This is a genomic window from Pseudomonas sp. NPDC087626 (assembly GCF_044743405.1).
GTDB lineage: Bacteria > Pseudomonadota > Gammaproteobacteria > Pseudomonadales > Pseudomonadaceae > Aquipseudomonas.
This window is the reverse complement of record NZ_JBIUWJ010000013.1, coordinates 54,992-110,766: the sequence shown is the minus strand read 5'-3', so window position 1 is coordinate 110,766 and position 55,775 is coordinate 54,992. Positions and strand designations below refer to the sequence as shown.

Annotated in this window: 54 protein-coding genes, 1 tRNA gene and 1 pseudogene (2 of these 56 running past the window's edge); 24 read left to right on the top strand and 32 right to left on the bottom strand. The window is 61.8% G+C overall.

The genetic code is table 11. The annotated features are described in order from the left end of the window. Positions 1–1,098: the 3' portion of an NAD(P)/FAD-dependent oxidoreductase gene (locus ACIOVD_RS13565; protein WP_401128255.1), read on the top strand. The gene continues 186 nt to the left of window position 1, outside the view; 1,098 of the gene's 1,284 nt are visible here — the last part of the coding sequence; its start codon lies beyond the left edge, outside the window; the stop codon is at positions 1,096–1,098. A 41-nt stretch (positions 1,099–1,139) separates the two neighbouring features. Here the strand turns inward: ACIOVD_RS13565 and ACIOVD_RS13560 are convergent, their stop codons facing one another. From ACIOVD_RS13560 to ACIOVD_RS13550, 3 genes are all read right to left on the bottom strand, one after another. Further along, the gene (locus tag ACIOVD_RS13560) at positions 1,140–2,348 is read right to left on the bottom strand and encodes a DSD1 family PLP-dependent enzyme (RefSeq protein WP_401128342.1); all 1,209 of its coding nucleotides are present in this window, start codon (positions 2,346–2,348) and stop codon (positions 1,140–1,142) included. 71 nt (positions 2,349–2,419) lie between these two features. Then, positions 2,420–3,751 carry a D-arabinono-1,4-lactone oxidase gene (locus ACIOVD_RS13555; protein ID WP_401128339.1) on the bottom strand — a complete coding sequence of 444 codons (1,332 nt, stop codon included), beginning with the start codon at positions 3,749–3,751 and terminating at the stop codon, positions 2,420–2,422. Between the two features lie 85 nt (positions 3,752–3,836). Next, positions 3,837–4,223 carry a c-type cytochrome gene (locus ACIOVD_RS13550; protein ID WP_401128252.1) on the bottom strand — a complete coding sequence of 129 codons (387 nt, stop codon included), beginning with the start codon at positions 4,221–4,223 and terminating at the stop codon, positions 3,837–3,839. Positions 4,224–4,702: 479 nt separating this feature from the next. Between ACIOVD_RS13550 and ACIOVD_RS13545 the strand changes: the two genes are divergently transcribed. Next, the gene (locus ACIOVD_RS13545; protein WP_401128250.1) at positions 4,703–6,328 is read left to right on the top strand and encodes an NADP-dependent glyceraldehyde-3-phosphate dehydrogenase; all 1,626 of its coding nucleotides are present in this window, start codon (positions 4,703–4,705) and stop codon (positions 6,326–6,328) included. A gap of 30 nt (positions 6,329–6,358) precedes the next feature. Further along, positions 6,359–7,438 carry an FUSC family protein gene (locus ACIOVD_RS13540; protein WP_174244571.1) on the top strand — a complete coding sequence of 360 codons (1,080 nt, stop codon included), beginning with the start codon at positions 6,359–6,361 and terminating at the stop codon, positions 7,436–7,438. Between the two features lie 7 nt (positions 7,439–7,445). On the opposite strand, the gene ACIOVD_RS13535 is transcribed toward ACIOVD_RS13540, so the two are convergent. Next, positions 7,446–8,339: a DMT family transporter gene (locus ACIOVD_RS13535; protein ID WP_401128246.1), complete on the bottom strand. Its 894-nt coding sequence runs from the start codon at positions 8,337–8,339 to the stop codon at positions 7,446–7,448. A 132-nt stretch (positions 8,340–8,471) separates the two neighbouring features. On the opposite strand from ACIOVD_RS13535, the gene ACIOVD_RS13530 reads away from it, so the two are divergent. Further along, positions 8,472–8,909, top strand: a complete 438-nt coding sequence (locus tag ACIOVD_RS13530) for an Lrp/AsnC family transcriptional regulator (protein ID WP_095169274.1) — start codon at positions 8,472–8,474, stop codon at positions 8,907–8,909. Between the two features lie 57 nt (positions 8,910–8,966). Further along, positions 8,967–9,296, top strand: a complete 330-nt coding sequence (locus tag ACIOVD_RS13525) for a YceK/YidQ family lipoprotein (protein ID WP_159994760.1) — start codon at positions 8,967–8,969, stop codon at positions 9,294–9,296. A 65-nt stretch (positions 9,297–9,361) separates the two neighbouring features. On the opposite strand, the gene ACIOVD_RS13520 is transcribed toward ACIOVD_RS13525, so the two are convergent. Further along, a complete protein-coding gene (locus tag ACIOVD_RS13520; protein ID WP_095169276.1) occupies positions 9,362–10,033 on the bottom strand; it encodes a Bax inhibitor-1/YccA family protein in 672 nt (223 codons plus the stop codon). A 124-nt stretch (positions 10,034–10,157) separates the two neighbouring features. Here ACIOVD_RS13520 and ACIOVD_RS13515 point away from each other — a divergent pair. The 4 genes and pseudogenes from ACIOVD_RS13515 (at position 10,158) to ACIOVD_RS13500 (ending at position 12,257) form a co-directional block, all read left to right on the top strand. Further along, positions 10,158–10,245, top strand: a tRNA-Ser gene (locus tag ACIOVD_RS13515). Positions 10,246–10,648: 403 nt separating this feature from the next. Continuing rightward, positions 10,649–10,875 (top strand): annotated as a pseudogene (locus ACIOVD_RS13510) (hypothetical protein). 50 nt (positions 10,876–10,925) lie between these two features. After that, positions 10,926–11,858: a hypothetical protein gene (locus ACIOVD_RS13505; RefSeq protein ID WP_401128241.1), complete on the top strand. Its 933-nt coding sequence runs from the start codon at positions 10,926–10,928 to the stop codon at positions 11,856–11,858. 189 nt (positions 11,859–12,047) lie between these two features. After that, the gene (locus ACIOVD_RS13500) at positions 12,048–12,257 is read left to right on the top strand and encodes a hypothetical protein (RefSeq protein WP_401128238.1); all 210 of its coding nucleotides are present in this window, start codon (positions 12,048–12,050) and stop codon (positions 12,255–12,257) included. Positions 12,258–12,269: 12 nt separating this feature from the next. Here the strand turns inward: ACIOVD_RS13500 and ACIOVD_RS13495 are convergent, their stop codons facing one another. The 13 genes from ACIOVD_RS13495 to ACIOVD_RS13435 form a co-directional block, all read right to left on the bottom strand. After that, complete coding sequence (locus ACIOVD_RS13495) at positions 12,270–12,803, bottom strand: lysis system i-spanin subunit Rz (RefSeq protein ID WP_401128235.1); 534 nt, start codon at positions 12,801–12,803, stop codon at positions 12,270–12,272. Further along, on the bottom strand, positions 12,794–13,444 hold the full coding sequence (locus ACIOVD_RS13490) for a glycoside hydrolase family 19 protein (RefSeq protein ID WP_401128232.1): 651 nt from the start codon (positions 13,442–13,444) through the stop codon (positions 12,794–12,796). The genes ACIOVD_RS13495 and ACIOVD_RS13490 overlap by 10 nt, the downstream gene beginning before the upstream one ends. A gap of 54 nt (positions 13,445–13,498) precedes the next feature. After that, a complete protein-coding gene (locus ACIOVD_RS13485) occupies positions 13,499–14,542 on the bottom strand; it encodes a phage late control D family protein (RefSeq protein ID WP_265537453.1) in 1,044 nt (347 codons plus the stop codon). A 59-nt stretch (positions 14,543–14,601) separates the two neighbouring features. Next, positions 14,602–14,808, bottom strand: a complete 207-nt coding sequence (locus ACIOVD_RS13480) for a tail protein X (protein ID WP_095169683.1) — start codon at positions 14,806–14,808, stop codon at positions 14,602–14,604. After that, positions 14,783–15,628 carry a phage tail protein gene (locus ACIOVD_RS13475; RefSeq protein ID WP_401128228.1) on the bottom strand — a complete coding sequence of 282 codons (846 nt, stop codon included), beginning with the start codon at positions 15,626–15,628 and terminating at the stop codon, positions 14,783–14,785. Before ACIOVD_RS13475 ends, ACIOVD_RS13480 begins: the two co-directional genes overlap by 26 nt. Before the next feature lie 10 nt (positions 15,629–15,638). Continuing rightward, positions 15,639–19,415: a phage tail tape measure protein gene (locus ACIOVD_RS13470; RefSeq protein WP_401128225.1), complete on the bottom strand. Its 3,777-nt coding sequence runs from the start codon at positions 19,413–19,415 to the stop codon at positions 15,639–15,641. Between the two features lie 130 nt (positions 19,416–19,545). Next, a complete protein-coding gene (locus ACIOVD_RS13465; protein WP_401128222.1) occupies positions 19,546–19,842 on the bottom strand; it encodes a phage tail assembly protein in 297 nt (98 codons plus the stop codon). Between the two features lie 44 nt (positions 19,843–19,886). Further along, positions 19,887–20,396 carry a phage major tail tube protein gene (locus tag ACIOVD_RS13460; protein WP_401128219.1) on the bottom strand — a complete coding sequence of 170 codons (510 nt, stop codon included), beginning with the start codon at positions 20,394–20,396 and terminating at the stop codon, positions 19,887–19,889. 14 nt (positions 20,397–20,410) lie between these two features. Further along, complete coding sequence (locus tag ACIOVD_RS13455; RefSeq protein ID WP_401128216.1) at positions 20,411–21,577, bottom strand: phage tail sheath subtilisin-like domain-containing protein; 1,167 nt, start codon at positions 21,575–21,577, stop codon at positions 20,411–20,413. A gap of 64 nt (positions 21,578–21,641) precedes the next feature. Next, positions 21,642–21,956, bottom strand: a complete 315-nt coding sequence (locus ACIOVD_RS13450; RefSeq protein WP_401128213.1) for a hypothetical protein — start codon at positions 21,954–21,956, stop codon at positions 21,642–21,644. A 65-nt stretch (positions 21,957–22,021) separates the two neighbouring features. Beyond that, entirely contained in the window at positions 22,022–22,486 is a 465-nt protein-coding gene (locus ACIOVD_RS13445) for a hypothetical protein (RefSeq protein WP_401128210.1), read from the bottom strand. Positions 22,487–22,493: 7 nt separating this feature from the next. Then, a complete protein-coding gene (locus ACIOVD_RS13440) occupies positions 22,494–23,234 on the bottom strand; it encodes a hypothetical protein (RefSeq protein ID WP_401128207.1) in 741 nt (246 codons plus the stop codon). 5 nt (positions 23,235–23,239) lie between these two features. Further along, positions 23,240–24,034, bottom strand: coding sequence for a phage tail protein (locus ACIOVD_RS13435; protein ID WP_401128204.1), 795 nt, complete (start codon positions 24,032–24,034; stop codon positions 23,240–23,242). Positions 24,035–24,172: 138 nt separating this feature from the next. Between ACIOVD_RS13435 and ACIOVD_RS13430 the strand changes: the two genes are divergently transcribed. The 5 genes from ACIOVD_RS13430 (at position 24,173) to ACIOVD_RS13410 (ending at position 28,274) form a co-directional block, all read left to right on the top strand. After that, positions 24,173–24,817, top strand: coding sequence for an NAD-dependent DNA ligase (locus tag ACIOVD_RS13430; RefSeq protein ID WP_401128201.1), 645 nt, complete (start codon positions 24,173–24,175; stop codon positions 24,815–24,817). 62 nt (positions 24,818–24,879) lie between these two features. Further along, complete coding sequence (locus ACIOVD_RS13425) at positions 24,880–25,083, top strand: hypothetical protein (protein WP_095169278.1); 204 nt, start codon at positions 24,880–24,882, stop codon at positions 25,081–25,083. A 317-nt stretch (positions 25,084–25,400) separates the two neighbouring features. Then, positions 25,401–25,964, top strand: a complete 564-nt coding sequence (msuE, locus tag ACIOVD_RS13420) for an FMN reductase (RefSeq protein WP_095169279.1) — start codon at positions 25,401–25,403, stop codon at positions 25,962–25,964. A 10-nt stretch (positions 25,965–25,974) separates the two neighbouring features. Beyond that, positions 25,975–27,162, top strand: a complete 1,188-nt coding sequence (locus ACIOVD_RS13415; protein WP_401128198.1) for an acyl-CoA dehydrogenase family protein — start codon at positions 25,975–25,977, stop codon at positions 27,160–27,162. Between the two features lie 8 nt (positions 27,163–27,170). After that, positions 27,171–28,274 (top strand): sigma-54 interaction domain-containing protein, encoded by a 1,104-nt coding sequence (locus ACIOVD_RS13410; RefSeq protein WP_401128195.1) that lies wholly within the window; start codon positions 27,171–27,173, stop codon positions 28,272–28,274. A 50-nt stretch (positions 28,275–28,324) separates the two neighbouring features. On the opposite strand, the gene sfnG is transcribed toward ACIOVD_RS13410, so the two are convergent. Then, positions 28,325–29,425, bottom strand: coding sequence for a dimethylsulfone monooxygenase SfnG (gene sfnG / locus ACIOVD_RS13405; protein ID WP_401128192.1), 1,101 nt, complete (start codon positions 29,423–29,425; stop codon positions 28,325–28,327). A 392-nt stretch (positions 29,426–29,817) separates the two neighbouring features. On the opposite strand from sfnG, the gene ACIOVD_RS13400 reads away from it, so the two are divergent. Then, positions 29,818–31,050, top strand: a complete 1,233-nt coding sequence (locus tag ACIOVD_RS13400; protein ID WP_401128189.1) for an acyl-CoA dehydrogenase family protein — start codon at positions 29,818–29,820, stop codon at positions 31,048–31,050. A 223-nt stretch (positions 31,051–31,273) separates the two neighbouring features. Next, positions 31,274–31,951: an SOS response-associated peptidase family protein gene (locus ACIOVD_RS13395; RefSeq protein WP_401128186.1), complete on the top strand. Its 678-nt coding sequence runs from the start codon at positions 31,274–31,276 to the stop codon at positions 31,949–31,951. 11 nt (positions 31,952–31,962) lie between these two features. On the opposite strand, the gene ACIOVD_RS13390 is transcribed toward ACIOVD_RS13395, so the two are convergent. After that, positions 31,963–32,412, bottom strand: a complete 450-nt coding sequence (locus ACIOVD_RS13390) for a GNAT family N-acetyltransferase (protein ID WP_320334089.1) — start codon at positions 32,410–32,412, stop codon at positions 31,963–31,965. Positions 32,413–32,557: 145 nt separating this feature from the next. Between ACIOVD_RS13390 and ACIOVD_RS13385 the strand changes: the two genes are divergently transcribed. Continuing rightward, positions 32,558–33,274 (top strand): SOS response-associated peptidase family protein, encoded by a 717-nt coding sequence (locus ACIOVD_RS13385; protein ID WP_401128183.1) that lies wholly within the window; start codon positions 32,558–32,560, stop codon positions 33,272–33,274. Positions 33,275–33,370: 96 nt separating this feature from the next. Next, the gene (locus ACIOVD_RS13380) at positions 33,371–33,553 is read left to right on the top strand and encodes a hypothetical protein (RefSeq protein ID WP_095169287.1); all 183 of its coding nucleotides are present in this window, start codon (positions 33,371–33,373) and stop codon (positions 33,551–33,553) included. A gap of 98 nt (positions 33,554–33,651) precedes the next feature. Here ACIOVD_RS13380 and ACIOVD_RS13375 read toward each other — a convergent pair whose 3' ends face one another. After that, a complete protein-coding gene (locus ACIOVD_RS13375) occupies positions 33,652–33,840 on the bottom strand; it encodes an SPOR domain-containing protein (protein ID WP_095169288.1) in 189 nt (62 codons plus the stop codon). Positions 33,841–34,194: 354 nt separating this feature from the next. Between ACIOVD_RS13375 and ACIOVD_RS13370 the strand changes: the two genes are divergently transcribed. Further along, complete coding sequence (locus ACIOVD_RS13370) at positions 34,195–34,623, top strand: N-acetyltransferase (RefSeq protein WP_095169289.1); 429 nt, start codon at positions 34,195–34,197, stop codon at positions 34,621–34,623. Between the two features lie 146 nt (positions 34,624–34,769). Here the strand turns inward: ACIOVD_RS13370 and ACIOVD_RS13365 are convergent, their stop codons facing one another. From ACIOVD_RS13365 to ACIOVD_RS13335, 7 genes are all read right to left on the bottom strand, one after another. Beyond that, positions 34,770–36,299, bottom strand: coding sequence for a DHA2 family efflux MFS transporter permease subunit (locus ACIOVD_RS13365; RefSeq protein ID WP_401128178.1), 1,530 nt, complete (start codon positions 36,297–36,299; stop codon positions 34,770–34,772). A gap of 66 nt (positions 36,300–36,365) precedes the next feature. Further along, a complete protein-coding gene (locus ACIOVD_RS13360; protein WP_095169291.1) occupies positions 36,366–37,568 on the bottom strand; it encodes an HlyD family efflux transporter periplasmic adaptor subunit in 1,203 nt (400 codons plus the stop codon). Positions 37,569–37,583: 15 nt separating this feature from the next. Then, positions 37,584–39,059, bottom strand: coding sequence for an efflux transporter outer membrane subunit (locus tag ACIOVD_RS13355; RefSeq protein WP_401128173.1), 1,476 nt, complete (start codon positions 39,057–39,059; stop codon positions 37,584–37,586). Further along, positions 39,056–39,529 carry a MarR family winged helix-turn-helix transcriptional regulator gene (locus ACIOVD_RS13350; RefSeq protein ID WP_095169293.1) on the bottom strand — a complete coding sequence of 158 codons (474 nt, stop codon included), beginning with the start codon at positions 39,527–39,529 and terminating at the stop codon, positions 39,056–39,058. Before ACIOVD_RS13350 ends, ACIOVD_RS13355 begins: the two co-directional genes overlap by 4 nt. A gap of 881 nt (positions 39,530–40,410) precedes the next feature. Continuing rightward, positions 40,411–44,082 carry a translocation/assembly module TamB domain-containing protein gene (locus ACIOVD_RS13345; protein WP_401128170.1) on the bottom strand — a complete coding sequence of 1,224 codons (3,672 nt, stop codon included), beginning with the start codon at positions 44,080–44,082 and terminating at the stop codon, positions 40,411–40,413. Next, complete coding sequence (locus tag ACIOVD_RS13340; RefSeq protein ID WP_095169295.1) at positions 44,079–45,806, bottom strand: autotransporter assembly complex family protein; 1,728 nt, start codon at positions 45,804–45,806, stop codon at positions 44,079–44,081. Before ACIOVD_RS13340 ends, ACIOVD_RS13345 begins: the two co-directional genes overlap by 4 nt. A gap of 65 nt (positions 45,807–45,871) precedes the next feature. Next, entirely contained in the window at positions 45,872–46,522 is a 651-nt protein-coding gene (locus ACIOVD_RS13335) for an N-acetyltransferase (RefSeq protein WP_095169296.1), read from the bottom strand. 174 nt (positions 46,523–46,696) lie between these two features. Between ACIOVD_RS13335 and xthA the strand changes: the two genes are divergently transcribed. Together xthA and ACIOVD_RS13325 are read left to right on the top strand one after the other, a co-directional pair. After that, positions 46,697–47,509: an exodeoxyribonuclease III gene (xthA, locus tag ACIOVD_RS13330; protein WP_095169297.1), complete on the top strand. Its 813-nt coding sequence runs from the start codon at positions 46,697–46,699 to the stop codon at positions 47,507–47,509. Positions 47,510–47,588: 79 nt separating this feature from the next. Then, a complete protein-coding gene (locus tag ACIOVD_RS13325) occupies positions 47,589–48,926 on the top strand; it encodes a substrate-binding domain-containing protein (protein WP_401128165.1) in 1,338 nt (445 codons plus the stop codon). Between the two features lie 22 nt (positions 48,927–48,948). Here the strand turns inward: ACIOVD_RS13325 and cobF are convergent, their stop codons facing one another. Then, positions 48,949–49,707 (bottom strand): precorrin-6A synthase (deacetylating), encoded by a 759-nt coding sequence (cobF, locus tag ACIOVD_RS13320; RefSeq protein WP_320334083.1) that lies wholly within the window; start codon positions 49,705–49,707, stop codon positions 48,949–48,951. Further along, positions 49,704–50,291, bottom strand: coding sequence for a histidine phosphatase family protein (locus tag ACIOVD_RS13315; protein ID WP_401128162.1), 588 nt, complete (start codon positions 50,289–50,291; stop codon positions 49,704–49,706). The genes cobF and ACIOVD_RS13315 overlap by 4 nt, the downstream gene beginning before the upstream one ends. 195 nt (positions 50,292–50,486) lie before the next feature. Here ACIOVD_RS13315 and ACIOVD_RS13310 point away from each other — a divergent pair, with 195 nt between their 5' ends. The 3 genes from ACIOVD_RS13310 to ACIOVD_RS13300 are packed head-to-tail and all read left to right on the top strand — an operon-like array spanning position 50,487 to position 52,909. After that, the gene (locus ACIOVD_RS13310; protein WP_159994725.1) at positions 50,487–51,503 is read left to right on the top strand and encodes an arginine N-succinyltransferase; all 1,017 of its coding nucleotides are present in this window, start codon (positions 50,487–50,489) and stop codon (positions 51,501–51,503) included. 31 nt (positions 51,504–51,534) lie between these two features. Continuing rightward, the gene (gene astA, locus ACIOVD_RS13305; RefSeq protein WP_095169302.1) at positions 51,535–52,635 is read left to right on the top strand and encodes an arginine N-succinyltransferase; all 1,101 of its coding nucleotides are present in this window, start codon (positions 51,535–51,537) and stop codon (positions 52,633–52,635) included. A gap of 22 nt (positions 52,636–52,657) precedes the next feature. Further along, positions 52,658–52,909 (top strand): Pathogenicity locus, encoded by a 252-nt coding sequence (locus tag ACIOVD_RS13300; RefSeq protein ID WP_095169303.1) that lies wholly within the window; start codon positions 52,658–52,660, stop codon positions 52,907–52,909. Between the two features lie 153 nt (positions 52,910–53,062). On the opposite strand, the gene ACIOVD_RS13295 is transcribed toward ACIOVD_RS13300, so the two are convergent. Both ACIOVD_RS13295 and ACIOVD_RS13290 read right to left on the bottom strand, forming a co-directional pair. Further along, positions 53,063–54,976, bottom strand: a complete 1,914-nt coding sequence (locus ACIOVD_RS13295; RefSeq protein ID WP_401128158.1) for an RHS repeat-associated core domain-containing protein — start codon at positions 54,974–54,976, stop codon at positions 53,063–53,065. A gap of 130 nt (positions 54,977–55,106) precedes the next feature. Beyond that, positions 55,107–55,775, bottom strand: partial view of a LysR family transcriptional regulator gene (locus ACIOVD_RS13290; RefSeq protein ID WP_095169305.1) — the 3' portion only. Its footprint extends 216 nt past the window's final position; the window shows 669 of its 885 coding nt (coding positions 217–885); its start codon lies off the right edge, out of view — the gene reads right to left on this strand; it ends in the stop codon at positions 55,107–55,109.

Below are 55,775 nucleotides of genomic sequence, written 5' to 3'. Positions count from 1 at the left end.
GTCGGTTTTGGCGCCTCGGGTCGCAATGGCGGACAGATCGTCAACAGCTATAGTCGCGACATCGATGTGATCGAGCGCAGTGTCGGCCCCAAGCAGGCGCAATTGCTGGGGCAAATGGCTTTTGAAGGTGGGCGGATCATTCGTGACCGTGTCGCCAGGTACCAGATCCAGTGCGACCTCAAGGATGGCGGTGTGTTTGCCGCCATCACCGGCAAACAGATGGGTCACCTGGAGGCGCAGAAACGTTTGTGGGAGCGCTACGGCCACAGCCAGCTCGAACTGCTCGACAAGACCCGCATCCGCGAAGTCGTGGCCTGCGAGCAGTACGTGGGCGGCATGCTCGACATGAGCGGCGGCCACATCCACCCGCTCAACCTGGCGCTGGGCGAAGCCGCTGCCGTCGAATCCCTGGGCGGCTCGATTTATGAGCAATCGCCGGCGGTGCGTATCGAGCGCGGTGCCAACCCGGTAGTACACACGCCGACGGGCAAGGTGCGAGCCAAGTTCATCATCGTTGCCGGCAATGCCTACCTGGGCAACCTGGTCCCGGAACTCGCCGCCAAGTCGATGCCCTGCGGCACCCAAGTGATCACCACCGAACCCTTGGGCGAAGCCCTGGCCAACAGCCTGCTGCCCCAGGACTACTGCGTCGAAGACTGCAACTACCTGCTCGACTACTACCGTCTCTCGGGGGACAAGCGCCTGATTTTCGGCGGCGGCGTGGTCTATGGCGCGCGGGATCCGGCGAACATCGAGGCGATCATCCGGCCGAAAATGCTCAAGGCCTTCCCCCAACTCAAGGACGTAAAGATCGACTACGCCTGGACCGGTAATTTCCTCCTGACCTTGTCGCGCCTACCTCAGGTCGGGCGCCTGGGCGACAACATCTACTACTCCCAAGGCTGCAGCGGGCACGGTGTCACCTACACCCACCTGGCCGGCAAAGTGCTGGCCGAAGCCTTGCGTGGCCAGGCCGAGCGGTTTGATGCCTTCGCCGACCTGCCGCACTACCCCTTCCCCGGCGGCCAGTTGCTGCGCACCCCATTCGCCGCACTGGGTGCGTGGTACTACGGCCTGCGCGATAAGTTCGACTTCTGATCCCACCCTACGGGCGCGGCTTTATAGCTGCGCCCAGGCGTTCAGGAATATACCGGCCAGGTCTCGACGATCTTGCCGCCACGCACCGCCAGCAAATCGCCAAACTGCAACAACACCGACTCGGTCTGGGTCGGTCGCAGGAACACCTGGTCATCCACCGCCAGGCCTACCGCCTGCGAGCCATTGACCATTTCCTGATTTGAACTGCGGCCGTACAGCCCGTTGTTCTGCAATCCGGCCGGCGATTCGAACTCGGCCATCCAGTTACCGCCATAGATGAAGTAGGTCTCACGCTGGTTGATGTCCCACCACGACAACAGCCTGGACTTGCCGTCCAGTGCGGGAATCTGCACCGCCCCCGTGCGTTTCAGTACCGGGGTAGCGATCCAGGTGGCCGGCAGGTGCTCGACCAGCGAGGGCAAATCGTAATGGGTTGGCTTGAGCATGGCCGTACCCACCGACACCTCGCTGCTCAGCGACTCCTGCTCATGCATGCGATAGCTGGGACTGCCCGCGGTATTGAGCGTCAGGTCCGGGCGCCAGAGGTCGGCAAACTGTTGCCGAGTGAAGTCGACGTAGCCGTTGTACTGAGTCATGACCTTGGCAAACAGCTCATCGGCACTGCCGAGGATGCCCGGCACCCCCATGCCGACAAAGGGGTCGTAGCCCATGAACCCGGCAAACTGCAGGTGCTGCGCGTTGGCGCGGATCAGCCCCAGCATCTGCCCCAGGGTGGCCGTGTCTGCCACGCCGCCGCGATGCAGGCCGACATCCAGCTCGATGTTCACCCGCAATTGGGTACCCAATCCCCGGGCCAATGCAAGGTACTGTTGCAGATGCTCCGGAGTATCGAGCAACCATTGCAACTGCCGCGCCGGATCGAACGCGCCTTTGTGGGTTTGATAGAACAGCTCGGCCGAACGCACCGGCAGCGGCTTGCCCAAGAGGATGTCGGACTCGGGGAAAACCAGTGCATCATGATTGAGAAACGGCTGATGAAACGACATCAGTCGCTGGGTTCCCGCGCGCTTGCAGATGTAGGCCAACAGCCCCGGTGACGGCAGGGATTTCTCCACGAGGCGCAGGTGCTTGCCACCGCGCTTGACCGACTGCATCACCACATCGATGTTGTGGTCCAGGCGATCCAGATCGATCAGCAGCACCGGGCGCATCGGGCCGTGCTCCTTCAACTGCTGATTCAGGGCCCTGAAGTACTCGGAATAGGCGCTGCCCCGGTCGCCGGGGCGCAGCAACGCACCCACGCCCAACAGCAACACACCAAGCCCTGCGGCCCCAGTGAGGAAATTGCGTCGATCGATGCTCATCCACTGACTCCCAGGATCGATGACAAATGCGCGTTGAGGAACTTGCCGCCAGGGTCTAGCGCATCGCGAACCTCACGAAACTCCTGCCAGCGCGGGTACAGCGCTTGCAGGTTACGCGCATTCAAACTGTGCAACTTGCCCCAATGCGGGCGGCCGGCGTACTTCCAGAAAATCGGCTCGATGGCCGCGAAGAAGTTGTGATGGTCCATCTGGTAATGCTGATGCACCGAGATCGAACAACTGTCGCGCCCCTCGAACATGCTCAGGGGGATGTCATCGGCCTTGACGTAGCGGTACTCGATGGGAAACCAGGTGCGCAGGTCCTTGTCAGTGATCAGCTTGATGATCTCGCGCAGGCAGGCCGGGCCATGTTCGGCCGGCACCGAGTACTCCATTTCGTTGAAACGTACCGTGCGCACATTGGCATAGATGTCGAAGGAGTCACCGACCCGATCATCAAAATTGGCAATGTGCCGCAGACTATTGAGCAAGGTACGACGGGCATCAGGGAAATCACTGACGTACTTGTCGAACTTCTCGATGAGGTTGACGAATTCATTGCCGCCCTCCTCGTCGGCACTGATCGGCGGTGTCGCCGCATCGGTGGTTTCGTTGAGGGCCATCGACAAGGCGTAGTCCGAATGGGTAACCACCAGCATTTCCCAGTGCTGGTTGTCGCGGGTGTGTTTTTCCACGTCCTCCAGCAGTTCTTCGGTCTTGGCGATCCACTGGTGTTCGCGCAGGCGGTAGGCGGGGCGATTCTGCATGCGGATCTTGCTGACCACCCCCAATGCTCCCAGCGACACCCGCGCCGCGTTGAACACCTGCGGGTTGTGGTTGCTGTCGCAGTCAAGCACCTCCCCCGTGGCCGTGACCAGTTGCAAACCGGCGACGTAGGCGGAATAGGAGGGAAACTGTTTGCCGGTGCCATGGGTCGAGGTGGAGATCGCACCTGCTAGAGTCTGGTAGTCGATATCGGCCATGTTGCTCAGGCCCTGGCCGACTTCCTTCAAGGCCAGGCCCATGCGCGACATCGGCGTGCCGGCGCCAAACTCGGCCTGCTGGGTCTGCGGATCATGACTGAGCAAGCCGCTGAAGTTGCTCAGCGACAACAAGGTGCCATCGGTGGGCACCAGGGCGCTGAACGAGTGCGCCGAACCCACCGGGCGAATCTTGCCCGGGGCGCGGCCGATCACCTGCACCAGTTCATCCAGATCCTTCGGCGCCAGGCGAGCCTCGGGCAGGCAGCTCTGGGCACCCGACCAGTTGCGCCAGGGAATCAGGCGTGGCGCGCGCACCAGCTGTGCCAGCACCGGGTTGCTGCTCAAGGCCGTCAGGGCGCCGACCAGGCTGGCCCGCTGCAAAAGCTGGCGTCGTGTGAGGTCCATCGTCATCAATCCCACCTTGTGCTTTTTATTGGAGGTGTTGGCCGGACATGAAGCTGATCAGCGCCAGGAAATCGGCTTCGCTGCATTGCATGCACATGCCCATCGGGGGCATGCCGTTGTGGCCGTTGATGGTGTGATCCAGCAGGCTGTCCACGCCTTGTTGCAGGCGCGGCTGCCACGCTACCTGGTCGCCGGTCAGCGGCGCGCCCGAGGCCGGGTTGGCGTGGCACAACTTGCAACTGGTGTCGTAGGTGCGCGCCAACCCGGCATCGGCGGGCATGCTCGCGGCTGCGGCCACGCGATCAGGTGCGCTCTTTGGCTCCTCGCCGCAGCCACCCAGCCCCCCGAGCACCAGCACCAGCGCCGCCCCACGCCAGGAAAACCGCCACTCGGCTCGAATCAGTGCCCACATAAGTTTCCTCACTTGTTCTGCGCCGCGGCCTGGCGCATTTTTTGTTGTAAAGACCGGCCACTGAACACTAAGGCAGTCGCTGCCTGGGGTTGAGGGCATTGGGGGTCAACAAGGGGGCTTTCGAGGCCATGCGCGTCGAGCTGCCTCCGACCAAGGCGTGACGGTTTGTTACACCCGCAGCGCGCCAAATCGACTACTCTTGGGCCAGACGTTTACAGCCAAACCGCTCTAGAATGCACTTTAGCGGGGAGGTAGCCGACCTTGTAGCAGCTGGCGAAGCCTGCGTTCGAGTGCGCAGCACTCGCCAATCCAGGCGACAAGGTGCACCTGATACACAACAGGGTCTGGCTGGGCGACGGCTGCGCCGCCGAACGCTGCCTCGCGCAGCTCGACAGCTGCTACGGATAACCGATAACGCGATATTTTGCCCGCACGCTGCCTGCCGACGGCGTTGCCCACATCCAGTACGGGGTAGTTTCATGAGCACACAAAACATTCTCAGCACACTGTTTCCTGCTCTCGCCGACATCCCCGAGCCGTACCGCCCAGGTGAACCGATCGAGCAACGCGAGTACCTGGTGGAGGGCACCCTGCGCACGTGGAACGGCCCACTGGCGGTGGTTCGCAGCCCGGTGTACCTGGACGTCGACGGGGTCGACGAACAAGTCATTCTCGGCAGCACCCCGCTGCTCGATGCCGAAACCGCCCTCACCGCCCTCGACGCCGCCGTGCGCGCCTACGACCGGGGCCAGGGTAGTTGGCCGACGATGCGCGTGGCCGAACGGATCCAGCATGTGGAGGCGTTCCTGGGGCGCATGCGCGAACAGCGCGCGGCCGTGGTCAAGCTGTTGATGTGGGAAATCGGCAAGAACCTCAAGGACTCGGAAAAAGAGTTCGACCGCACCTGCGACTACATCGTCGACACCATCAACGCCCTCAAGGAACTGGACCGTCGCTCCAGCCGCTTTGAACTGGAGCAGGACACCCTCGGCCAGATCCGCCGCGTACCGCTGGGCGTCGCCCTGTGCATGGGGCCTTACAACTACCCGCTCAACGAGACCTTCACCACCCTGATCCCGGCGTTGATCATGGGCAATACCGTGGTGTTCAAGCCCGCCAAGCTGGGAGTGCTGCTGATTCGCCCGCTGCTGGAAGCCTTCCGCGACAGCTTCCCGGCCGGAGTGATCAACGTGATCTACGGCAGTGGCCGCGAGACCGTCAGCGCGCTGATGGCCAGCGGCAAGATCGACATCTTTGCCTTTATCGGCACCAACAAGGCCGCCAGCGACCTGAAGAAGCTGCACCCCAAGCCCCACCGTTTGCGTGCCGCCCTGGGGCTGGATGCCAAGAACCCTGGCATCGTGCTGCCCGAGGTCGACCTGGACAACGCAGTCAACGAAGCCGTCACCGGCTCGCTGTCGTTCAACGGCCAGCGCTGCACCGCGTTGAAAATCCTGTTTGTGCATGAAGAGGTGGTCGACCGCTTCATCGAGAAATTCAACCACAAACTCGCCACCCTCAAGCCCGGCATGCCATGGGAAAACGGCGTGGCACTGACGCCGCTGCCGGAGTCGGGCAAGGTCGACTACCTGCACGGCTTGGTGGACGATGCCGTACGCAAAGGCGCCAAGGTGATCAACGCCAACGGCGGCCAGGCCCGTGGTTCATTCTTCTACCCGGCGGTGCTGTACCCGGTGACCACCGACATGCGCGTCTATCAGGAAGAGCAGTTCGGCCCGGTGGTGCCTATCGTGCCTTATCGTGATCTGGATACGGTGATCGACTACGTCCTGGAGTCAGACTTCGGTCAACAGCTGAGCCTGTTCGGCACCAACGCCGCCGAAGTGGGACGCCTGGTGGACACCTTTGCCAATCAGGTCGGCCGCATTAACATCAACGCCCAGTGCCAGCGTGGCCCGGACACCTTCCCGTTCAACGGAAGGAAGAATTCGGCTGAAGGCACGCTTTCGGTACACGACGCCTTGCGTACGTTCTCGATTCGTACCCTGGTGGCGACCAAGTTCCAGGAGAGCAACAAAACCTTGATCAGCGACATCATCCGCGGACGGGAGTCGAGCTTCCTGACGACCGACTACATTTTCTAGCACACGACGCAAGGACACCCCGGCAACCCGATGACCGCCTTTCGCTCACTGCGCCTGCCACCCTTGTTGCGGCGCCTGCTACGGCCCTTGCTGGACCCGTACCGGCGCTACCGCAACGCCCGGGTGATCCACGCCATCCGGGTCTCGCTGGGCCTGCTGGCGACCATCCTGCTGACCACGGGGATCAACCTGCCCCATGGCGAATGGGCGTCCGTCACCATGCTGGTGGTGATCGGCGGCCTGCAACACCACGGCAACATCGGTAAAAAAGCCGCCGAGCGCGCCTATGGCACATTGATCGGGGCCGCCGTGGGGTTGCTGCTGGTGCTACAGCAGGCCTGGCTTGGCCTGCCGTGGCTGACCTACTTCGGCATGTCGGTGGTCTGCGGCTTCTTCTCCTACCACGCCATTGGCAAGGGCGGTTATACCGCGCTGCTGTCGGCGATCACCGTGTTCATCGTCGCCGGCCACGGCGACAACCATGTCACCGATGGACTGTGGCGTACCGTGGATATCCTCATCGGCATCGTCCTGGCCCTGGCATTTTCCTTCGCCCTGCCGCTGTATGCGGTGTACTCCTGGCGTTACAAACTGGCTGGGGCACTGCGTGACTGCGCAAGCATCTACAGCCGGATCATCAGCGGGCAGTCGGTAACCGACGACCACTACCTCAAACTCCTCGGGCGCTTGAACGGCGTGATGGTGCAACTGCGCTCGCTGATGCCCTCGGTGTCCAAGGAAGTACGCATCTCCATGACCGAACTGGACGCCCTGCAACGCAACTTGCGGCTGTGCATCAGCACCCTGGAAATCCTCGCCAACACCCGCCCCGACACCCGCGATGAACACGCCATGGCGCAGATGCAACTGGCGCTCAAAGCCGAGCATCGCGAGATTCGCCGCCTGCTGATCGGCATGGCGCGCGCCCTGCAATCGGGCGCCACCGAGCGCCTTGAACGCAACAGCAGTGAGCCGCTGCTGCAAAACGCGATGGAGGCGCCGGTGTACAGCGCTCTGGACGGCTACCGGTTGTTGACCCGGCAACTGGCAAACAACCTCAACGAGATGCGCCAGCGCCTGGTCAAGTCGGCACCCCACTGGAAGATCTGAGAAGCGCTCAGGAGGTCACGGCTTTGCGAGTGGCGCTGCCCCAACCTTGTTGCATGCCGGCAGCCGCCAGCAGAATCGCCGCCACTCCGATCCATTGCAGTAGTCCCAGGCGATGACCGAAAGCCAGCCAGTCGACCAGAATGGCAGCGATCGGGTAGATGAACGACAGCGCTCCGGTCAACGCGGTCGGCAGCTTCTGGATCGCGCCGTACAACAGCACGTACATCACTCCGGTGTGGACAATGCCCAGGGTCAGCAGGCTGGCCCAGGCCGTCGACGTTTGGGGCAGCGCCGCCCAATTGGCCCAGGGCGCCAGCAACAGCACGCCGGTGCAAACCTGGATCAGCGCAATCAAGTGCGGCGGCGTGCCGGTCAGGCGCTTGATGATCAGCGCGGCAAAGGCGTACAGCAGCGCCGCGCCCAACGCCAGGGCAATCCCCAGCAGGTACTGATCGCCGCCTGCGCCCTGCTCGCCATGGGCACTGACGATCGCCAGCATCCCGAGAAACGCCAGCCCCAGCCAGGACAGCTTTTGCAGGCTGATCTTCTCGCCGAGAAACAACACCGCCAGCCCCACCAGCATGAACGGCTGCACGTTGTACACCGCCGTGCCGATGGCAATCGAAGCCCGCGAGTAGGAAGCAAACAGCAGCACCCAGTTACCGACAATCGCCACCCCGCTGAGTACGGCCAACAGGAAGGTGGTGCGACTGAGCAGGCCCGGACGCAAAAAACCGAACATCGCGCAAATCAGCAACAGGGTCGCGGCGCCGAACACGCAGCGCCAGAACACCACATCCAGTACAGGCTGGCCGCTGACCAGCACGAACCAGCCGATGGTTCCGGAAATCAGCATGGCGGCGGTCATTTCCAGCGAGCCGCGGCGAAGGGTGTTGTCCATGATCAGGTTCCTCGTTGTGAGCGCAAAGTATGGCGCTGAGGTATCTGCCGCCTCCATGGCCAAATGCAGGCTAAACTGCGGATTCACCTTTTTTATCAAGGCAATTTTGAGTTATTGCCTAAGAGGCTTCAGATGACTGACGACATTGATCAACTGCTGATCAGCGCCCTGATGCAGGACTCCCGGCGCTCGCTCAAGGCCCTGGCGCAGATCAGCGGCCTGTCCTCACCCAGCGTCGCCGAGCGCCTGCGCCGCCTCGAAGAGCGCGGCGTACTCACCGGCTACACCGTCGAAATCGACCCCAAGAGTTTTGGCTACCAGTTGCAAGCCATCGTGCGCATCCGCCCACTGCCCGGCCAGTTGCAGCATGTCGAACGACAGATCCAGGCCATCCCCGAGTTCACCGAATGTGACAAGGTCACCGGCGACGACTGCTTCATCGCGCGCCTGCACGTGCGCTCGATGGAACAGCTCGACACCCTGCTCGACCGCCTCAACAGCTACGCCGAGACCAACACCGCGATCGTCAAGAAAACCCCGGTCAAACGCCGCCTGCCGCCGATGGCGTGAGTGTGGTCCGACGCACAACGGCGTAGAGTGCAATTTTTCCGGCGAAGGATTGGCGGCATGAAAATTCACGGCGTGCTCCTGGCAACGATGCTGCTGTCAGGCTGCGGAACGGTACAGACGGTGGTGCGCAGCGACGAAGCGGCGGCAGCCAGCCTCAAGGAACAGAAAAGCTACTGCGGCGCCGTACCCCGAATCTACAGCGGGGTGACTTATGACTTCTGCACCCTCTACGCACCACTGAAGGAAGGTATCGACGCGCAAAAACACGACAATGGCACCATTATAGTGTTGATCGATGCGCTGATTTCCGGCGTGCTGGACACCGCCCTGCTGCCGTACACCATCTACCGGCAACAGGCTGACGGCAGCATCATCGTCACCGAGTGAAGCCCGGCCGAATGCCAGGCAAAAAAAACCCGCCGAAGCGGGTTTTTTAATATCAGGAGCGCCGATCAGTCATCGCGGCTCATGATGCCGAACAGCTGCAACAAGCTGACGAACAGGTTGTAGATCGATACATACAGGCTGATGGTCGCCATGATGTAGTTACGCTCGCCGCCATGGATGATGGCGCTGGTCTGGAACAGGATGCAGACCGAGGAGAACAGCACGAAGCCAGCGCTGATCGCCAGTTGCAGGCCGCTGATCTGGAAGAACATGCTCGCCAGCACCGCGCCCAGCAGGACGAAGAAACCTGCTGTGATGAAACCACCGAGGAAACTCATGTCCTTGCGGGTAATCAGCACATAGGCCGACAGGCCGCCGAACACCAGCGCAGTCATGGCGAAGGCCGAGCTGACCACTTCAGCGCCGCCCTGCATGCCCAGGTAACGATTAAGGATCGGGCCGAGCAGAAAGCCCATGAAACCGGTCAGGGCAAAAGCCGACACCAGGCCCCAGGCCGAATCACGAAGTTTGTTGGTGAGGAAGAACAGGCCATAGAAGCCGATCAGCACCACAAAGATGTTCGGATAACCGACCCGCATCTGCTGCGCCACGAACGCCATCACACCGCTGAAGGCCAGGGTAAGGGCGAGCAAGCCGTACGTGTTGCGCAGGACGCGGCTAACCTCTAGCTGCTCAGCCTGCACGCTGTTATTAACTGCGTAATCCTGTTCGCGCATGGCGACACTCCTGTAGGTTTGAAACGTTCAGTCGCAAAGATCATAACAGACGCTCTGTAACTAGCTATGCAGAGAGTTTGACAGTGTGTTTCATTCGGGTATTATGGCGCCCGCAAAGCAGTTTGGAAGCGTGGCCGAGTGGTTTAAGGCAACGGTCTTGAAAACCGTCGATGGGCAACTATCCTAGAGTTCGAATCTCTACGCTTCCGCCACATTTTTACGACAAAGCCCTGATTTTTCAGGGCTTTGTCGTTTCTGGGGTTTAGCTTTATGATCCGCGCCTGCAATGCGTTCCATAACTATTATGGAAGCGTTCCATAACTGACGCCGTTTTAGCCCTCCTCCGGCGCCCTGCCGGACTGGATGGGCACGCCCATCAAGCTCGAAACCTACAAGCACCCCATGCTTGCTGGGGCGCTGAAATACTTTAAATAACAGTCCTTTACGTAAGCGCCCACTGCAATTGACGCTCTACGGTGTTCAGCTTGGTTTCACGTTTCCCCGCAAAAGTCCCTACAGGCTTCCGACAAGAAAGCCCCTACCCCACGGCGTCCTGCCGAACGAACACCACTCCCAATCCCCCTGCTACGCTGAAAACTCCACGGAGGATTTGCGATGCCGAACACTGACCTGCTCCCTTCCCTGCTGTTCAAGATCAACGAAAACCAACTCGCCATGAAAGCCGCCATCATGGAGCTCTCCAACTGGGTGGAGCCCCCCGCTCAAAAGACGTCGCCGACAACGTCCGCGGCGCCCTAGATACCATCGATCGCAACGAGGAGTTCATCAAACTGACGCTCGCCGTGCTCATGACTCAGGAGCAACAGCCACCTTTCACTTAATTCAATTTGTAGTGTTATTCTCACGAAAAACTCGCAGGGAGCTACAAATTATGAATTGCCACCGGTTAACGAAGCTAATTTTATCACTGACCTTAATGATTTTTTTGTGTTTTGGAGGAGTGTCCGCTGCAAACCAAACCTCTCCAGTTCAGCCTTCTACACACCAACTCCCAGCCAAAGCCTTTGAGGCAAATACCACTATTTCACCGGACTCGTCAAACGATGTTGTAAACAGCGAAAGCCTGTCAGCTGTCGGCACCGAACTGAAGATACTAAAAGAAAAAAACGTATTAATTGCCGATTTTCAAAGTTCATTAATCTCGATCGTAATTTGGTCTCTCAGCGCTGTAGTTAGCGTTGTTATCTTGTTGGTTGGCGCAAGTCTTTTTACCAACTTCAAAATGCATGAAAAGGACATACAAAGAATCCAGCAGGATTATGATGCAAAGATAAAAATATTTCGATCTGACTTTGACGCCATCCTTGCCAAAGCAAACCAAGAGATGGCGAGCGCGCAAGAAACAAGGAGCCAGCAAGATCTAAACAGAATGCTAGACCAAGCTAGCCAAGTGAGATCACTGTTTGAAACAGTAAGAGCATCGCTAGAGGAGAGGCTTGATCAATTACAAACAGAAAAAACAAACCTCGAGACAAAGTTTAATTCTCTTGATAGAAATCAAGCAACTTTAAGAACAGATCTCTTTAAGAACGAGACACACATCTGGAAAATCAAAAAAATCCCTTCAAACATATTATTGACTGCTATGCAGGGCATAGAGGCCGCGCTAGCCTGTAAGGACAACTGGCGAACCGAAGATTTTATATCTCAAGCAAAGGATGTAATCACATCCGCCTTCATCGAGCCAAAAATAACCCTAGACGCGAAGATTCTTGAGCTCATTGAACCCAAACTAGTAACACTCGAAAACGCCAGACCAAAAGATGCGCAGGAAATTAGAGACCTTATCGCTAAATGCTCTTAGTTAAACTCAGGATTGGAAGGTTGGAGGCGGCCGAACACCAGTGATTCAGATGGGCCATCTCTCTGACGAAGCCTGACATGCCGCTAGCGCGGTCAATTCTTGATTGCCGGCGTTGGTGGTGGCGACAACTTGTTGAGCATGCGCTGGGGCAAGTCACTGCTACGCTGAAATTGTCACGGAGGATTCGCGATGCCAAATTCTGACCTACTCCCTTCCCTGCTGTTCAAAATCAATGAAAACCAGCTCGCGCTCGAGGCCGCCATCATGGAGCTATCGAACTGGGTCGAGGCGCGCGGCTCAGCTGATGTCGCCGAAAACGTCCGTGGCGCCCTAGACACGATCGACCGTAACGAGGATTTCATCAAGCTGACGCTCGCCGTGCTTATGGCGCTTGAGTGATCCGTCCGTCGCTCAATGAGAGACTTCCCGTACATAACCCTGGCACGCCCTGAGTGCGATCAACCCTCGATCGCCGGCGTCGGTGATGCCGATAATTCGTTGAGCATGCGCGGGGTCAAGTTCGGCTCTTGTGGCTCCATGAACCACGCCGCCGGCGCTGGCAGTGGCTGACACCCCAGCACCACCGAGGGGGCCGGTGGCGAGTAGGACTGACAACCGCACATCAGCAGTGGCAAGGCGATCAGACAGAAGTTGCTGAGTTTTCTTTGCATCAGACAGTTCCTTGTTGTGGGTTGCATCGTTGTCCTGCAGGCGCCGCTCCAGGGCGGCGCGCTTGCCCTGCTCGGCCGCCAAAGCGCCCAGGGCATCCTCGGTGCGCTTGAGCGCCGCCCGATCGACCTTACCGGCCTGCTCGGCCAGGACCTTGCCATAACGCCAGTCTTGCGCCAGCCAGGCGCCGCCAGCGGCTACGCCGGCGATCGCCAGCAGCACCAAGACCACCGCCCAGGGGCGCAGCGCCGGCGGCAGCAGATTGATCAGGCACATAGCGTTTCCTTGGCCGTGGCCCACAGGGCGCGACGCTCAGCGGCGCCATTGCCGCCGCCATTCACCACGCTGCTGATGCGGTCGAACTTGCCGGCGTCGGCCAGCTCGTTAAGGCCTCGATCCCACCAGAACCAGGCTGCCGACAGCGCGGCATACTCCGGCTGCTCCAGCATCTCGGGCTGATCGAGCAATGGCAGGCTCAACGCCTTGCCGGCAAGACGATAGTTGTCGTGAAAGGTGATACCGATCAGGCCACGAGCCCGGTACTTGTAGCCGTCGCCAGAAGCCTCATCGCCGTTACCGTAACGACCGCCATAAACGCGGTTGGCCATCTTCTCGGAGTTGCGCAGGTAGTTCTCGGCGTCCCGCACCTCGGCAGGATCAACGCGGCCATTGTGGTTCAGGTCAAACCCGTACTTGAACAACTGCGCGACCCGCGTAGCGTCCTTGTAGTACAGGCTTTCGGACAACGATCGGAGCTGACCGGACTCATGGCCAACCTGGGCCAGAAAAGCGGCCTGACGCACCGGCGTAGTAATGCCGAAACGTGACATAGCCCGATTTAGAGCGGGTACAAAAATGCCCGCGACTGGGCGGGCATTGGGGAGAATGCGCAGCAGCTGCGCCTCAGTGATAGGCATAGGTGAAACTCCAGACGAAAAAAAGGCCGCTCGATGGCGACCTTGGGAATCGGGTTACAGCTGCTCGACCCTGAGCGGCTTGTCTTCTTTCTTCTTCTTGCCGGCGGCCTTCGCCTTGCCCTTCTTGCCACCGTTGCACTCGACGGTCGTAGTCCACCCGCTCTGCGTAAACACATGCTCGACGCCGTCCACCAGGTACTCGCCATCAAGCCCAGGCTTGAAGCCCTGAGCACTGATCAAACGCTCGGCAAACAGATCGGTGCGGCCTGCCATTTCCAGGCGCACAGCTGCAGTGCTGCGATTGAACGCAGCCAACCGGGCCTTGGCGGCCTGCTCGGCGGCGGTCTTGTTGGGGTAGATATGGCGGTCGGTGTGGACTGGGGGCAAACCGCCGGGCGAATCGCCGTTGGCCAGCTCCACCACCTGCAGTTCGCCGGTTTTCTTGTCCTGGTGCTGGGTCTTCACCGCCTTTTGCGTGCTGCGATCGCCCAGCCGAAACTCATAGCGGGCTACATCCGTTTTTCTGATGGTGACCACCCCAAGCGCTTTGCCGGTAACGCTCTGCCCAGCCTGCCGAGGCATGACCAACAACTTGCCATCGGCCACCTTCGCGGTGCTGTCGTACTGCCTGGCCAGGCGCGTGACAAAGTTGTAATCCGACTCGTTGCGCTGATCGATCCGCTCGACCTTGGTGGTGACAGGACACACCGACTCCCAGCCATTACGCTTGGCGATATCACCGACGATTTGCGACAGCGGCACGTTCTCCCAGCTTCCGCTGCGAATGGTCTTGCCGCTGCCGCGCATGTCGCTGGCCTTGCCGCGTATCACCAATGTGTCGGGCGGCCCGGTCAACTGCACCTCATCGACCGTATACGCTCCCATGCGCGTGAGCGCTTGCCCTTCATAACCCAGTAAGACCTCGATCCGCCCACCGCGCGCGGGCAGCGCAACGGCTTGGTCGCGGTCATCAATGCGCAATTCGAACTCATCCGACTCCATCCCGGGTTTATCCGATATCCGCAACATCAACAGGCGGTCATTGATCAGCGCGGTAATGTCCGTGCCGTCGGCCATGATTCGATAAGTAGGTTTCATGCCTTGCTCCAGAAACGAGAAACCCCGCACTCGGCGGGGCTTCGTTACGCGTAGCGCGATTAGCCGAACAGCTGCAGCAGCTCGACCGCCGGCGCCGACAGCTCCGGCAAACGGATCAGCAGGCCGGCGCGGTACGGCTGCGCCTCCCTGGCCAGATCCGGGTTGGCATCGAGCACGGCCTCGACGGTGCCGTTGAGGTGCCCGTAATGGTGCTGACAGATCACGTCCAGAAGATCCCCGTCAGACGTTCTGCAGATCGTTGCCATAGCTCACAAACTCCAGTGAAAAGCCTTGTTTGCGCGGAATCCCGCCAGCCAGCAAATGGCTCTGCTCTTCCTCGATATTGACCAGGCACCAGTTGCCCAGGACCTCGCCGTAACCCGTGACCAGGTTCAGCGGCTGCAGGTTGCGGCCGATGCTGCGCAGCGTGTTTAGCTGCTTGATCCCGCCTTTGTGCCCGGGAAAGATCGCCCCCTTGAGGGTGATCTTTTCTTCCCCCAGGCCAACGGCTTGTTGCGCCACGCTGCGGCGCAGCCGCTCCTGGCCAGCCCAACGAAACGCCGTTTGCCGGCGCAGCTCGTCAAAGGCCGCCGTGTCGAGGTTGAAGTAATACGGCTGAGCATTGGGATGATGCGGCTGGATGATCAGCAGATGCGGATAAGGCGCGACCGCCTCAGCCGCCGGCGTGACCGAGCCCAGCAGGCCACCCGATGGCAGGATGCTGGATAGCGACGGACTGACCATGCCCGCCACCCGTCCAGCTTCCGATGTGACCTTGTTGGCCATCTGCTTGAACGTGCCCAGCCTTTCCTGCACCTGGCCGGCGGCCGCCACACCCCGGCCATAGGTTGACGCCACCTGCCCCACACGGGACTGCGCCACGCTGATACTGCGCACCACCCGACCCAGCTTTGCCCCGACCTCCGGCGGCACAAACGGTATGTTTTCCAACTCCGAAGCGGCGCCGGTGATGCTGCCAATCGCGCCGTTAAGCGGTCCTAGCATGCTGTCAGCATCCTTACGCCCTGCCTCCCCGGCCGCCACCAGCCCCGTAAGGGCCGATTGCAGCTGCTCCATATAAGCCATCGGCTCCCCCTTAGATGTGTGGTTGATCGAATAGTTGAGTTGAGGACATGCGCGCCGCGACATCGCGCTGGAACGCTTCCCACAGCCGCCGCAGCGGCGGCTCCAGTTCGCGCACCAGCTGCTCGGGGTCCTTCACATCACCATGCACGACGATCGGGATATTCGGCGCGAAGGTAAACGACTGCTCCACCTTGGGCGCCGGCACCTTCGCCGGCTCGGCCGCCTTGACCGGCTTGGCCGCCTCAGGCAATGGCGGTGCCGGCGGAACGGCCTTGGCCATGTCGCGCACCACATCACCCAGGGCGCCCGGCGCCTGGCTGGCCAATGGCGACCGCACTTCTGGAACATGCGGCCCCCGATCGGCAGCGGGCAAACGCTCCCGATTGTCGATCGCCACAGGCACCACCAACGGCACCTTGGCCACCGGCTCACGCGGCGCCGGCAGAACAGTCGACTTGACCACTTCCCCTGCAGGCGCCGGCGTGGTGGCCTTGGCCAGGTAACGTAAGGCATCGCCCAGGGCAGGCACTGGCGGCGCGACCGGCACCGGATCGGCCACCGGCAACGGCGCCCGGTTGTCGATCGCTGCAGGTGCTACCAGCGGCTTGGCCACCGGTTCGCGCGGCGCCGGCAGAACGGTCGACTTGACCACTTCCACTGCAGGTTCCGGCGTGACGGCCTTGACCAGGTCACGCACGGCATCGCCCAGGCCAGGCACTGGCGGCACGACCGGCACCGGATCGGCCGCCGGCAACTGCCCCCGGCTGTCGATCGCTGCAGGTGCCACCAATGGCGCCTTGGCCACCGGTTCGCGCGGCGCCGGCAGAACGGTCGACTTGACCACCTCCCCTGCAGGTGCCGGCGTGGTGGCCTTGACCAGATCAAGAACGGCATCGCCCAGGGCAAGCACTGGCGGCGCGACCGGCACCGGACCGGCAGCGGGCAAACGCTCCCGATTGTCGATCGCCACAGGCACCACCAACGGCGCCTTGGCCACCGGTTCGCGCGGCACCGGCAGAACGGTCGACTTGACCACCTCCTCTGCAGGTGCCGGCGGGGTGGCCTTGACCAGGTCACGCACGGCATCACCCAGGGCAGGCACTGGCGACGCGACCGGCACCGGCCCCCGGTTGTCGATCACTGCAGGTGCCACCAATGGCGCCTTGGCCACCGGCTCACGCGGCGCCGGCAGAACGGTCAACTTGACCACCTCCCCTGCAGGTGCCGGCGTGGTGGCCTTGGCCAGGTCACGCACGGCATCACCCAGGGCAGGCACTGGCGGCGCGACCGGCACCGGATCGGCCACCGGCGGCAATGGCGCCTTGGCCGCCTCAGGCGCAGACGGTGCGGCCGTGACACGCAAGGCGTCGCCGATCGCCGGCGTTGCTTCCGGAGCGGGGGCCAGCGTTACGCCTAACGCAGCGGCAGGCGCCGGCGCCGCTTCCGCGTCGGCCTTGGCCTCCCCTTCGGGCTGCTCATCCCCGAACAGCTTCTTACCCAGCCAACCGCCGAGCGATTCACCCCCCAGACCGCCCAGGACGGCGCCCACGGCACCGCCCACCGCCGTGCCGATCACCGGCACGACCGAACCAATAGCGGCCCCGGCTGCAGCCCCAGCGAGCGTACCCGCCAGACTGCCGCCGGCAGCACCGTAACCCTCGGCCTTTTCGTCTTGGGTTTTGGCGTTCACCGCCACATCAAGCGCGGTTGCGCCGGCATCCATGAAACTGCCGCCAGGCAAACGCTTGGCGAGCCCTGTCACGCCGCGAAGCGAACGCGCCACCTTGCCCAAGTCGTTAGCGCCAATGAACGACGACGCTGCAGCAAACATCCTGGGCTTTGCCGCAGGCGCTCTAGGGGCCTCGACCGGCGTTGGCCGAACCGTGGCGCCCACCGCACCCGCGCGCCGCCGCGCACGCTGACGACCTCTGCGACTCCCCCTTACAGGCTCTGCAGGGGCTCTATTGGCAACGCTTGAGCCGATCCCGCCGAAGGCATCGGCATTGACCACAAAAACGCGCTGCAGGTCGTTACCGCCCGCCCCTGACTCATTGGCAGGCGCTGGACCGGTCGAGGCGCCAAACACCTTGCCCAACACGCCAATGCCGGTATCGACCACCTTGTTGCCGGTCTTGGGCAGATCGAGCGGGGCACCGTCGCCCCGATCGCCACGGCCGGCGAACCGCTCCAGGCCGCGACCGCGCGCGATGTTGAACACCCCACGCCCGATTTTCACCCCACTGGAAACCGTCAGGAAGGCACCCACCGCTGCCGCGATGCCGGCAATGCCCAGCACTACCGGCTGCGCGTTGTCAGACAGCGAGGTCATGCCACGGGCTACCCAGGTCAGGCCCTTGGCCGCCGCATCCGTCGCCGGGCGGATGGCATCGCCGATGCTACGCATCGAGTCATCCACCGCCTGGCCAAGCTCAGACCAATGCTGCGCCGAAGTCTCGCGCCGCTCAGCCAGGTTCTTGTCAAGAATCCCGGTCGCCTTCTGCGAATCGGCTTTGAGCTCGTTATACAGCCCCCGGTTCTGCGCGTAGGCCGTGAGCGCGGCCTTGACTTGCATGTCAGCGAAGATATCGCCGGTGCGCAGGGTCTTTTCCAGGGCATCGAGCGCGGCCTTGGCTTTCTCCGGGTCAACCTCCTTGTCGATGCCGGCCTGGGCATCCTTCATCTTTTGCGCCTTGGCCGGGTCGGTCGCCTCGACGTATTTCAACGCCAGGGCCATGGACGACTCCAGCGCGCTCATGCCCTTCTGAATGCCGGTATTGAGCGAGCCCTGATAGTCAATGCCGGCGTCTTTGTAGGCCTTGACCACGTCGCCGGAACCGATTTTCTCCATCCAGTTCTTGAGGTTGTTGGCCGCCTCGTCCGAACTGCCGGCCGTCTTCATCTGCACTTGCAGCATCGCGCCCAAGGACGTGACCGCATCCATGCCGGTGCTGCCATTCTTCTCCATCGACGCGAGCAGTTGCGGGAACCACTTGGCCATGTCGCTGGCCTCAAAGCTGCCCGCCTGGCCTTGGAAGGCGATCGCCTCCAGGGCCTGCTGCATGACACGCGGGTCATTGATCTTGGCGTTCTGCTGCAGCGCCATGATCATGCTGGCCGTGTCGACGCCCGACGCCCCTTGGCCAATGGCGAACTTGGCCGCCGTCGGCGCGTAGGACATGGCCTTGTCCAGCTCCATGCCGGCACCGACCAGTTGATTGACCAGATCCGCCACGTCATTGCGCGACATGCCCGTGTCTTTCGACGTGTCGATCACCGTCCGGGTTAGCTGGGCTTCCTCCGGCTTGTTGGCAATGTCCGCCTTGATCGCGATGTCACGAATGATCGCCTGATAGGTCGCGCTGATCTTGGTGGGAACCGCCGTCATGCCGGCGCCGACGACAGCGGCGCCAATGTTCGACTTGAGCGAAGACTTGCCGGCCTGCAGTTGCTGGTGCCCCTTTAGCTGCAGATCGGCGGCCTTGGCCTCGCGGCCCAAGCGCTGGTATTCGCGCCCCAGACGGCCAACCTCGACGCCTTGCTTGCGCAGCGAGTCAAGATTGGTATTGAGCTTGCCCAGCAGACCGGCGGCCGAGGCAGACCCGCTGTCGTGCGCGCGCTTCCACTCCTCGCGTAGCTTGATGGTTTCGCCAATGGTGCTTTTCAGCACCTTGGCCTTGTTGCCTTTGGCCTCCAGCTTCTGAATGCCGCTTTCAACCGTCTTAAACGCGGTGCCGACCGACGAAGCAACGGCACCGCCAATGACCAGCATCAAAGGCTTTAAAGCCATTGCCTACCCCCTTGCGGCTCAATCCGTGAGCCACCAGACCATATCTGAATAGGACATGGTCAAGATTTCAGCTGCCGAGAAATTCAACTCGGCCGCCAGCCGCTTGGCCGCACGTTTTTGCGTGTCCGGATTAAAGCTCGTCGTCTTGCACCAGGCGAAAATAGCCGTCCTGCAGGCGGGTGTAATCCTTGTAAGCCAGGCCGTCCAGATCCTTCACGCCGACCTCAGCCAGCGAGGCGAACAGGTTCATTTCGCGCTCTTCCTCGTCGCCATTGGCGACCTTCGAAGCGTTGCGGATATCGCGCACGGTCGGCGCGCGCAGGGTGATTTGATCCTGGGTGACGCCGTTCAGCTCGGCCGGCTTGGTCAGGGTTACGGTAACGCGGTCAGCTTCCAGCTTGATGAACTTCGGCAGCGGCTTGCTCATGACAGGGTGTCCTTGATTCGAAAAGGTGTGCGAAAGGGTTGGGGTTACAGGCCGAGGTCGCGGCGCTGGCCGGCCAGCTGGTCGACGCCGTTAATGACGCGCTTCATGCCCGCCGGGTCGATCTCGTAAATCACTTCGCCGGCAATTTCCAACTTGTAATAAGTCAGGGCTACGGCGTGCTTGATTTCGGCCTTGTCGCCGGCCTTCCAGTCGCCCATGTCGATCTCTTTCAACATGCCGCGCTGGGTGACCACGACCGCCTTGGTTTCGCCCTTCTGGCCCTTGAAGGAGCCCCGGAACGTGCCATTGAAGGCGTTGCCGTCGGCGATGCCGAAGAACTTCAACGACTCCTTGCGCACGCCGGTGGTGACGAAATTGGACTCCATTTTCTCCATGCCCATGTCCAGCTCGATCGGCATGTCCATGCCGCCGGCGCGGTGTTCTTCGGTCTTGAGCGTGAGCTTGGGCAGGGTCAGGCTGGGCACGTCGCCTTGAAAGCTCTGGCCGTCGACGAACAAGTTAAGGTTTGCCAGTGTTTCGGGAATCATTGCCATGGGTCATGCGCTCCTTATGCGACTTGATCGAGGACTTCGGTCAGCCATTGGTTGGTGACTTCGATACGGAAATTCGGGTTTTCAGCCGGCGGAACGTCGGTAAAGCGAATGTTCCAAAAAACCTTACCCTGCTCCAGCATGCTGGCCGTGTTGAGCACGGGATCGGCGTAGACCTCAAAGTTGATGATTGCGCCCTGCGATTTCAGGTCGCGCATAAAGGCCTGCAGGCCTTCGGTTACGTCGCGGATATACGTCGAAGTAATCGCGCGATCGACCGCCCACTTATGCCCGTACAGGATGGCGTCCATGACGATATCCATGGTGCGCACGCGGGTCACAAACGACCACTTGGCATCACTCGACAGGGTACGGTTGCCCCAAAGGCGGAAGCCGTCATCGCGAATAATGGTCGCGATATTGGCGTTGTTCAGCAGGTTGGCCCGACAGCTCTCGTCGCCGTCCAGATACTCGACCGCGCGAGTGGTACCAGTGATGCCGACAAACTCCTTGTTCGACGGCGAGGCCCAAAAGCCGTATTCGCTGTCGGTGTAAGCGAACAGACCCGCCGCCCAGGCCGAAGCCGGCGCATCGACGGTCTTGCTGGTTACGGCGTCCCACACTTGCACGCCGGGATCGACCATAAACAAACGCTTGGAGCCAAAGAGCTTGGCGTAGGTGGTGGCCGCTTCGTCAGTCGTGCCCGGCCCGTCGATGATGCCGATAGCACGCAGCTTGCCGGCCAGCGCATCGATGGCGGTGGCCACCGCCTGGGTAGCGCTGTGCTTGGGCGCGATGATCAGCCGCGGCTGGGCGTTGAAGCGGCTCTTGCCATCGAGCAGCGCCTGCAGGCCGGTACGCTTGCCATTGGCCTGGACGCCACCAATGATCGAGGACGTCTGCGCGGCCGCGTCGACGGCCTTGGCCACACCCGACGCGACAATCACCGCTCGGGAGCGGGTATAGATCGCCTGGCAAGACTTGGTCATGGCCGACTCAGGACCGAATGCGGCAATAGCCTCGCGCTCGTTCGTGATCAGTACCACGTCGCCAGCCTTGGCCGTGGCGTTCACGCCCTCGGTGAAAGTGTCGACCAAGCCAATGATCGAAGAGGACGGCAACGCGATGTTGCGCGCGCCGGTGTCGATGTTCGTTACGGTAACGCCGTGAAAGAATCCAGCCATGTGGAACTCCAGAAAGCACAGGGCCGCGTCATGCGCGGCCCTGGGGTGGAAAGAAAAGGATCAGTCAGCGCAGCAACAGCTGCACCAGCAGTGCCACTACCAGGCACGCCAGCAGAGGAAAGAGCAGATCGAGGCGCCCGTCCGGCGTCCATCGCCAGAAGCGCAAACCGTCGTACCAGCGCAGATTGGCCAGGTGTACCGACTCGACATACGCCAGGTTGCGCTCGCCCTGGGTGTATTCGCGGCCGACGAAGAAGAAGACGCCGGCAGCAGCGCCGGCCCAGTGGCCGCCAGGGATCGCCAGCAGGGCCAGGACGCCCCACAGGGCGCCCATGATCAGCAGCGCCGCAACGACGTGCTCAAGGTGGGTTCGGTTCATTGCGTGCCCTCCAGGCACAAAAAAAGCCGCATAGCGGCCTTGGGTTGACGGTGTAAGGGACGGAATTAAGCGACGTTGCCGACGCCCTGGACGCTTTCGCGGATGGCATTGATTGCTTCGTCGGCCAGCGCCTCGGCCGCGTCGTGGGTTTGCGCCTTGAGCACCTGCTGCTTGCCCTTCAGGCGAGCGGCGCGAATGGCATAAATGGCCGCTTTCCAGGCATGAGCCTCGGCCAGAATGTTGTCCGTTGCCGCCTTGGCATCCAACTCTGCCGCGTCCATCCAAGCCCGAACAGTGGCCGGGACAGGGCCGTCATAGGCTGCAGCCGCGAAGCGCTCGGCTTCATCCGCCGTCAGTCGGTACTCCACCGCGCGCAGTGGGTCGCCCAGCACGGCGCTGCGAGCCTTGTCCGCACTTTGGTCAATCTGCTGGGCAGCAACTAACAGCGCCGCAGAAAGAGGCAAGTCGGCAAAGTTGAAGCCGACAAACGTGCGACCGTCATAGTCGAAGTTCAGGTTTTGCTTTTGCATTTTTTTCTCACAGGGTCGAAAGGTTAGTAAGGACGTTACTCAGTGTGTTTGCAGCAGTGCCCGCCGCAACACCATAGACATAGCGACCGCCGAAATTGGCGGGGAAAGTCACAGCCAATACTTCAAAGATCACAGCACTGTTAGGAATACCCATAACAGCACCGCTAAAATCACCAGGTGCAATCACTTCACACTGCGTTAGCTTCACCGCCACCAGCGGCGTACCACCATTAGAGGTCGTTTTGAAAACTGAATTGGTGAAGCCCACAGGCGGAATAGCCAGACCCACACTGCTCGGAATGTTGATAGTGACATCCTGAAACATGATCTGACCGCCATTCATGACGGGGAAGCCAGAAAGGTAGTTTGCTGTTCCATCCGCTGCCACGTAATACGTCGTATTGAGCTTACGGCGCACACCGGTAACGTCGCTAAAAACCGTTAAGAAACGACCGTCCACGTTGATGTTCGACAACATGGTGTAGTCATCTTGCAAATAAACGCGGCATACGCCCCCAACGGGAGTGTTATAAAGCGCCCGATCCAATGTTTTCAGCGGCGCCGAAGTGGAACCCACGTTGGTATCAACGCCGGTCAATTGGTTTACATAAAACACTTTCAGGTTAGCCGGCACTGCCGCAATAGCGGCTGCCACCGCCGAATCAATACCCGCTTTCTTGTTGTTGAAGTAATCCAACAAGTTGGTGGTTTTCGTCACCAGGTCCGCGATAGTGGATTCAAGACTCATAACTCTTACACTCCGTAAGTTGCTTTAGTAATTTGATGTTGCAAACTGACAACCGCCGTCGCGTTAGCCGCGATAGCCGTCAGCAATCCCTCATAGTCGCCAGACTGTCGCGCTTCGGCCTGACGCATGCGACTCGTCAGGCTGGCAATCTGCCGCCCTTCCAGTTCGTGCTGCTTCGCTTGGTCTTCGATCTGGTCTTGCTGCGTCGCACCGCGCAGCATGTCCGCGATCCCGGCCGACGCCTGCGCGGCAGCCTGCTCCGCAAATCCCACGTAGTCGCTATCCTGGCGCGCCTCGGCTTTACGCATGCGGTCCATCAGGTTGGCAATCTGGTCGCCTTCCAGTTGGTGCAGCCTGGCCTGGCTTTCGACCACATCCTGCTGTTCCAGACCCCGCAGCATTTCCGCGATACTTGCCGCAGCCAGGGCACCCAGCTCTTCCGACAGCGACAGGTTCAAGCCCGCGCCGGTTGAGGTGATCGTGACGCTGTCAGGCGGCAACGCGGTTAACGACAGGTCGTAAGCCAACAGCAACTTGTTTCCGGCCGGCTTGTAGGCCAGTACATCGGTGGGGTGCGACCAGACGGCAAACAACGTGCCGTCCGACAGCAGGTAGCCAATCTCGCGAACCCAAATGGCTTGCGGACCATCCGCCACCGCCGTGACATGCAGCAGGGTGGAACTCAGGGTTTCCCCGTCAGAAATGGGGTAAACCGCCACCTGATTGCGCAAAGCCGTCTGCGTGTTAGCCGGCGTGTAGCCTGCAGTTCCGATCACGACATGGGTGATTTGCGCGGCCATCCCAATCGCCCTGATTCATGACAACAAACTGAAGCGCGTAACATGCTATTAGAAACAAATCCGGCCGGGTTGATGCAGCCATCTGGCCCGGTGGATACTTAAAGCTCTCGCTGCATCACATCACGACAAGGAATTCAGATGACCGACATTCACGGCGAATTCGAGCGAAGCACTTACTTCCATCGCTCGCGGATCGACAGGCGTTCAGCGGATGCACTCGTTGGCTTGGCAGCAGGCCTCGCCGCCGACGGCGTCGTATCGACCGCCGAAGGGCTGTTCCTCAGGGATTGGCTGGAGACGAATCTGGCACACCTTGATGATCCGGTCATCAACCTGCTTTATTCACGCCTCGCCAATATGCTCCTGGACGGGGTGCTGGATGCAGATGAATCCCTTGAGCTAATCGGTCTGCTGCAAGGGTTTTCTGGCCTGAGCAGCGAAAAACCCAAGGCTGGCGATCACACCTTCACACCGCCCAATGACCTCCCCTTCAATCACCCTGAACCCGCTATCACTTGGGACGGCAATTTGTTTGTTTTCACCGGAATCATGGCCTATGGACCGCGTAAAGACTGCCAGGTCCTGGTGGAGGAGCGTGGCGGCATCATTGGCGGCGGGGTCAGCAAGAAAATTCATTACCTGGTGGTTGGCAGTATTGGCAATGACCAGTGGCGCCATAGCACCTATGGGACAAAGATAATCAAAGCGGTCGAACTCAGAGAGGCCGGCTCCCCTATCGCCATCATCGGTGAGCAGCAATGGCAGCGTGCCCTTTTTGGCTGACGTATTGAGCTGGACAGTCCGACGCGATCTGCTGCAACGCGATGCCCTGCAAGGGTTCCTGAATGCCAAACAAACCACCGGAAAGCAAAGTGACAACAACCGCTGCCGACATTGAGCGATCTATCCAGGCCCTGAACAAAATGGCCGAACGTCTTTGGGGCGATGGCAGGGAGGCTGAGGCGAAAGCCCTTCTGGATGCATTGGACGCGCTGAACCGAGCCCTGGATCGAATAAGGATTGGCGAGAGTCGCAGAGTGCTTCATTGAGATACCCCAAGCTAAGCCCGTACTCGATCAATCGCGGTCCGAAAAGGGCCAATGCGGGCCTTAAGCTAATAACTAAAAAGTATTTATTGAGCCTTTTTTAGATCATCTACATTCCCTCCACGAGCTGTGCAATGTTGTCCCAGCAACAGCGATCCCCGCTGTTGCCAGGGCAACAGTCGCCCAACAGTTCGCTGCCCAAGCAACAGCAGTTGCCCTGCAAAACAACCATAATCGTTTGATTTATATGATTATTTAGACCATGGAACGACTCTTGCTCTGACGGCTGTACATCCCCTACTCGCACAGGAACACAGCCCATGAGCACCCCACTTAAAGTCGTCGCCGTTTCCGGTGGTACCTTTCGCCCTTCGCGCACCCTGGTGCTGGTCCAGGCGATTGTTGCGGAGCTGGCCCGCTACCTGCCCATCGACAGCCGCATCATCGAACTGGGCGACATTGTCCGTCCGCTGGGCAGCGCCCTGTCCCGTCAGGAGCTGCCGGAAACCGTCGAGTTCGAGTTGCAAGCCATCGAATCGGCGGACCTGCTGGTGGTGGCGGCGCCGGTCTACCGTGGCTCGTACCCAGGCCAGTTCAAGCACCTGTTCGACCTGATTGGCCACGATGCACTGATCGACACCCCGGTATTGCTGGCGGCCACGGGTGGCAGCGATCGGCATGCGCTGGTGATCGATCACCAGTTACGCCCGCTGTTTAGCTTCTTCCAGTCCGTGACCCTGCCCTTGGGCGTGTATGCCTCGCAGGCTGATTTCAGTGACTACCAGATCACCAGTGAAGCGCTGAACACCCGCATCCGCCTGGCCGTGGAACGGGCTGCGCCGCTGTTCAGCGCCCATGCCGCCGACCTGCGCAAGACAGCCTGAGGAGCCGCTCGTGACCGCCATCAATCGATCTCGACTGCAAACCCCGCTGCAGATCGCCCGCACCCTCGCGGCCGAGTTTTCCCGCACCGCCGCCGAACGCGACCAAGTGGGTGGCACACCGAAGGCCGAGCGCGATGCGTTGCGCCGCAGCGGCCTGCTGGCGATGAAAATCGACCCGCAGTACGGCGGCCTGGGCGCCAGTTGGAGCGACACCCTGGAGGTGGTCCGCGAGTTCGCCAGGGTCGACAGTTCGATCGCCCATGTATTCGGCTTCCAACACCTGATGCTGGCCACGGTGCGCCTGTTTTCCCGGCCCGAACAATGGCAGCCGTGGTTCGAGCAGACCGCGCGCAACAACTGGTTCTGGGGCAATGCCCTGAACCCGCTGGACACCCGCACCCTGTCCAAACAGTTTTCCGGCTACCGCGAGTTCTCCGGGCGCAAGAGTTTCTGCTCCGGCTCCGCCGATTCGGAAATGCTGATTGCCTCGGCGCTGCATGAGTCCACCCACGGCAAGCTGTTGATCGCCGCCATCCCCAGTCATCGCACCGGTATCACCTTGCATGGTGACTGGGACAACATCGGCCAACGCCAGACCGACAGCGGCAGCGCCACCTTTGAACGGGTGCGCGTGGAAGAAAACGAACTGCTGCTCGATCCCGGGCCGCTGAGCACACCCTTTGCCTGCCTGCGCCCGCTGATTGCCCAACTGACCTTCACCAATATCTTCCTCGGCATCGCCGAAGGTGCCTTCGAAGAGGCGCGCAACTACACCCTCAAGGAAACCCGCCCCTGGTTCAAGGCCAGCGTCGAGCAGGCCAACCAGGACCCCTATGTGCTGCGCCATTACGGCGAGTTCTGGGTCGGGCTCCAGAGCGTGCGCCTGCTCACCGAGCGCGCCAACGCCTTGCTCGACCAGGCCTGGAGCAAAGAACAACGGCTCGACGCCGAGAAGCGTGGCCAACTGGCGCTGGCCATCGCCACGGCCAAGGTCGCCGCCACCCGCACTGGCCTGGACCTGGCTAGCCGCCTGTTCGAAGTCACCGGCGCCCGTGCCACCCACGCCGCGCTGCGCCTGGACCGGCATTGGCGCAACCTGCGCACCCAGACCCTGCACGACCCCGTGGACTACAAGCTCCACGAACTGGGTGACTGGGCGCTCAACACGGCCCTGCCCACTCCGACCTTTTACTCATAGGCCCGACTATGCAACTACTCACGCTGCCGCCCTCTCCTGCCCTGGCCACCTCGATACGCGCCACCGCGCAAGTGTTCGAAGACCCCAAATCACAGGCACTGCTGGCGCACCTGCAACAAGTCGCCCCCAGTGATGCCAGCGTGTTGATCATCGGCGAAACCGGGACCGGCAAGGAACTGGTGGCCCGTCACCTGCACAACCTCAGCGCCCGGCGCAACAAGCCGTTTATCGCGGTCAACTGCGGCGCGTTCTCCGAAAGCCTGGTGGAGGCCGAACTGTTCGGTCATGAAAAAGGCGCCTTCACCGGTGCCCTCAGCGCCAAGGCCGGCTGGTTCGAGGAGGCCAACGGCGGCACCCTGTTCCTCGACGAGATCGGCGATTTGCCGATGCCGATCCAGGTCAAGTTGCTGCGGGTGCTGCAGGAGCGTGAAGTGGTGCGCCTGGGTTCGCGTAAAAGCATCCCGATCGATGTGCGGGTGCTGGCAGCAACCAACGTGCAACTGGAAAAAGCCATCAACGCCGGACACTTTCGCGAGGACCTGTACTACCGGCTGAACGTGGTCAGCCTGGAACTGAGTCCACTGCGCGAGCGGCCCGGGGATATTCTGCCGCTGATCCGTCACTTCATCGCCGAATACAGCCGTCGCCTGGGCTACGGCGAAGTGGCGCTGGACAGCGAGGCCGAGCAGAAGCTGGTGGGCTACTCCTGGCCGGGCAATATCCGCGAGCTGGAAAACGTCATTCACCACACCCTGCTGATCTGCCGCAATCACCTGATCCGCGTCCACGACCTGCACCTGTCCAACTTGCGTATCGAGCGCCAGGACGCCAGCAGCAGCGCCACCGACGACAGCGCCGACGCTTTGTTGCAGCAAGCCTTCCAGCGCCTGTTCGAGGAAGAAAGCGGCGCCCTTCACGAACGGGTCGAGCACGCGTTGCTGCGCGCGGCCTATCAGTTCAGCCACTACAACCAGGTGCACACCGCGAGCCTGCTGGGGCTGAGTCGCAACATCACCCGAGCCATGCTGATCAAGATCGGTGAGTTGGTGGTCAACAAGCGCCGCCCGACCCAGGATAGCCAGGCGGTGAAAGTTGCCAACCTGTCGATCTGAGTCAGGCCACCGCGCTCATTCGGGCAAAACAATGCCGACTCTGGTGTCCTTTACGCCAATGCCGCGGACTGGGTCGCGAGCGCCTCGCGCTCCAGCTCACGCACCAGCGGCAACACCTTGCGACCGAAGTACTCCACCTCTTCGTGAAAGTGCAGGAAACCACTGAGCACCAGGTCCACGCCCACGGCCTTGAGGGCGACGATCCGCTCGGCAATCTGCTGTGGCGTACCGATCAGGTTAGTCTTGAAGCCATCGTTGTACTGCACCAGGTCTTCGAAGGTCGACTTGGCCCAGTTACCCTCGCCTTCGGGGCTGGAGGCACCGGCATTTTTCGCCTCGCCACCAAAACCGTTGACCGCTTCCGGGTCGGCCTTGGCGATGATTTCCTGCAATACCGCGCGCGCCTGCGCTTCGGTTTCACGGGCGATGACAAAGGCATTCACGCCGATTTTCACCGAGTGGCCATTGATCGCCGCCTTCGCGCGGATATCGTCGACCTGGGCCTTGATCCCTTCCACCGTGTTGCCATTGGTGAAGTACCAGTCGGAGACACGCGAAGCCATGTCCCGCGCCGCGCGCGAGCTGCCCCCCTGGAAAATTTCCGGGTGCGGTTGCTGCAACGGCTTGGGTTTGAGCGTGTAGTTGTGGAAGCGGTAGAAATCACCGTGAAAACTGAAGTTGTCCTCGGTCCAGATGCCCGTCAGCGCCCGGATGAACTCTTCGGAACGACGATAGCGCTCATCATGGTCCAGCCACGGCTCGCCGATCGCGCGGAACTCGCCCTTGAACCAGCCCGAGACAATATTGACCGCCACCCGGCCATTGGTGAACTGGTCGATGGTCGCCAACTGTTTGGCCGCCAACACCGGACTCCAGGGACCCGGCAGGATCGCGGCGATGACCTTGAGCTTTTCGGTAGCGGCCAACAGTGCGTGGCTGATGGTCACCGATTCGTGCTGATTTTCTGCGCCATAACCGGCGGTGAAACGGATCTGCGACAAGGCGTACTCGAAGCCCGCCTGTTCGGCGATCTGCGCCAGCTTGCGGTTGTAGTCGATATCCCAACTGGTGCGCTGTTCGATCTTGCTGACCACCAGCCCGCCGCTGACATTGGGCACCCAGTAGGCAAATTTGATGTTGTCCTGGCTCATTGCATGTACTCCTGCTGGCAGAGGCCACCGCGGCACCTGCAACAGGACTAGAGCAGCAACCGTGCCACTTGAATTAACCATTATTAATCAAATAGTTATGTGTATTTTCTGCGAAAGCCAAGTGTCGCCCAGCGCACAGGCTGTTGATCAACTGTTGCGCGCACAACACTGGCGTGCGAAGCCCTGCGCCGCGATGCGCCCTGGTCGTTGTTGCCGGGCGGTCAGCACTTCAGCAAGTTGCCCGCCAGGCGACAGCCGTGAGCAGCGCAAATCCCGGTAATCCCCTGTTATCGCGGGGTTTGCCACGCCAGGCACGACCTGTGCACTGGCAGCAGGACGCAACAGCTGCACTGCGTTGTTGCTTCTCTTGCCTTCGATTAAGGAACTGCCCCATGACCATCCAGCAGCAGCACCTGCCCCTTGCCAGCGGCGCCGACTACCAGGCCCTGGCCGAGCGCTTCCGACCGATCTTCGCGCGCATCGCTGCCGGCGCCCTGCAGCGCGAGCACAGTCGCAGCCTGCCCTTTGAGCCTGTGCAGTGGCTCAAGGAAGCCGGCTTTGGTGCCGTGCGCGTACCCGTGCAGTACGGTGGCGCGGGGGCGACCCTGCCGCAATTGTTCGAACTGCTGATCGAGCTGGCCGCCGCCGACTCCAACCTGCCCCAGGCGTTGCGCGGGCACTTCGCGTTTGTCGAGGACCGCCTCAACGCCCAGGCCGACACGCCGCAGGACCTCTGGTTCGAACGTTTTGTCCAGGGTGAGCTGGTCGGCAACGCCTGGACCGAAGTCGGCAGCGTGAAGATCGGCGAGGTCGGCACCCGCGTCTCGCGCCTGGGTGAGCAGTGGGTGGTCAGCGGCACCAAGTACTACAGCACCGGCAGCATCTTTGCCGACTGGATCGACCTCTACGCCCAGCGCGATGACAACGGTGCCGACGTGATCGCCGCCGTGCGTGTGCAACAGCTGGGCATCAGCCAGAGCGACGATTGGGACGGTTTTGGCCAGCGCACCACCGGCAGCGGCACCTCAGTGTTCGTCAACGCAGTGGTGGAGCCCGAGAATCTGTTGGACTTCGCCACCCGCTTCAAATACCAGACGGCCTTTTATCAACTGGTGCTGCTGGCGGTCCAGACCGGTGCCGGGCGCGCCGCCGTGCTCGACATCAGCGAAGAAGTACGCACCCGCAAACGCGTCTTCAGCACCGGCAACGCCAGCCACGTCAGTCAGGATGTCCAGGTGCAGCAAGTGCTGGGCAAGGCTTCGGCGCAGGTCTACGCCGCCCACGCCACCACCCTGCGCGCGGCGACGGCCTTGCAGTTGGCGTATGAAAGCCGCTTCGCCCAGGACCCGGTCGCTGAACGCGCCGCCAACATCGCCGCCGAACTGGAGTCGGCCCAGGCCCAGGTGGTCATCGCCGACCTGGTGCTGCGCGCCACCAGCGACCTGTTCAACGCCCTCAGCGCCTCGGCCACCAGCACCAGCAAGGCCTTCGATCGACACTGGCGCAACGCGCGCACCGCCGCCTCGCACAACCCGCTGATCTACAAGGAACGGATCATCGGCGACTGGGAAATCAACGGCACCGAACCGCCATACGTCTGGCAGATCGGCGCTGGGTCTAAATAAGACGGGGCTTGTAGGAGCAAGGCTTGCCCGCGATGGCGAACCTTCGTCCGCCATCGCGGGCAAGCTGCGCTCCTACAGAGGTGCGTTGCACCTAACTTACCCCACTGGTGAAGATTGGCCCTGGATTTGCAGTGACTGTAATCGTTATGACCCACTACCCGGTCAAGATCGGGAAAACAGCGGGTCTACTTCGGGCAGCTAGCATCCGACGGGCAGGTGAACTATGTGTGGGCATTTTGTTCAGCACGAGGGCATGGCGGCCTTCATCGCAGCGTTAAACCCCAAAGGTGCGGTGCCTACCGGCTACCAGAACCAGTCGCTGCGGCCATTCAACGTCGCGCCAGCCAAGTGCGCGCAGGTCCTGCACGGTTGCGAGGACGGGCTTCATATTGATGCCGTGCGTTGGGGTTGGGCGCCTTTTGGGGCACGCGGCAAGCAACCTGATTCAGTGCAGATGCCGGTGGAAACCGTTTCGACGCAGACCGATTTAAGGTTGCTCTGGCCCAATGGCCGGGCCGTAGTGCCCAGCGATGGCTGGTACGAGTGGGTGGATGATGCGCAAGCGCCGCATACCCCGCACCTATATTTCATGCGCCTGCGAAGTCGTCAGCCGATGTTCTTTGCCGCGCTAGCCCACATCCATCGTGGAGATGCACCGCACCAGGGGGGCGGCTTTGTGATCCTGACCACCGCTGGTGACACGCGCATAACCCGCATTCACCACCGCAGGCCACTGGTGCTGGCAGCGGACCATGCCAACGAATGGCTTGACCCGATGCTCTCGCCCCAGCGCGCCGAAGAAATCGCCAGGCACCATTGCCTGCCCTGTGCAGATTTTGAGTGGCTCCAGGTCAACCTGGCCCTGGACAACACCGCCAGTCATTTGCGCCGCTCCGCATGAGCCCGTCGGTGTCAGGCCAGTGGCCGGCGCTTTTCATAACGCACATCCCGGGCATCCACCCTGTCCACCACCGTCCAGCCCAGGCGCTGATAAAAGCCATTGGCGCGGATTTCCTGGCGGCCATCGGTCACCAGGAAAATGCGCTCATGGGCCCGGAACAGCTCGGCTTCGGCGGCGGCCATCAACAGGCGCCCCAGGCCTCTATTTTCATAGGCCGGGCGGACAAACATGGCAAACACCTCGCCTTCGTCGCGGTCAATCATGGAAAACGCCACCGGCCGTTCATCGACCTCTGCGATCCACACACAAGGCCCCTCCTTGATCGCCGAATTCAACACTTGCGCGGTTATGCCCAGCGCATCCATCTGCTCCCGGCTCAAGTGGTTCTGCGCCACTGAAGTGCGAATCTCGAACAGGCTTTCGACATCCTCCACCGTGGCCATTCGCGTGCGCACACTCATCTGCCCATCTCCTGAAGATCGTGCGCCATTGTAGAAAGGCGCCGGGGGCGGATTAAACAGATTGATTGTTGGAGATCTGTAACCCAGGCCAAAACCCTGCGCTCGCCCTTGGACTAAGCTCAAAGCTCCAGCGGAGGGCTTTCCAATGTGCGGAAGACTTTCACAGTACCGCGGCATTCACGACTTTGTCGCAGCCCTCGGCATGCCCAACGCCCTGGTCAACACCCTGGGCGACGATGCACTGGCGCAGTACAACGTCGCGCCGACCACCCAGGTCGCCCTGATTCATCTCGAGGGAGAAACCCTGCACGCCGATCGCGTGCGTTGGGGATGGCGACCCCATTGGTCCACCGACCACTCCTTGCCAATCAACGCCCGGGTAGAAAAAGTGGCCCACGGCGCGTTCTTCCGGGCGATCTGGCCGCATCGCGCCATCACCCCCATCGACAACTGGTTCGAGTGGGTCTACGAAGGCGGTCCGAACAAACAGCCGTACCTGATCCGGCGCCGCGACCGGGCGCCGATCCTTTGCGCTGCCATTGGCCAATACCCGGCGGGTGGGCGCGAGCCGCGAGCCGATGACGGCTTTGTGATCATCACCGCGGACAGCGTGGGCGGCCTGGTCGACCTGCATGACCGGCGCCCGCTGGTGCTGTCACCGGAACTGGCCCGGGAATGGCTCAACCTGGGGATGCCCAAGGAACGTGCCGAGCAGATGGTGCTGCACGAAGCGGAGCCTGCCGAGGCCTTTGAATGGTTCAAGGTCGACAGTGCCGTGGGCAACGTGCGCAACCACCAACCGGGGTTGATCACGCCCATCGGCAAGGTCCTCAGGGGCGGCGATGAAAAGGGCAATGGCTGACCCGCCCGCGCCTGGCGAGTGACGGGATTCTCGACTAGCCTGTGCGCGGTATGCCCTGCAGCCCTTCTCGTGCACCATCTTGTCTGGGAGACGAAGATGAACCCGATTCAACAGGCCGAGCGGACCTATCGCACCTGGTCCAACCCGATTCTGCTGGAGCTCAAGGAACGCCAGCATCAACTGGCTCCCACCGACCGTCAGGCCCTGCAGAACGTGCTGATAGAGCGCCGACTGCTCGACACCGGCAACCCGACCGGCCCTGACCGGCGCAAATCATGATGTAGCTTCAACTGGCCGGTTCGCGATGGACTGCAGCACGCCGCGGGGATTGAACACGCCCGCGGGTTGCTTGAGGTCCATCGCGAGCCAGCGCGTGCCTAGCGGTTGCCAGTCGGTGCCGTGCGGGGTTTGTAGCCCGGCAGTGAGGCGGCGAATGCCAGCGCCTCTTCCCGGGTGGCAAAGGTGCCGATCCGGTCGCGCTGCGTGCAGACCCGCCAGGGGCCGCTGTTGACGCTCACCAGTTCATAACCGTTCATGTGCATTTTATTTAGCATGGGCATACTCATAGCCACCTCCATTGAAGTCGATAAGCCCGCACTCAACTTACACCCGCCGCTTCTCGTCGTGGACACCAGCGGGTGAACGGTCGAGAGGCCGACGCACGAGCCATACCGCTTTGAGAGGACCAGCCCGCCAACGTGCTGGCCGGCGGACGAACGGTCGGGCAGATGAAAAATTCTTCACCCTGCCCGCCCAGTTGGCCCCTTATAGTCAGCACGCACATCCAAGGAACATTCAGCCCGCATCCCCCCATGCGGGCTTTTTTTTGCACGTAAAACGCCCTGGGCGACTTTCCTACAACCCGTTCCACACGCTAGGCTGCGCCTGCATCCCCCTTCCCCGACACAAGGACGTCGACCATGCCCGTGCGCATCGAAGTAACCCAAGACCCGCAACCCGCAGAACGCCAGGCCATTCTCGACCCACTGCGCGCCCACAACATTGCCCATGCCGGTGACGGCCACTATCAGGAAATTGCCTTGCTGGTGCGCGATGAACACAGCGAAGCGATCCTCGGTGGGCTCTACGGGAAAATGTTCTACCAATGGCTGTTCATCGACCTGCTGTCCGTGCAGGAACAGCTACGTGGCCAGGGCATAGGCGCCCGGCTGATGCACATGGCCGAGCAACTGGCCCGGGACAAAGGCTGCATCGGCATGTACCTCGACACCTTCGAATTCCAGGCGCCTGGGTTCTACAGCAAACTGGGCTTCACCGAAGTCGGACAGATTGTCGACTATCCGCCGGGGAGCAAGCGCTACTTCTTCCAGAAGCGCCTGATCGACTGAGCCTCGCAAGCGCGGTGTGTCACGTACCATAAATGCTGGCTATGCCGGCCTTATCGCGGCATAGGTATCTACACAACTGTGGTGCGACGTTGTGTAGATACCGATACTCATCGTGGGCAAGCCATGCTCCTACAGCGGTAAGCCGTTCAATGCCCACTCGCTTCGGGTCCGGGCTTCGCCGAAAACGGCGGTTTGGCCAGCCATACCAGCAGGATCAAACCGACAAAACCCCAGCCCAGCAGCGTGAAGTAGTCCACGGTGGACAGCATGTAGGCCTGGCTGGTCAGGACCTGGTCGAGCTGGGCGTAAGCCGGGGTGCCGGCGCCCCCCAGGGTATTGAGAGCCTCGCGGGTGGCCGGGTCGAAGGTGCTCAGGTGTTCACTCAGGTAGGCGTGATGCTGGTCGGCCCGGCGGATCCAGATCCAGGTGGTCAGAGAGGCCGCGAAGCTGCCGCCCAGGGTCCGCAGGAAGGTCGCCAGTCCGGCGCCGTCGGCGATCTGCTGGGGTGGCAGGTCCGACATCAGGATACTCAGGGTCGGCATGAAGAACAGCGCCACGCCAATGCCCATGAACAGCTGCACCAGCGCTACGTGCTGGAAGTCCACCTCATTGGTGAACCCGGCGCGCATGAAGCAGCTCAGGCCAATCGCCAGGAACGCCAGTCCGGCCAGCAGGCGCAGGTCGAACTTGTGCGCGTACTTGCCGACAAATGGCGACATCAGCACCGGCAGGATACCGATCGGTGCCACCGCCAGGCCGGCCCAGGTCGCGGTATAGCCCATTTGGGTCTGCAGCCACTGCGGCAGGATCAGGTTGATGCCGAAGAACCCGGCGTAGCCCAAGACCAGCACAATGGTGCCAATGCGAAAGTTGCGATGGGCAAACAGCCGCAGATTGACCACCGGGTGCTTGTCAGTCATTTCCCAGATCACGAACACCGCCAGGGCAATCACCGAAATGGCCGCGCCAATCAGGATGAAATTCGACTCGAACCAGTCCAGGTCATTGCCCTTGTCGAGGATGATCTGCAATGCCCCCACGCCGACGATCAGGCTGATCAACCCCACGTAGTCCATCGGCTGGTGACTGGTGACCACAGGACGGGCCTTGAGCTGCTGGCGGACGACCATCACCGCGAAGATCCCGATGGGCACGTTGATGAAAAAGATCCACGGCCAGCTGTAGCTGTCGGTGATCCAGCCCCCGAGGATCGGCCCGGCAATCGGCGCCACCACCGTGACCATCGCCAGCAACGCCAGGGCCATGCCGCGCCTGGCCGGCGGATAGACTGCGATCAGCAAGGTCTGGGTCATCGGGTACAGAGGACCGGCCACCAGCCCTTGCAGCACACGAAAGCCGATCAACTCCGGCATCGAGGTGGAAATACCGCACAGGAACGAGGCCAGCACGAACAGGATGGTCGCCCACAGGAACAACTTGACCTCGCCAAAGCGCCGGCTCAGCCAGCCGGTCAGCGGCAAGGCAATCGCGTTGCTCACGGCAAACGAGGTAATCACCCAGGTGCCCTGCTCCGAGCTCACACCCAAGTTGCCGGAAATCGTCGGCAACGCCACGTTGGCGATGGTGGTGTCGAGCACCTGCATGAAGGTCGCCAGCGACAGGCCGATGGTCGCGAGCAGCAGGCTGGGCGGGGTGAAAGACGCGTTATTGCTCATCGCGAATCCTTTGAATCGAGGCAGGCGCTGCGCCCTGGAGGCGGCGCAGCGGTCGGATTGGCGAAATCAGCGTTGAGCAGTTTTACTCGCCACTGAACTGTTGTCGTGGATCAGGCGACTGATCAGCGCGTCGGCGTCGGCCAACTGGCGCTCATAGATGGAAGTACTGAACGAAGCCTTTTGCGGCGGTTGCTGCGCCAGCACCGGGCCGCTCTGGTCGCGCAGGTCGACCTTGACCAGGGTCGACAGGCCGACGCGCAACGGATGCTTGGCCAGTTGCTCGGCGTTGATGTGGATGCGTACCGGCACTCGCTGCACGATCTTGATCCAGTTACCGGTGGCGTTCTGCGCCGGCAACAAGGCAAACGCACTGCCGGTGCCTGCACCGAGGCTGTCGATGGTGCCGCTGTACTTCACATCGCTGCCATAGAGGTCGGCTTCGATGTCCACCGCTTGGCCGATGCGCATGTCGCGCAGCTGGGTTTCCTTGAAATTGGCGTCGATCCACAACTGGTCGAGGGGGATCACCGCCATCAAGGCCGTGCCCGGCTGCACCCGTTGCCCCAGTTGCACGGTGCGCTTGGCCACGTAGCCGGTGACCGGGGCGATCAGGGTGCTGCGGGCCTTCGTCAGGTAGGCCTGGCGCAATTGCGCAGCAGCCGCCTGCACGTCCGGATGGGAGGACACCACGGTGTCGTCCACCAGTGCGCTGCTGGTCTGGAATTGTTGCTGGGCATTGGCCAGGGCGTTTTGCGCCGAGGTCAGGTCATCCCGGGCATGGGACAGTTCTTCCTGGGAAATCGCCCCGCCGGCGGCGAGACTTTTGCGTCGGCTGTAGTTTTCCTGGGCCTTCTGCACTTCCGCCTTCTGCGCATTGACCTGGGCTTTCATGCCATCGACATTGCTGTACAGGCCACGAACCTGGCGCACCGTGCGTGCCAGGTTGGCCTGGGCACTTTGCAGGCCGACTTCGGCGTCGTTGGGGTCGAAGTTGACGAGCACCTGGCCTTCCTGGACCAGGTCGCCGTCGTCCGCGCCAATGCTGACCACGGTGCCGGTGACCAGCGGGGTAATTGCCACCACGTTGCCGTTCACATAGGCGTCATCGGTGCTTTCGTTCCAGCGCCCGTAGAGGTGATGCCAGCCCCAGACGCCGAGGCAGCCCAGGACCACCAGCAGTGTCAGCACCAGCAGCATGAACTTGCGTTTACCGGGATTGCCCGTGTCTTGGGCGGTTTCAGGAGTCGGGGTGTTCTGCACGTTGGCCATGACGAGTACCTTGAATTATTGATTGCGCGTGGCAGGCGCCGGGGATGGGCGGGCCGCAGCCAGGCTGTCGCCATGAAAGCCGCCGCCCAGGGCCTGCATCAGTTGGATCGACAGATCGATCTGTTCGGCATTGAGGTTCGCCAACTGACGCTCGGCGCCGAGCAGTTGCTGCTCGATGCTGAGCACGTCCAGGTAGTTGCCGACGCCGGAGCCATAGCGCTCCAGCACGGTGTTGTAGGAGTCCTGGGCAATGTCGGTGGCGTGTTGCTGGGCGACGATCTGCCGACCGACGTCACGCAACTGGGACAGGCTGTCGCTGACTTCCCCCAGCGCCTTGACCAGGCTCTTGTTGTACTGCGCCACCGCCAGGTCGTAGTCGGCATCCTTGGCATCGAGGTCGGCGCGCAGGCGACCACCGTCGAAAATCGGCAGGGAAATCGTCGGGGCGACGTTGAAGAAGCGGCTGGTCGAACCAAACATCGCGTTGCCCAGCAACGACTCGACCCCGGCCGCGGCGCTCAGGTTGAGGTTGGGGTAGAAAGTGGTCTTGCCGGCATCAATACTCTTGCTCGCCGCCTCGACTCGCCAGCGCGCCGCGACCAGGTCCGGGCGGCGGCCCAGCAGTTCGGCGGGCAACACCGAGGGCAAGGCCACGGCGCTGGCTTGCAGAATGTGCGGCCGGGTGATTTCGTTACCCCGATCCGGGCCTTTGCCGAGCAACACTGCGAGGGCGATTTTGGCGCTCTGCAGGTTTTTCTCGGCATCGATCAGAGAAGCCTCGGAGCTCGCCTCCAGGCTTTGGTTCTGCTGGTACTGATACTGGCTGTCGATGCCGGCGCTGAGGCGCCGCTGGCTCAGGGTCAGCAATTGCCGGGTGCGCTTGAGGTCTTCAGTGGCCAGGTCGTGGACGATATGGGCCTGGCCCAGGTCGCTGTAGGCGCGGGCAACGTCGGCGGCCAGGGTCAACTGAGCCGCCTGGCGATCGACCTCGGCGGCCCGGGCCTGGCCCAACGCAGCCTCCCAGGCGTCACGCTGGCCGCCCCACAGATCGAAGGTGTAATTGAAGGTCGCGCCGAGGCTGCGCATGGTGTCGTAGGAGTCACCCTGCAGGGTCGGGTCCTGATACTGGGCCAACCGCTCGCGGCGGATACCGGCGCTGGCATCCAGGGTCGGCATGCGCGCAGCATTCGCCGCACCGGCAGCGGCACTGGCCTGATGGGCCCGGGCGCTGGCGATCTGCATGTCCGGGCTGTCACGCAGGGCTTCGCGGATCAACCCGTCCAGTTGCGGATCGCCCAGGCTCTGCCACCAGTCGTTTTTCGGCCATGCCGCCGCCGACAGCGTCACACCGTTGAGGGATTGCCCGGCCTGCAGGGCTTTTGCATCAAGGCTCACACCTTTGGTGGTCAGGCCGCTGTAGTTGGCACACCCGGCCAGGCTCATGGCCATCAGCACCAGGGCCAGTCGGGAACCCAGGGTTTTATCGCTCATTGGTCACCTACCCGCAGCACGGTGATGGGATCACCGGCGGCCAGCAAAATTTTCTTGAGGATGGCTTCCAGGGTCTGCAACTCCTCGGAGTCGAGGGCGCCGGCCAACTGGTTCATCGCGTTGACGCCAATGCCCGGCAACTTGTCGGCCAGCACCTGGCCTTCCTCGGTCAGGCCCAGGCGCACCAGGCGCCGGTCATCTGCACAGCGTTGGCGGACCAGCAGGCCTTTGTGCTCCAGACGGTCGAGCATGCGGGTCATCGAACCGCTATCCAGGGACAGATGGCGGCACAGCTCGGCCGGGGTGTCGACGCCGTACTGGGCCATGATGATCAACACCTTGAACTGCGCGGCAGTAATGCCGTGGGGTTCCATGTGGGTGTCGATGATCCGATCCTTGAGCAAGGCGGCGCGCCCCAGCAGGAGACCGAGGTGGCAATTGCGAAAGTTTTCCGGGGAGAAATGTTTCATCTGACGACCTATTGGCTGCCTAGGCAGTGAATATGTGTCGAGATATTACTGCCTAGGCAGTTAATGTCAAATGAAATCGTTAGCAAGCTTTGCAATTTATAAAATAGGCAGTCGCCGGACCGCTATCGCGAACAAGCGAAGCGCCGCCCGGCTTGCACAGAAATGCGTACCCCCCAGAAAAAAAGGTCGGCCGGTAGGCCGCCTCGCCCGCCCTACCACTCAGGCCGACTGGTCAGGTCGTCGTGATTTGGCTCTTGATCCACCTGCACCGTCGGCAGGATGAGTAAGGGAAATCGGTGCGTTGAAGGGCGGCGAGGACTGCGTCCTCGAACGCAGCCTCGCGGGCTCGACAGCTGCTACGGGGGATTGGGGTATTGCCGAGAAATGCGGTTTGGCGGAGATCGTCATCGCGGGCAAGCCCGCTCCCACAAGGGAACGCGACACCAGGGCAAACAGGCCGGCCGGTAGGCCGCCTCGTCCGCTCTTACCACTCAGGCCGACTGTCAGGTCGCCGTGCTCTTGCTTTTGATCTTGATCCACCCGCCCCTTCGGCAGGCTGAGCGAAGGTGTCCATCCGGGGGGAGGCGCGTAGCGCCGTGCGGCGGAGCCGCATGCATCGAGAGGAGGTGCAGCGAAGCAAACCGGAGGCGATGCCCCCGGATGGATACCGTAGCGAAGGTACCCCGAGCCTTAGCGAGGGGCCGAACGCTGGGGCAAGACTTTTTGGGTACTTTTGTGTCGTTTGACAAAAGTGCCTCGCCGTAAGGGCGAAACCTTAAGCCGCCATTACCGCAGCAACGGATATACCCACAAGACCAAGACCAAGACCAAGACCAAGACCAAACGATAACAGCTCCTTTCAGCTCAACAAAGCCGAGCCCTCAGAAATCCCGCTTATAGAAGATGTCCAGCGAACTGGCGATCCCGCTGGCGGCTTCCAGATAGACCTTTTTGCTCAGCTTGTAGCGCAAGGCAATGGTGTTGGCCGGCTCAAACACACCAACGCCATAACGCAGGCTGAGCTTCTCGGTAATGTCACCACTGGCGACCACACTGGTGGCGGTGCCGCTGCCCTCGGTGTCGAGCTGGAAATCATCGATGCCAAGGTTCTTCGCCAAGCTCCCGGTGAGGTCCGAGCTGCCCATCAACCCCAGGCCCAGCGCCGCTTGCGCAAGCATGTTGTTGTCTTCACCGTTGGTGCTCAGCGGACGGCCGAGCACCAGGTAGGACAATGCTTGCTCCTGGCTCATCGCCGGCTCCGAGAAAATCTGCGTAGTCGGCTGCTCGGCGCTGCCGCTCAGGCGGATACCGGCAATGATGTCGTCGGTCTGGCGAATCGCTTCGATGTCCAGGTACGGCTGGTCGATGGGCCCGGCAAACAGCAGCCGTGCACGGCGTACAGTCAGGCGCTGGCCGTAGGCGCGGTAACGCCCGTCGTTGAGCCACAATTCGCCCCGGGTGTCGAGGTTGTCGCCGATATGCACGTGCCCCTTGAGGTTGGCGGTCAGGCCAAAACCGGCAAAGCTGAGCCGGTCTTCGCCGACTATCACTTCGACATCCATGGCCATGGCCATAGGTGCCTTGCCCTCTTCGGTCTGGTGCCCGACGATCACCGTGTCATCGGAGACCTTGACCGTCGATGGCGGCAACTCGCGCACTGTGATCTCGCCCTTGGGCACCAGCACCTTGCCGGTGATCGCCAGCTTGTCGTCCTTGATCGAGATCTTCAGGTCCGGCGCCACTTCCAGGGCCGCGTAGGGTTCGACGCTCACCGGCAGTTGGCTGCCCCGCAGGCTGAGGTCGACCACCAGGGCCTGCCCCCAGTCCACCTGTCCCGTGAGGCTGCCCTGCCCGCTCTTGCCGCTTTTCCAGCCGCCATTGAGTTGCACGCTTTCGCCGGCAATCTGCGCCTGCAACTGCAGGGCCTCGAACCGCGTCGGCAGTTGTGGCCCGGAAATCTCACCGTCGCTCAAGGTCAGGTTACCGTTGACCTTGGGCGCCAATAGCCCGCCGGACAAAGTACCGCTGCCGTTCAGGCGGCCGGCCAGTTTCTCGACCATTGGCACAAACGGCCGCGCCACCGAGAGGTCCAGCCCACTGAGGCGGAACGAGCCGCTCAGGGGTTTGTTTTTAGGCAGCGGGTTGATCTGCGCCTGCACCATCAGCTCACCCAGTTTGCCGCCGACAAAATTCAGTTGGGTGTCGATACGCTTGGGGTTGAGGGTGCTGGTGAGTTTCAGTGTCTGGTAAGGGAAATCCAGCCACTGGTCCTTTTCCTTCATGCGCAAGGTGCCGCCGCTCGCGTCCACCAGCACCTGGCCTTTCGGCCCGCTGGCCGGCAGGTCCAGTTGCACGTCGGCGTTGAGCTTGCCCTGCCAGGCGAAATCCTTGGGCAGCCATTGCGCCAGGCTGTCGATTGGGAATTGCTTGAGGTGATAACGCAGTTTCGGCTCGGGCATCAGGCGCTGATCCTCGCCACACAAACTGGCGGGGCCAGACGTCCAGCAGTGGGCGCCGAAGGTCAGCTTGCCATCGGCCAGGCGTTCGATTTTCGCCGGACCCTGCAGCTGCCAGTCCTGGCCGCCGGCCTGAACGTCGCCGCTGGCCAGGCGTCCACGCCAGTTGCCTTGGTCCAGGTTGCCGTCCAGGCCCAGTGCCAGTTTCAGCAATGGGCCTTGCAGGTCCAGTTGCAGCTTCTGCTGCTTGAGGGTGCCCGTGCCAGTGGCAGTCAGGGTACCCAACTGGTTATCGCCGACCGTTATGCCGCTGCCCTTGAGGTCGATCTGCGCCCGCTGTGCGCTGTCGAGAGTGGCATCGAGGTTGAGGCTTTTCAGGCGATTGTCGTCCAGGGCCAACTGCACACCCTGCAGGGCGAGCTTGCCCTGGGGCGCCTGCAATGTGCCTGCGACGTCGAGCCGGCCATTGAGCTGACCGCGTAACTGCGGCCACAGCTGGCCCAAACGCGGGGCCTTGATATCGAGTTGGCCGCTGAGTGTTTGCTGCAGGCTGGCGCTGCCATCGATGCGGTTCTCGCCCAGGCGGATCTGCAAGGCACTGAGGTTCCAGCGCTCGCCCGCGCCGTCGGCCTTGGCTTGCAACACCGCCGGCTGGCCACGCAGCTTGCCCTTGAGGTCAAGGTCGGCACTCAGGCTCAGTTGTTCATTGCGCATCTCGCCCTTGCTGCGCAAAGGCCCGGCCAGGGTGCCCGGCAGCTCCGCCAGCCAGTACGCCGGGTTGAGCGCCGACAGGTCAAGCGCGGTGTCCCAGGCGATGCCGTCGGCAAACTTCAGGTTCAAATGCCCGGCGACCTTGCCCTGCCCTGCGACCAATTGCAGTTGCGGCAGGAAGATTTGCGTCAGGTCGCCACTGAACGGGCTGCTCAGGCTGAAGGCCCCGGCAGGACCGTCCAGCGCTGCCTTGAAGTTGCCCAGGTAGTTACCGTCGCGGTACGCCACCTCACCGTTGAAGCTGCGCAGCGCCACCTCTGGCTCGTCGATCAGCGGATACAAACGGTGCCAGGGGAAATCCAGCCAGTCGATCTTCGCCTCGGCGACCAGGCCCTCGGACCAATCGACCTGGCCGGTCAGCTTGAGGCTTTGCTGATCGTTGGCGTTGAGATCCAGCCCGGCGATCTGTGCACCCTTGGCGTCGACCTTGCCTTGCAGCAGCAGGGCCACCGGTCCGTCCTCGGCCGGCAAGCTGGCCTTGCCCAGCAGTTGATAGCCGTTTTTCAGGTCACCGCTACCGCTGAGTTCAAGCTGATTGAGTTGCAGGGTGTCCGGCAGGTCGGCACTGGCTTTGAAACCATCGGCGGTGATGCGCACCTTGGCCGGCAGGTTGTCGGCCAGCGGCTGCAGCTCGCCGGTCAGACGGCCCTGCAGGTAACCGCTGCTGTCGGCCTCGAGGTTGAGGGTTTGCAGCAGGTTGCCATTGACCTTCAGCGTCAGAGCCAAGGGCGTGTTGCCGGGCATCGGCATAGTCAAATTGCCGCTGGCACTCAGCGGCCAGTTGCCGGTCGGTTGCAGCAGCCCGGTCAGTTCCAGGTGCAGGTCATCGCGCTGCAGACGCAACGAGTCGATCTGCAACCCTTGCGCCGTCCAGTACGCTACCAGTTGCAGGTCCTTGAGTTGCTCGCTGCCGTCCAGCAGCAGGCTACCGATTCGCACCTCGCCCAGCTCGATCGCCAGCGGCAGTTTCAACTCCGGCAAGCTGATCGGCCCGCTGCTTGGCTCGGTACTCGGCGCAAACTGCAGGACCACCTGCTCGGCGTGCAATTGCTCGATGCACAGGGTCATGCGCGTCAGGCACAACGGCGACCAGGCCAGCAGTGGCTTGATCAGCTCAACTCGGTCCTGGCCCTGCTGCCACAGCACATGATCGGCACTCCACTCGCCGGCCAGGCGGCCCTGGAAATTCTCCACGGTCAAACCCGGCACCTGACTCAGTGCCCAGCGGCTGCCGGCTTGGGTTCCCAACAGGCTCACCACCACCAGCAGCACCAAGACCACCAGTGACAGCAATGCCAGCAACGCTATTTTCAAACCACGCTTCACAGCTCAGGCCCCATGGAAAAGTGCAGACGAATACCGCCGGGGTCATCCAGCGCATGGGCCAGGTCGAGACGAATCGGGCCGACTGGCGAAACCCAGCGCACACCCATGCCGACCCCAGTCTTGAGGTTCGGCAGTTCGAAGTCGTTGAACGAGTTGCCTTGGTCGACAAAGGTTGCGACTCGCCATTTTTCGGCAACCGAGTATTGGTACTCCAGGCTGCCGGAGACCATGTAGCGTCCGCCTACGCGGTCGCCGTCGGAGTTTTCCGGCGACAGGCTCTGGTAGTCATAACCGCGCACGCTCTGGTCACCACCGGCAAAGAAGCGCAGCGATGGCGGAATCGATTTGTAGCCATTGGTGGCCGAACCCCCGATCTGCGCACGCGCGAGGAATCGGTGGTTGTCCAGCACCGTGGTCAGGCCCTTGGCCAGGGCGGTGCCGTATAACAGGTTGTTGTCCGAGCCCAGCCCTTCCTTGGCCACCTTGCTGTCAAATTGCAGGCGATAACCGTTGTGCGGATCGATCCGGTTGTCACTGCGCAGGTAGGAATAACTCACGCCCGGCATCAACAGGTTACTGATCCCCGAGTCATCGCCCAGGCGATACTCCTCGTGCTGCCATTTCAACGAGATCACCCGTTGCCAGCCGCTGGGCAGCTTGCTGTGCCATTCCGGCCCCAGGGTCAGCAGTTTGCTCAAGCTGTCGGTGTTGGCCAGTTCTTCATTTTGATAGCCCCCGGCAAACCGCAACTTGTCGGTCAACGGCGGGTCCAACGGCACGTCGTACCACAGGCCGACGTTCTGCCGTGGCGCCGAGAGCTCGGCCTCCCAGCCATAGCTGTGGCCTTCGGGATTGACCCAGTGGCGTGTCCAGTTGGCCTTGGCTCGCGGCCCGACGTCCGTCGAATAACCCAGGCCCAGGCCCATGGTCCGGGGTTTACGGGTGTCGAGGGTGACGGCCACGGGAATTACATCGTTGGCGGCAGTGGTCGGCGCGGCATCCACCCGCACGGACTCGAAATAGCCCGACGATTGCAGGGCCTGGTTAAGCTCGGCGATCAACTCGGAATCATAAGGCGCGCCACTTTTGAACGGCACCATGCGTTGCAGCAGGTCCTCGTCGAAGGGCGTATCGCCGGCAAAGCTGACCTTGCCCAGCGCATAACGCGGGCCGCTGTCATAGACCAGGTCGATGTCGGCAACACCGGCCCGAGGGTCGACGGAAAGCTTCTGGCTGGTAAAGCGACCACTGAAAAAACCGAAGCGCGAGGCCTGGTTCTGGATCAGCCGCTTGGCGTCTTCATAGTGGCCGTGATTGAGCACGGCGCCGGGCTTGAGCACGTCGCTCTGGGGCACACGAAAGGACTTGAGGGTGGCGGCCGGCCCCAGGATCTGGATAGTCACGTAGCGCAGGCGTACCGGCTCGCCGGGGTCGATATTCAACACCAGTCGGGGTGACTTGCCGTCTTTGACTTCGCTTTCGATTTGCGGCTGGTAGTAACCCAAGGCCTGGGCGGCCTTGCGCGCCTGCTCCTCGGCACCGCGACTGAAGCGCAACAGGGCTTCTTCATCGCGTTCGCCGAGATCGCCGATATAGCCTTCGATGTTGGCCTTCAGCTCGTCATTGGACGGTTTGATCCTGACGTCCAATTCACTTTGCGCCAGGGCCGCTGCGCTGCTGATCAGCATGAGCACGCCACTGGTAAATCTTCCAGGAAACTTCATAGGCGCGGATGCTATCACGAGCTTGGGAGCGTGATAGAGCGAACAATCTGAACAAAAGTTCGACCTTAGGCTGTTGCGCTATGTAACACCTGCGGATTGGCGTGGAAAAACACGTGCTCAAGTACAGGCCCTACCGCCACCTCGCCAATCTCCTCATACCCCTGACGCTTATAGAACTCCAGATAACGCGGATTCCCGGTGTCGAGCACCACCCCCTGGGAATGCTCGTCTACCGCGCACCAATTGTGCACCGCTTGCAACAGTTGCTCGCCGAAATGCTGGCCCTGGAATTGCGGATGAATCCCCAGCAACGGCAGCACGTGCACCGAGTCCGATGGCACGCAGGCAGCCACGGCCGCGTGATAGTCCAGATAGCGCCGGGTGCAGCGAAAACCCGTGCTGAGCACCATGCGCAGGCGCCAGGCCCAGCTTTCGGTAATGCCCAGGCGCCGCTGCGGCGGCGCGATCAGCGCGATGCCGATCAAGCGGTCATTGACCAGCAGGCCGATGGCGGGCAGATCCTGGAGAAAATGCTGCTTGACCAGTTCGCGCACCGTCGCCCGTACCCGCTGCTCATAGCCGGGGCGCTCGGCCTCAAACAGAAACTTGAAGGTGGGTTCGTGGCGATAGGCCTGGTACAGCAATGAGCGCGCTTCACGCGAGTAGCCGCTGTCGAGCCGATGGATGTCCGCGATGGCGGTCGATGTTTCAGGCATGAGGTTTATCTCCCCTTGGCGCGGCGCAAATGACCCCGCTCTTGTAAGTACGAGCCCGGCACTGCTGTGATCGTTCCCACGCCCACAGACATTAGCAGCGCATAGGAACTACTGCCACGCTGGCTCCGATCCTACATGTCAGCTAGCATCGCAGTTTTGCCAGGACTGCCGACCATGAAGATCGTCTCGTTCAACATCAACGGCCTGCGCGCCCGCCCCCATCAATTGGCGGCACTGATCGAGAAGCACCAGCCAGACGTCATCGGCCTGCAGGAAACCAAGGTCCACGACGACCAGTTCCCGCTCGCCGAAGTCCAGGCGCTGGGCTACCACGTGTATTACCACGGCCAGAAAGGTCACTACGGCGTCGCCATGCTTTCGCGCCAGGAACCATTGGCGATCCACAAGGGGTTTGCCAGCGATGAAGAAGACGCCCAGCGCCGCTTCATCTGGGGCACCTTCGCCGACGCCAACGGGACGCCGGTGACCATCATGAACGGCTATTTCCCACAGGGTGAAAGCCGCGACCACCCCACCAAGTTCCCGGCCAAGGCGCGGTTCTACAGTGACCTGCAAAACCTGTTGGAAACTCAGTTCAGCAACGACCAGGCGCTGGTGGTGATGGGCGATGTCAACATCTCCCCAGAGGACTGCGACATCGGCATCGGCCCGGACAACATGAAGCGCTGGCTGAAGACCGGCAAGTGCAGCTTCCTGCCGGAGGAACGCGAGTGGATGGCCCGCCTGAAAAACTGGGGCCTGGTGGACAGCTTCCGCCACCTCAACCCGGACGTTGCCGACCGCTTCAGCTGGTTCGACTACCGCAGTCGCGGCTTCGAGGATGAGCCCAAGCGTGGCCTGCGCATCGACTTGATCATGGCGTCCCAAGGCTTGCTGCCACGAATCAAGGCCGCCGGTGTCGACTACGACCTGCGCGGCATGGAAAAACCTTCGGACCATGCGCCGATCTGGCTGGAGCTGAGCTAGGCCGCTGCCTGTCACATCTGCGTAACCTGAATGTCTTAATGTCCCGGCACCTCCCCTGCCCGCCAAAGGTGCCGGCTCCATGTTGCGTGCCCTGTTGCCGCTGCTGTTATGCAGCCTGTTGTCCCCGTCGGCCTTCGCCACCGCATTGCCGCTGCCCGATAACGGCGTGGTGTTGCGTATCCAGGGTTCCAACACCATTGGGGCGGCGCTGGGGCCGGCACTGGCCAAGGGGTTGATGGAAGAACAAGGTTTGCTCAAGGTGCACAGCGAACCCCGTGACGACCCCAACGAACAGCGGCTGGTGGGCCAGACGGCACAAGGGCAACGGGTGATTATCGAGATCGCCGCCCACGGCTCCAGCACCGGTTTCCTCGCCCTGCACACCACCAGCGCCGATCTGGCAGCCTCTTCGCGCCCGATCAAGGACAGCGAACTGGTGGCACTGGAAGGCCTTGGCGACTTGAAAAGCCCTACGGCCGAACAAGTGATCGCCATCGACGGCCTGGCCATTATCCTGCACCCGCACAACCCGTTGAACCAGTTGAACACCGAGCAACTGGCGCGGATTTTCAGCGGTGAGGTTCGCACCTGGGAAGAACTCGGCGGCGTCGGCGGACCGATTCATCTCTACGCGCGCGATGATCAGTCGGGCACCTACGATACCTTCAAGGACCTGGTACTCAGTGGCCGCGGTAAAACCCTTGCCCGCTCGGCAAGCCGCTTCGAATCCAGTGAACAGTTGTCCGACGCCGTCAGCCAGGACCGCCAGGGCATTGGTTTCATCGGCCTGCCCTACGTGCGCCAGGCCAAGGCGGTGGCAATCGTCGACGGTGCCTCGCAGCCCATGCTGCCACTCACCAGCCTGATCGCTACCGAGGACTATCCACTGTCGCGGCGGCTGTACTTCTATGTGCCGCCGACCGCGCACAATCCCTGGGCCACCGCACTGATAGGTTTTACCCAAAGCCGCCAGGGCCAGGCGCTGGTGGCTGCCAACGGGTTTGTCGCGCAGACCGTGCACGCCATGGATGTCACGGCCAGCCGGCAGATGCCCGAGGGTTATCAGGCGCTTGCTGCCAAGGCGCAACGGCTGACGGTCAACTTTCGTTTCGAAGAAGGCAGCGCCAGCCTCGACAACAAGGCACGCCAGGACCTGTCCCGGGTACTCGACTACCTCAAGCAGCACGGCAAGCTCGACAGACAGGTGAGCCTGGTGGGATTCGGTGACGCCAAGACCGATCCGGAACGCGCCGCCCTGCTCTCGAAACTGCGGGCCATGGCGGTGCGCCGTGAACTGGTGAAAAACGGCGTGGTGCTGCGTGACATTCGCGGTTTTGGTGCGCAGATGCCGGTGGCCGCCAACAGTGACGACGAAGGCCGGATCAAGAATCGCCGGGTCGAGGTCTGGGTCTACTGACGCCCTGGCCGGTGTACGGCAGCTAGTCGGGCTGGCGGATCAGGTAGGTGTCCATGATCCAGCCGTTGGCTTGTCGCGCCGCCTGCCTGACCTGCTCGATCTGGTCGGCGACGTCCTTGAGTTTACCGGCAATGAGGATTTCATCCGCGGTGCCCAGGTACGCTCCCCAGTAGATTTGCTGCTCCTGATCCGCCACCTGCTGGTAGGCATCTTGCGCGTCCAGCATCACCACCAGACTGTCGGCCGCACTCACCTGCCCCGCTGCCAGGCGCCGCCCGGTGGTGATCTCGACGGCGCCGCCGATGCGGTTCAACGCCACTTTGTGCCGCGCCGCCAGGGCCTGGACGCTGCTGATACCAGGGATCACCTCGTAGTCAAAGGTGCAGCGACCAGCGTCGAGAATTGCCTGCAGGATACGCAGGGTGCTGTCGTACAAACCCGGATCCCCCCACACCAGAAATGCCGCGCATTCATCGTCGGCCATTTGCTCGTTGATCAGCCGCTCGAAGGTCTGCTGCTTGTCGCGATTGAGCGCCTGCACACTGGCGCTGTAGTCGAGAGCATCAGGCCTGCGTTGTGGACTGTGGGCCTCGACGAAACGGTAACCCGGCTGACTGATATAGCGGGCACAGATTTCCCGCCGCAGGTCGATCAGGCTGTCCTTGCTCGGGCCTTTGTCCATCAGGAAAAACACATCGACCCGGTTCAATGCCTTGACCGCTTGCATCGTGATGTAGTCAGGGTCGCCTGCACCAATGCCGATCACCAGGAGCTGCTTCATGCCAGGGGTTCCTCGACGGGCGCGCCACTGTCCATCAGGCGCAGGCGCCAGCGGCCGTTGAAGCGCAGTTCGGTGGCGGACAAGGGTTCGACATCAATCATCTGGAAGGCGCTGGGCGAGCACTGCAACACATGGATCATGGCTGCACGAATCACCCACGGGTGAGTCACGGCCAGGTAATGCCCGGGGTGACTGCCCAGGCTGTCGAGCCAGCACCCAACCCGCTGGATCAGTTGCGCGACTGACTCACCGCCATGGGGTGCCGAATGCGGATCGCCGAGCCAGGCCTGCAGCGCCAGTGGCTCGTGTTGTTGCAGGTGGTCGATGGACAAGCCGCGCCAACGACCGAAATCACAGTCATCCAACGCCGGCACATGGCGCAGGTCATTGCCGAACAACACAGCGGTCTGCCGCACACGCGTTTCGCCACCGCCGAGTAATCGCGGGGGCCGCTTGAAGGCGCCCGCGCGACTGCCGCGGGCCGCCTGCCAGTCCATTTCCAATGGTTCGTCCAGGGGCAATCGCGCCCGCTTCTGGGCGACGGTGCGGGCGTGGCAAATCAAGGTCAAACGGGTTACCGACACGCAGGTTCACTCGCAGGCTGTGGCAGGAAAAACTCGCCGAACGGCTAGCATAATGCTGCGCCACCTGGGGATGATCAACTAGTATGGCCCGCGGTCGACGGAGGTTGACCCAGCGCACTTGCAACGCGTGGAACCCGACAGTGATCGTCAAGCCTGGCCTGCGTGGCCCGGTCGTTCTGATACAGGAGTTTATCCATGCTGGTCCTACGCCCAGTCGAGCCATCCGACCTGCCCCAGTTACAGCAACTGGCGCGCGAGAGCCTGGTAGGGGTCACGTCCCTGCCGGACGACAGCCACTGCCTGCTGCAGAAAATCCGCGACTCCCAGCGCTCCTTTGCCAGCCCGGTACAGAGCAATGGCCGGGAGAACTACTGCTTTGTCCTGCACGACCTGGAGCACCAGCGTTTGCTCGGCTGCGCGGAAATCGTCGCCACCGCCGGCTACCAGCAACCGTTCTACAGCCTGCGCAACCGCCCCTTCATCAGCGCGTCCCGGGAACTGAACGTACACCATGGCGTACCGGCGCTGTCGTTGTGCCAGGACCTCAGCCCCCACACCCTGCTGCGCGGCCTGCACATCGACGCAGAACTGCAGCACACGGCTTTCTGCGAACTACTCTCGCGAGCCCGGCTGATGTTCATTGCCGCGCATCCGCAACGGTTTGCCGAAGCGGTGATTACCGAGATCGTCGGCTACAGCGACGCGGCGGGCGAGTCACCCTTCTGGAATGCCCTGGGCAAGCACTTTTTCAACCTGTCCTACGTCGAGGCCGAACGCCTCTGTGGGCTGCAGGACCGCAGTTTTCTCGCCGAGCTGATGCCTCATTATCCGATTTATGTACCGATGCTCACGCCAGACGCCCAGGCATGCATTGGCCGGGTCCATCCCGCGGGCCAGGAAGCCTTCGACATCCTCGAGCGCGAAGGCTTCGAAACCAACAGCTACGTCGACCTGTTCGACGCCGGCCCGACGCTGTTTGCACGCACCCCCAGCATCCGCTCGATTGCCCACAGCCGCACGGCGACCGCCCGCCGAGGCACCGCACACGCGGGCCAGACCACCTACCTGATCTGCAATGACGCCGTGGATGACTTTCGCGCGATGGTGGTCGAACTGGACTGGAGCGCCGACGAGCCGGTGACCCTCGACCCCGCCACCCTGGCGGCCTTGCATCTGACTGACGGCAGCCCGCTGCGATTGGTCGCCCTATGAGGCCAGTGCTGAGTGGCCAGGGAACCGGCCGATGATCGTGCGCCCGGTACACAGCGGCGACCTGCCGGCCGTGCTGGCCTTGGCACAATGCGCAGGCCCGGGGTTCACCACCCTGCCGGCCAATGAAGAGCGCCTGGCCCACCGGATCCGCTGGGCCCAACGGACCTTTGCCAGTCAGGTTGAACGGGCGGACGCCGACTACCTGTTCGTGCTCGAGGACGACGACCAGCAAGTGCTCGGGGTCAGCGCGCTGGGCGGCGCCGTAGGCCTGCGCGAGCCCTGGTACAACTACCGTGTCGGGCTGACAGTCAATCGGTCCGCCAGCCTGGGTATCGAACAACAGTTACCGACGCTGTTTCTCAACAATGACATGACTGGCCAATCGGAGGTCTGCTCGTTGTTCCTGCACCCGGCGCATCGACTGGGCCACAACGGCCGACTGCTGTCGCTCGCACGCCTGCTGTTTGTCGCCGAGTATCCACAGTTGTTCGGCGACAAACTGATTGCCGAGTTACGTGGCAGCGCCGACGCGCAAGGGTGTTCACCGTTCTGGGACAGCCTGGGTCGACACTTTTTTCGACAAGACTTCCGGCATGCCGATCATCTGTCGGGGCTGGGCAACAAAACGTTGATCGCCGAGTTGATCCCGCGTCAGCCGCTGTACACCTGCCTGCTCACCGAACAGGCCCGGGACGTCATCGGCAAGGCCCATGAAAACGCCGAGCCGGCCCGCAGGATCCTGGATGCCGAGGGGTTCGTCCATCAGGGTTATGTCGACATCTTTGATGCGGGACCGGTGATCGAAGCCCCGGTCGGGACTATCCGCGCGGTGCGCGATAGCCAGCCGCTGAGCCTGTTGATCGGTTCACCTGATGACCAGGCGCCGGTGTGGCTGATCCACAACCGCCGCCTGGAAAACTGCCGCATCACCGTCGCCCGCGCACAGCGTGATGGCAGTAACCTGATAGTGGATCGGCCGACCGCCCGCCGCCTGCAATTGCAACCGGGCAACCTGGTGCGCGCAGTAGCCCTCTACGCCGAACAGCAACAGACTGCAGCGGCGGGCCTTTCAAGGGCAGCAGGTTTATCCCAGAAGCACACGCCATCGTCGACGAGCATTGCGCTACAGTGACGCTCACCAAAAAGGAGCCCGTATGGGATTTTCAACGGAAGAAAAACAAACACTGTTAAGCGTCAAGGGGGTCGGCCCGACGGTGGTCCAGCGCCTTGAACAACTGGGGTTCACCACCTTGCTGCAACTGAGCCAGGCCAATGCCCGCGAGATCGTGGTCCAGGCGTCGGCAGTGGTCGGCTCCACCTGCTGGAAGAACAGCCCGCAGGCACGTGCCGCGATTGAGGCGGCGATCGCCAAGGCACGACAAACCAGTGATGCAAGCCAGGCCTGAGTGCTGGCAGATTGACAACAAAAAGCCCGCATCTGGCGGGCTTTTTGTCTATGGGGTCAAATCCTTTTGTCCGTTCAATCTGCACCTGCGAATGTCAGAATTTCGTGAAAAAAAGCCCCCGTGCAGGAAAAAAGGACAGACGGCCCTCCCTCCTCACCACCGCTCGCCGATGCCTCGTATCAGGGCTTGCGGCAACTGCGGCTCAGCCTCATCCACCACGGCCTTGGCCAACGGATCATGCACTTGCAGTAGCGGCTTGCGGCCATCACCTCCCGGGCAGCTGCTGAGTCCCAGGGGGTTGACCCAAGTCGTTGGATTCACTGTGTACTGATAGGCGTTGAGGCCAGCCGCCAGGCGGTTCGGGGCCGGTGTCAGGTAACGCCCCAGGTGCGGGCAATAGTAGCGATGGCGGTTGTAGTGCAAGCCCGTTTCCTCGTCGCAGTACTGCCCCTGGAAACGCAGCGGCTGCTCCACAGGCTCGTGGCCCAAATGCTCAAGACCGACTATTTGGCCGCCGGCCTGATAGGTCGCCGCCCAGACGATTTCGCCATGGCTGTCCGTCAATTCCTGGGGGGTACCGAGATGATCGAGCTGATAGTAGAACCGGCGGCTATCGCCTGCAGCGCCTCTCTCGACCAGGGCCAACGGGCGGAAAGTGTCGGGTTCATAAAGATAGTGACGTTGATGATCGCCGCTGATTTCGCCAACCAGCCGTTGCCCTTGCCAGACGAACTCGGTGGTACTGCCATCGACAGTCTTGGCACTGCGCCGGCCAAAAGGGTCATAGCGGTAGCTGGCCCGGCTGCCATTGGGCAGGATCACCGCGCTCAAGCGATGCTGGCAGTCATAGTGGTAATGGGTCACCTGCGCAGGTTGACCGTCCCGGCGTACGCGGATCAGGTTGCCAAAGGCATCGTAGTCGTAATGGCAGTCGCCGGGGTCTGGTAGGCGATTGCCACACGGGTCGTACGCGAACTGTTGCCCCGGCGCGCCCCGTGAGTGTCGCACCCGGACCAGGCGGTTGCCGGCGTCGTAATAAAAACTGCGCTGACCGTGGTGACTGTCGGCGATGCTCGCCAGGTTGCCGCTGACCCCATAACTGTAGTGCCGCAAGTACAGCGGACGCTGTGGCTGATTGACGGCGTGGGCCTGCAGGCGACCCCGTGCGTCGTAGTGATACTGACTGAGCAACCGGCCCTGTTGGCGCTGCTGCTCCTGCCCGCGCTCGAAGCGATGGCTGGACAGCTGCTCACCGTTGTAACCAATGGTTGCGAGGCTGCCATCGGTGGCGAAGTGATAATCGACCCAGTGGTTGTCCGATAACTGCATGCGCTCGAGCTGGCCGCTGGCGTTGTAGCTGTAGCGCAAGCAGGCCCAGCCCTGCTGCTCGCTGAGCAGCCGTCCCTGCAGATCGTAGGTGAAGATCAGTGGCCAGTCGCTGTCATCGTCGACTCGGCTCAGGCGCCCCTGTGGGTCGTAGTCATAGGCCACCCGGCTGGCGTCGGGCAATGTCTTGAGCAGCAGGCGCCCCGTCCTGTCACGCTGGTACCCCGTCACCAGCGCACAGCCGTCAGTCGCCCATTGGCTTTTCTGCAGCAGATGGCCCTGATGATCATAGGCAAATGTGAAGCGCCGTCCGTCAAAAGTCCGCTCCTGCTCGATCCGCCCATTGGCGCCCCGCTCCAGCCGATACACCTCACCGACTGGGTTTTCGATCTCCGACAACAACCCACTGCTGCGGTCATGGCGATAGCACAACTGGCTGCCATCCGGATTGATCCGTCGGCTGATCAGGTGCAGGTGGCGGTCGTACTCGTAACGTGTGACCTGGCCCAGTTCATCCTGCTCGGCACTGACCTTGCCATAGGCGTTGTAGCTGAAGGTCCGGGTGGCACCATCGGCCGCCATTACTTGTCGCAATCGGCCCTCGGCGTCGTGTCGGTAGCGGGTGACCTGGCCATGGGGGTCGATCTGTTCGCAGATATCGCCATGGGCATTGCGCCGGTAGGTCCAGCACAGGCCGTCGACGGTCAAGATAAAGCAGGGTTCATGGGCAGGTATGAGCATCCGTTGTCTCTCTGCAGAACGAGGGTCAGTGATTCTGCGCGAGCGTCCAGAAGTGTTGAACGGGTCGGGGTAAAATCAGAATTGCCCTGGACGATTCGAGACCCATCGTGCAGGTATCAGGGCACAAGGACTACAGACGTACCTCACCCTTGAGGATGTCGAACAGCGCCTGGGCGGCTGCCGACAGTTCGTGGCCGGGCTTGGTCAGGATGCCGATGGCGCGCTCGACCACCGGTTCACCCAAGGTGATGCAATGGGCACCCAGTTCGCGCATTTGCGCGGCACACAAGGCTGGCACGGCGCTGACCCCCAGGCCGCTGGCGACCATGCGCCCGACCGTCGCCAGTTGGTGACTTTCAAAGGCCACCGGCAGGCGGGTCTGGCGCGCTTGCAGGTGCTCTTCGAGCATCACCCGCACCGTCGACGGACGCTGCAAGGTAATGAAGGGCTGCTCCAGCAGGGTGTTCCAGTCGATTTCGCTGAGACCGGCCAGCGGCGAATCACTGGGCACCACCGCGACAAAACGGTCGACATAGAGCGCCGTGAACTGCAGCGATGAACTCTGCATCGGCTCGAACGCCACGCCCAGCTCCACCTGACGGTCGCGCACCATCTCCAGCACCTGCTCGTTGATCACGTCGTTCACCGTGACGTTGACTTTCGGGTAACGCGCGCGGAAGGTCTTGAGGATCGGCGGCAGCAGGTTGCCGGCAAACGAAGGCATCGCCGCCAGGGTCACTCGCCCGCGCTGCAGGGTGAAACGCTGGCGCATTTCGTCCTCGGCGTTGTCCCAGTCGGC

Coding starts and splice junctions, on each gene's coding strand:
- ACIOVD_RS13545 (WP_401128250.1), top strand. CDS start 4,703: ATGAGCACACAAAACATTCTCAGCACACTGTTTCCTGCTCTCGCCGAC.
- ACIOVD_RS13430 (WP_401128201.1), top strand. CDS start 24,173: ATGACCGACATTCACGGCGAATTCGAGCGAAGCACTTACTTCCATCGC.
- ACIOVD_RS13490 (WP_401128232.1), bottom strand. CDS start 13,444: ATGCCTATCACTGAGGCGCAGCTGCTGCGCATTCTCCCCAATGCCCGC.
- sfnG (WP_401128192.1), bottom strand. CDS start 29,425: ATGAGCCAGGACAACATCAAATTTGCCTACTGGGTGCCCAATGTCAGC.
- ACIOVD_RS13390 (WP_320334089.1), bottom strand. CDS start 32,412: ATGAGTGTGCGCACGCGAATGGCCACGGTGGAGGATGTCGAAAGCCTG.
- ACIOVD_RS13310 (WP_159994725.1), top strand. CDS start 50,487: ATGCTGGTCCTACGCCCAGTCGAGCCATCCGACCTGCCCCAGTTACAG.
- ACIOVD_RS13435 (WP_401128204.1), bottom strand. CDS start 24,034: ATGGCCGCGCAAATCACCCATGTCGTGATCGGAACTGCAGGCTACACG.
- ACIOVD_RS13370 (WP_095169289.1), top strand. CDS start 34,195: ATGCCCGTGCGCATCGAAGTAACCCAAGACCCGCAACCCGCAGAACGC.
- ACIOVD_RS13295 (WP_401128158.1), bottom strand. CDS start 54,976: ATGCTCATACCTGCCCATGAACCCTGCTTTATCTTGACCGTCGACGGC.
- ACIOVD_RS13350 (WP_095169293.1), bottom strand. CDS start 39,529: ATGAAACATTTCTCCCCGGAAAACTTTCGCAATTGCCACCTCGGTCTC.
- ACIOVD_RS13460 (WP_401128219.1), bottom strand. CDS start 20,396: ATGGCAATGATTCCCGAAACACTGGCAAACCTTAACTTGTTCGTCGAC.
- ACIOVD_RS13355 (WP_401128173.1), bottom strand. CDS start 39,059: ATGAGCGATAAAACCCTGGGTTCCCGACTGGCCCTGGTGCTGATGGCC.
- ACIOVD_RS13470 (WP_401128225.1), bottom strand. CDS start 19,415: ATGGCTTTAAAGCCTTTGATGCTGGTCATTGGCGGTGCCGTTGCTTCG.
- ACIOVD_RS13425 (WP_095169278.1), top strand. CDS start 24,880: ATGCCAAACAAACCACCGGAAAGCAAAGTGACAACAACCGCTGCCGAC.
- ACIOVD_RS13325 (WP_401128165.1), top strand. CDS start 47,589: ATGTTGCGTGCCCTGTTGCCGCTGCTGTTATGCAGCCTGTTGTCCCCG.
- ACIOVD_RS13505 (WP_401128241.1), top strand. CDS start 10,926: ATGAATTGCCACCGGTTAACGAAGCTAATTTTATCACTGACCTTAATG.
- ACIOVD_RS13455 (WP_401128216.1), bottom strand. CDS start 21,577: ATGGCTGGATTCTTTCACGGCGTTACCGTAACGAACATCGACACCGGC.
- ACIOVD_RS13520 (WP_095169276.1), bottom strand. CDS start 10,033: ATGCGCGAACAGGATTACGCAGTTAATAACAGCGTGCAGGCTGAGCAG.
- ACIOVD_RS13335 (WP_095169296.1), bottom strand. CDS start 46,522: ATGCCTGAAACATCGACCGCCATCGCGGACATCCATCGGCTCGACAGC.
- ACIOVD_RS13385 (WP_401128183.1), top strand. CDS start 32,558: ATGTGCGGAAGACTTTCACAGTACCGCGGCATTCACGACTTTGTCGCA.
- ACIOVD_RS13495 (WP_401128235.1), bottom strand. CDS start 12,803: ATGTGCCTGATCAATCTGCTGCCGCCGGCGCTGCGCCCCTGGGCGGTG.
- ACIOVD_RS13360 (WP_095169291.1), bottom strand. CDS start 37,568: ATGGCCAACGTGCAGAACACCCCGACTCCTGAAACCGCCCAAGACACG.
- ACIOVD_RS13540 (WP_174244571.1), top strand. CDS start 6,359: ATGACCGCCTTTCGCTCACTGCGCCTGCCACCCTTGTTGCGGCGCCTG.
- ACIOVD_RS13410 (WP_401128195.1), top strand. CDS start 27,171: ATGCAACTACTCACGCTGCCGCCCTCTCCTGCCCTGGCCACCTCGATA.
- ACIOVD_RS13375 (WP_095169288.1), bottom strand. CDS start 33,840: ATGAGTATGCCCATGCTAAATAAAATGCACATGAACGGTTATGAACTG.
- ACIOVD_RS13380 (WP_095169287.1), top strand. CDS start 33,371: ATGAACCCGATTCAACAGGCCGAGCGGACCTATCGCACCTGGTCCAAC.
- ACIOVD_RS13440 (WP_401128207.1), bottom strand. CDS start 23,234: ATGAGTCTTGAATCCACTATCGCGGACCTGGTGACGAAAACCACCAAC.
- ACIOVD_RS13530 (WP_095169274.1), top strand. CDS start 8,472: ATGACTGACGACATTGATCAACTGCTGATCAGCGCCCTGATGCAGGAC.
- ACIOVD_RS13445 (WP_401128210.1), bottom strand. CDS start 22,486: ATGCAAAAGCAAAACCTGAACTTCGACTATGACGGTCGCACGTTTGTC.
- ACIOVD_RS13365 (WP_401128178.1), bottom strand. CDS start 36,299: ATGAGCAATAACGCGTCTTTCACCCCGCCCAGCCTGCTGCTCGCGACC.
- astA (WP_095169302.1), top strand. CDS start 51,535: ATGATCGTGCGCCCGGTACACAGCGGCGACCTGCCGGCCGTGCTGGCC.
- ACIOVD_RS13475 (WP_401128228.1), bottom strand. CDS start 15,628: ATGGCTTATATGGAGCAGCTGCAATCGGCCCTTACGGGGCTGGTGGCG.
- ACIOVD_RS13465 (WP_401128222.1), bottom strand. CDS start 19,842: ATGAGCAAGCCGCTGCCGAAGTTCATCAAGCTGGAAGCTGACCGCGTT.
- ACIOVD_RS13450 (WP_401128213.1), bottom strand. CDS start 21,956: ATGAACCGAACCCACCTTGAGCACGTCGTTGCGGCGCTGCTGATCATG.
- ACIOVD_RS13340 (WP_095169295.1), bottom strand. CDS start 45,806: ATGAAGTTTCCTGGAAGATTTACCAGTGGCGTGCTCATGCTGATCAGC.
- ACIOVD_RS13400 (WP_401128189.1), top strand. CDS start 29,818: ATGACCATCCAGCAGCAGCACCTGCCCCTTGCCAGCGGCGCCGACTAC.
- ACIOVD_RS13525 (WP_159994760.1), top strand. CDS start 8,967: ATGAAAATTCACGGCGTGCTCCTGGCAACGATGCTGCTGTCAGGCTGC.
- ACIOVD_RS13485 (WP_265537453.1), bottom strand. CDS start 14,542: ATGAAACCTACTTATCGAATCATGGCCGACGGCACGGACATTACCGCG.
- ACIOVD_RS13395 (WP_401128186.1), top strand. CDS start 31,274: ATGTGTGGGCATTTTGTTCAGCACGAGGGCATGGCGGCCTTCATCGCA.
- xthA (WP_095169297.1), top strand. CDS start 46,697: ATGAAGATCGTCTCGTTCAACATCAACGGCCTGCGCGCCCGCCCCCAT.
- ACIOVD_RS13500 (WP_401128238.1), top strand. CDS start 12,048: ATGCCAAATTCTGACCTACTCCCTTCCCTGCTGTTCAAAATCAATGAA.
- ACIOVD_RS13300 (WP_095169303.1), top strand. CDS start 52,658: ATGGGATTTTCAACGGAAGAAAAACAAACACTGTTAAGCGTCAAGGGG.
- ACIOVD_RS13480 (WP_095169683.1), bottom strand. CDS start 14,808: ATGGCAACGATCTGCAGAACGTCTGACGGGGATCTTCTGGACGTGATC.
- ACIOVD_RS13550 (WP_401128252.1), bottom strand. CDS start 4,223: ATGTGGGCACTGATTCGAGCCGAGTGGCGGTTTTCCTGGCGTGGGGCG.
- msuE (WP_095169279.1), top strand. CDS start 25,401: ATGAGCACCCCACTTAAAGTCGTCGCCGTTTCCGGTGGTACCTTTCGC.
- ACIOVD_RS13535 (WP_401128246.1), bottom strand. CDS start 8,339: ATGGACAACACCCTTCGCCGCGGCTCGCTGGAAATGACCGCCGCCATG.
- cobF (WP_320334083.1), bottom strand. CDS start 49,707: ATGAAGCAGCTCCTGGTGATCGGCATTGGTGCAGGCGACCCTGACTAC.